Raw genomic sequence first — 51981 nt, forward strand, 5'->3', positions numbered from 1 at the left:
TAGATACATCTCCTTCCTCATCACCGAAAGTACTTTACAACCCGAAGGCCTTCTTCATACACGCGGCATGGCTGCATCAGGGTTCCCCCCATTGTGCAATATTCCCCACTGCTGCCTCCCGTAGGAGTCTGGACCGTGTCTCAGTTCCAGTGTGGCTGGTCATCCTCTCAGACCAGCTAGAGATCGTCGCCTTGGTGAGCCCTTACCCCACCAACTAGCTAATCCCATATGGGTTCATCAAATGGCGCATGGCCCTAAGGTCCCATGCTTTGGTCTCTCAACTTTATGCGGTATTAGCAGTCGTTTCCAACTGTTGTCCCCCTCCATTCGGCAGATCCCCATACCTTACTCACCCGTCCGCCACTCGTCATCAAGTGCAAGCACTCATGTTACCGTTCGACTTGCATGTGTTAAGCCTGCCGCCAGCGTTCAATCTGAGCCATGATCAAACTCTTCAATTTAAAGTTTGATACTCAATAACTGTCTCTGACATATTCAAATGAATCTTCAGTGTCACTTATCAAGACTTTTATCTTTTAAGTCCGTAGACTTTTAATCTTTTGTCTCGCAAGTGCCCACACAGATTGTCTGTTTCTTCTTTTTAAAGAGCTAACAGCTTTTACTTCTTCATCAACCTTTCGTTGATTCAGTTCACTGTCTCAAGGGTTGCGTATACTACACCACACCTTTTTATTCGTCAAGATCTTTTTTTAAATTTTCGATCTCACTTAATCACTAACTTTCCGTCTGCTTGTCGCTGACTGCGTGTCAGTGGATGCGCATTATAGGGACTTAAAAATTTCGTGCAACTGTTAATTGCAATTTTTTTTCGTTTGCGTTTTTTTTACTCAATATGAGCTAAAAACAAACTAAATTGAGTTGTTGTAAAACCAAATTTTAATATTTATATCTTTGGTAGATTGATTATATTTCTTATAACAGACAAAATAACTTCAAATTAAATGCTCTTTATTACGTTAGAATAAAAATTGCCTTTTTACATTCGCTCATCCAGCTATCATATTACCTCTATATAAAAACCCCCATCTATTTTCTATAACGGTTTTGATTATTGGTAGTATGGAATACTTTATTAAGAGTAGAGGTAAAAAGTGCTTTAAATCATAGTCTAGCTGGTATTTTTATTTGATTTACCAACGACCTTAGTTGTTGCTTATATTTTTCATTTTATCATTCGAAATACTTTAATTAAAAATTTACTTAATTTCTTTTATAAGCGATTTGATAATTATTTAACTTTCAACTGGAGTAAATATTGCTGTCAGCATTGGGTAGTTGTTTTAACATCGGCAGTTATTGGCATAATGCCTCATATTGGGTAGAACTCTTTTACTTATCCGTCTGGTTGTTCTATTCAACTTTTATAGAAAGTTGAATTTCCCATGCCATATTTACGGCACAGTTCCTTGACAGGAATACCAGCTTCAGCTTCTTTTTAAATAACTACGATTTGATGTTCAGTCATTTTTTTCATAATTAAATCCCCTTTTACTTTTATCATAGAGAATTTTCTACTTTTTTGCTATACTATTTTAGGGGATAGTTATAGTTTAATATAAACATTGTATTAGTTAAAACAACAATCAAGATTGTCAGATTGATGATAAACCTCGATATAATTCGGGGGTTTATTTTTTTATTTAAACCATAAATAGGATTTTTAATTTGGATTTTATTAAATAAATTAAAAAATAGCCTAAAAAACGTAACAAAAATAGCTTTATCGCTATTTTCTTGATATTTTGAACCGTTGCGGCCAATAAACACTGCATTTGAACCTGCGTTCTTCCCCTAAATCGTGCATAGCGATGTCCGTGGTGTTGTTTAGCATCAGCAAAGCTGCGCTCTATGGTCTCTTTTCGCCGAGCATAGACTTTTTTCCCTACTGACTTAAACGAATCTCGTTTGGCTTTCTCTTTATCTGCTTCCCAAATATGGCGTGTGATGACTTTCTGTGTATTTTTACTCTGTGTACACTGTGACAATAACGGACAGACTTTGCAGGTTGCTGCTACATCACAATGATGATGACGATAACCCAATACCGGATATATCTGCTCTGCCAGCAGTAAATGGCAAATGGGAGCCGTAAAATAACCCGCATCAAGGCCGACACCAACCGCATTAAAGCCAAACCACTTATCAGCCCTTTGGCAATGGCCTGCTCAACAATATTATCAAAAATCTGTTGATAGATTTCACTGTCATTAAACCGACGGCGACGATTTTGGCTGAGTGTTGAGGCGTCAATCACTTTTTCGGTTGATCCCATTCCCAGAAACCAGCGGTAAGCTAAATTGACCTGAATTTCCTGAACCAGACGACGTTCACTGGGGATACCGAAAGATACCCCAATAGCATGATTTTAAACAGTCTGACCGGATCTTCTGCCGGACGGCCGTTATTAGGGCAATAAAGAGGTGCTACCGCTTCTCGAATAAATTCAAAATCAATGACTTTAGCTATTTTACGAACAAGATGATTTTCAGGGACAAGCACATCTAGCGAGATTTGCTCTATTTTTTCTGGTATCGCTGGAGTTGGTTTTTTTAACATAGAAGAATTCCTCTTATAATGGACTCCTCTCTATTAGATCAAAGAACTCGCCAAAAAGCGAGTCCTTTGTCATCAATCAGACAATCAAGATTGTTTTTTTATTCTTTTTGGTAGATCAGCCAAACTATCAATAACCCAATCAGCTTGTTCTAATGCTTCTTCTGTTATGGTATCGCCCGTTTTTACTAACACAGTTTTTTTAACGCCAGCTTTTTTACCCGATAATAAGTCAGACACTCTATCCCCGACCATATAAGAATTAGCAATATCAATTTTTAGTTCTTTAGCTGCTATTTGAATCATACCCGGATTTGGTTTGCGGCATTCACAGTTATCAATTAGCGGATCATGAGGACAATAATAGACACCATCTAAATCAACACCACGATCTTGTAATGACCAATCCATCCATTCAGTCAATGTATGAAATTGTTCTTCAGTAAATATATTTCTGGCAATCCCTGATTGATTGGTTGTAATGACTAACAAAAAACCCATTTCTTTGAGCTGTTGCATCGCCTCAATAGCACCATCAATAAAGTGGAATTTATCAATTGTATGTACATAATTATAATCTATATTAATAGTACCATCTCGATCTAAAAAAATAGCTGGCTTCATATTTACTTTTTTTCCTTTTAATTTTAGATATTACTCTAATTCATATAGCATATTATTGATTGACTTAGATGTCTAGACGTCTTAATATTCATCCATTCATCTTTTGTCTTTATATATTATGATAAAATTACAACATATTTCGAAAATATTTGAACATAATAAAACCTCTATTCATGCATTGAAAGACATCACTATACATGTTCCACAAGGAAAGATTTATGGTGTTATTGGCAAATCAGGGGCAGGAAAGAGTACCCTTATCCGTTGTGTTAACTTACTTGAAAAACCGACTAGTGGTAAAATATTTTTTGATAATCAAGAAATCACTCACCTATCAAACAGAAAACTAATTGAAGTACGTCGAAAGATTAGTATGATTTTTCAACATTTTAATCTACTTTCCTCGCGCACTGTTTTTGATAATATCGCTTTTCCACTAGAACTTAATAAAACCCCTAAAGCAAAAATCAAGCAAAAGGTCAACGAGCTTATTAAATTAGTTGGATTGACTGAAAAGGCAAATGTGTACCCTGCTAATTTATCAGGTGGGCAAAAACAGCGCGTTGCTATTGCAAGAGCTTTAGCTAGTGATCCCAAAGTGCTCTTATGCGACGAAGCAACTAGCGCACTCGATCCCGAAACAACCCGTTCTATTTTGAAATTATTGAAAGATATTAATCAAAAATTAGGACTTACTATTTTATTAATCACTCACGAAATGGATGTAGTAAAACAGATTTGCGATCAAGTCGCAGTAATCAGTAATGGCGAATTAGTTGAGCAATCATCGGTCGGCGAAATGTTTTCCCACGCTAAAACCGATATAGCAAGACAGTTTATACAATCAACTTTACACCTAAATATCCCTGACGATTATTTAGCAAGGTTATCTCAAGATCCTAAAGAAGGCCTTAATCCTTTAGTTCGCTTAGAATTTACGGGAGTCTCGGTTGATTTACCTTTGTTATCACAGATGGCTAAAGAATTTAGTATCGAAAGCAACATCATTAGCGCGCAAATGGATTATGCTGGTGGTGTTAAATTTGGTTTAATGCTAGCCCAAATGGAAGGTAATCCTAAAAGGATTACATCTGCAATCCAATTTTTAGAAAAAAATAACACCAAAGTAGAGGTGCTAGGTTATGTTTGATTTTATTCCCTCTTTTAAGCCTTTCGAGTCGTTATTTCGATACTTAACTCAATATAATTTTTGGAACGATTTTGTTGTTTTTTGTTCATCTTTTAATGGTTTTAATGAAGCTATGTTATTTAAAATGGCTCAAGCAACAGATGAAACCATTTATATGGTCATTATGTCTGGATTTTGGGGCTCTATTATTGGCTTACCAATAGGCATATTACTTTATACAACAAGAAAAGGACAAATTCTAGATTGTTACGTAGCAAATAGCGTACTTTCATTTATTACTAATATATTTCGCTCAATACCGTTTATTATATTAATTGTCTGGATTATTCCTTTTACTACTTTCTTTATAGGAACTTTTATTGGCAAACAAGCAGCTATCGTACCATTAAGTATTGGAGTATCGCCATTAATTGCTCGCATGATTGAAAATGCTTTATTAGAAGTACCAAAGGGATTAATTGAAGCGGCTCGCTCCATGGGGGCAACACCGCTACAAATTATTTACAAAGTTTTATTACCTGAGTCATTACCTGTGATTGTAAATAGTATGACAATTACTTTAATCACCTTAACAGGGTATATTGCCATGGCCGGCGCTGTCGGTGCAGGAGGTCTTGGCCAGCTCGCCATTCAATATGGCTATAATGGCTATAAGCCTGCTATAATGAATACAGTTTTAATTATACTAATTATTATTGTCTTTATTATTCAATTTATTGGCAATAGTATTGTTAAACGCACTACTCATCATTAATTTTGGAGAATCTTATGTCAATCAAAAAGTTCGCACTTATCACCACATTAGTGAGTGCATTTTTTTTAACGGGTTGTGATAATAATAAACAATCAGTTACAACAGATAACAAACCAGCAGATAAAACCCAATCTAGCACACTTAAAGTTGGTGTTATTTCAGGACCAGAACAAGAAGTAGCTGAAGTTGCTAAACAACAAGCAAAAGATCTTTATAATTTAGATATTGAACTCGTTATTTTTAATGATTATGTTACACCAAACCAAGCATTGAATGATGGTTTAATTGACTTAAATGCTTTTCAACACAAACCTTATTTAGATGAACAAATCAAAGAACGTGGTTATAAATTAGATATTGTAGGTAACTCATTTGTTTACCCTATTGCAAGTTATTCCAAAAAACTCAAACCAATTACTCAATCAGAAGAAACAGGTGAAGGCGTAAAAGTAACTTCACCGCGTGGTGAAACATTTTTTATTGCGGCCAATTCAACAATTGCTATTCCTAATGATCCGACAAATTTAGGTCGAGCATTACTATTATTACAGCACGAAGGAATGATTACGGTTGATAAAGCAAAAGGTCTATTACCAACAGTTCTTGATATTACTAGCAATCCTTACGACTATAAGATTATTGAACTTGAAGCACCAATGTTGCCACGTTCGCTAGATGATGCTCAAGTTGATCTAGCAATCATCAATAATGCATTTGCAGGACAAGTAAATTTAACACCAAGTAAAGATGGAATTTTTGTTGAAAACAAAGACTCACCATATGTCAACATCATCGTTGCGCGCGAAAATAACAAAGATGATGAAAACGTCAAAAACTTTGTTAAATCTTACCAAACTGAAGCTGTAGCTGAAAAAGCAAACCAAATCTTTAATGGTGGTGCGATTCGCGGTTGGTAATAATAAATAACAACGATTTATTTACCTTAATATCGTCGGCTTAGGTCGACGATATTAGCTTTTTCTCACATAGAAATAACAAGTTGTAGAATAAATTCAATCAAATATGGATTATGACATATCAAATTGACCCCATCGGCATTATCCGCTCCCCCTATAGTGAAAAATTTGCTGTTCCAAGACAGCCAAATTTAGTTAGCGCAGGAAAAGGGGAACTTCATTTGCTAGCTCCTTATAACGATCCTAGTAGTATTAAAGGATTAGAACAGTTTTCACACTTGTGGTTATTATTTTTATTTCACCATATCGATCCAGAAAAATGGAGACTAACCATCCGCCCACCGCGTTTAGGTGGCAATAAAACAATAGGCGTATTTGCTAGCCGATCACCATTTAGGCCTAATCATATTGGTCTTTCAGCTGTTGAATTAAAAGATATCATCATTGAAAACAAACAAATCATTTTGAAATTAGGTAGCCTTGATTTAGTCGACGGTACACCAATTATTGATATAAAACCTTATCTACCTTATTGTGACAGTCATCCTAACGCCTTTGCAGGATATGCACAATCTACTCCAGATGAAAAATTAACCGTTGAATTTTCACAAAAAGCACAATTAATATTAGATTTACAAAAACAGAGCTATCCTCAACTTACCGAACTAATTACCCAAGTAATATCTCAAGATCCAAGGCCTGCGTACAAACAAAATAATAATTGTGAACAAACCTATGGAATCACACTTTATCATTTTAATATAAAATGGAAGATCGCCAATAATCACGCCATTATTGAAAATATTTATGAGGAAGAAATAAACAGTAAATAGAGTTTTTAATTAGCACAATGAAGTGATTTATAAATATCATTTAGAAAACACACAAAACCGTTAAAAAAGCTTTGTTCATTTATTCTGGTAAAGTGAAATATAAGTTTAATTTTCTATATTTCACTTTACCACTAAACTTATCTATATAATTTTAGTGGTTTTTTAGTAAAACATTAAAGATCAATGATAATTGACCTTATGCCTATTTCTTATTTCAGCAATATCGATAGAATCAAACAAATAATGCTTTCCGCAATAATCACAATGAATATCAATATTACTGCCATCTTCACTTAAGATCTCATCAATTTCGTTAGCGGGTAACGTCATTAAACTATCTTCACTACGTTGGCGTGAACAACCGCACTTAAAAGTAATATCATCTGTTTCAAAAAGACGTACTTGTTCTTGATTATATAAACGATACAAAATCTCGTCAGTAGAGAGCTGTAATAACTCATCAGCCGTAATTGTTTCGGTTAATGCGCTTAAATGTTCAAATGATTCAGCAGTATCATCATTAGCTGGCAAAATTTGTAATAAAATACCTGCTGCCATTGGCTTATTATTATGTACACCTGTTTTCACAAATAAACGAGTAGGAAGCTGCTCTGATTGCATAAAATAGTTTTCGATGCAACCAATAAGTGTATCTTTTTCTAACCCGACAATACCTTGATAACGCTCGCCATTTTTAGGTGTAATAGTAATAACAATATAACCATTACCCACCATATCTTTGAGTGTTGCGTCGTCAGCAATTTCACCATTAACCCGAGCAACACCACGCAACTGTTGCTGATCATTACCATTAACAACAGCTAACGACAACGCACCATCACCTTGCAACTGAACCGCAATATCACCCTCAAATTTTAGTGTTGCTGTTAATAAACTGGTTACAACCAATAATTCACCAAGTAAATTTTGTACTGCAACAGGGTAAGTATGATTATCTAACACCGCTTGGTATGTTTGTTCAAGACGGGTAATTTCACCACGAATTGGGTGGTTATCAAATAAAAATCGATTTAAAGTATCCATATTAACTGTTGTCACCTTGTTGCCTATCATATTTAAATTTAATCAAATCACGCCGCTCCTTTTTATCTGGCTTTCTATCTGGATGAGGCATTGTCAATGCATTAAGTTTACGTGCTTGTGCTATTGCTTCACGTTTAGCAATACTGTCAGAAGTTTCTTGATAAAGTTGCTGGGCTTCAATGGCAGTTCTTCGTTGTTCACTAATAGCCAAAATCCGAACTGTTTTTTGATCAGAGCCTTGGCGTAGCGTTAAGATTGCACCGACTTCAACAAGCTTACTTGGCTTGGTGCGTTGGCCATTATAATGCACTTTGCCACCATCAACCATTTCTCGTGCTAACGATCGAGACTTATAAAATCTTGCTGCCCAAAGCCATTTATCTAATCTTACAAGCACTATTACTACCTCATATTACTTATTATTGAGTTTTTAAGCTCAAATGAACATAATAACTTAAACATCTTAACGATGTTATATAAGGATTCTTTTGTAAAAATCAATGCGCAAAACTAATGATATAATCATTCCCATTTGTCGAAAATTTACCTGAGAAATTAAATGGTTGTAATTTACCATGTAAATTAGCTGAGTAATTCATAGCATTTGGCGGTTGTTTTATCAATTTCCAATTTTCTAGTAGTGAGCTTGTTACTCCATAAGCATCAAATTGCAAAGATAACGGTTCATTTTGTGATAAATCAACTGTTACTCTCGACTCAATTATTCCCCCATTAGCTAAAGAACTAAAAATTAATGAAGGATGGTTATTAGAATCAAATTTGAGAACAAGATCTGGATAACGAATATCAATTCGATTTAACGAAGCTTTTTCAGATTTAAAAAAGACAGTTCCTGAAAATATCCCTAATTTTTGCGCTTTTGCTAAAGTAATATCTTTACCTGAAGCTTGAAAATTATATAGACTAAAAGGAAAATCGCTCTGCTTTCTAATTATCAAACTTTGAAAAACAGTCAGCTTATCAAGTTTAATATTTCTAAAAATTTTAGGTAACAAAGTCTGTTCCAGATTTTCAGGAATTTCATAAAAAATATCTGCTAACGTTAATTGCTCTAAATGTAAAGTATTATCTGTCCACTTACCAGAAAAATTTATACTACCTTTACTCCATTTTGCTAGTACTTTTTGAATTGTCACTTCTTGGTCTTGAAATAATAATTGTGCTAATACTGACGAAAATAACTCATTATGCCAAACTAGTTCCTCAGCAGTAAAAATAAAGGAGCCCTGTTCGAAATGCCATTGTCCATCATAACGAAGATTAGTCGCTTCAATATTGCCTTTTTCCATTAAAAAACTAGGCAACAGAATACTACTTTCCTGTATCGATAATTGTTTGATTGTTAACTTTGGAAGGACATGAGAATATCTATCAAAAAAATCATCATCAGTTGATTGAAAATGTATATTATGCAACTTTAATTGTTCAATATCTAAAATATTGTCTGCCTGTATTTTTAATTTACTAACAAAAAATCCTTCATTAATATTTCCACCTAAATTAGTAATGGTTGTAATACCATCTCGATAAAACCCCTGAATGAGCAAAGACTTTATTGGCACATCATTCACTAAAGTTTCTTGTGAGGAAAAATCAAATTGGTATTTATCTACCCCTGATGAAAAAAAAGGTTGAATCCCTCCATTGATTTTTAAGAAAGAAAGTTTGTCTTTTTCATTATTAGCCAGAATATTAACGGTTGAATTAACAAATTTTAGTGTGTTTGTTGAAAAAGCATAATGCTTGGATTGAGTATTATTAATAGTACCATTAATGACAGTAACATAATTAAAATGCCTTAATTGCCATAAATCACTTTTATCCAACCCTACAACTAATTTAGGGGCAGTAACAATTTCTTGCTTATTATCACTGACAACAACATTATCAAAAACCAATTCGTAAAAATTTGAAAAAGAGTGATGAATACTGTCGATTGAAATTGTATACGAACTTAGTTTGGATAACTGATAACTAACTATTTTTGCTCCGAACGAGGTTTGTAAAACAAAATAAGACAACAATAAAAAAAACCAAACGAAGGACAGAGAAATGATTATATAAAATCGTAATTGTCGCATAAATAAATATAATTGTTATGATGAACTACTGGTAGTTACATTACGATAACTGATTTTAATCAAAATATCATCTCATTTTCAGTATAAATAATTTGTTATTAAGTCAGCTTTACAGTTAATATATAATTATTCACTATAATATTTTTAAATAACCAAAAAAACAATTAACTTTCTCTTTCTTTTGATTAAGATAAGTGATAGTTATTTACTAAATAAGTAAAAACGGGAGATACTTAGATGAAACAAATCCCAATGACAGTAAAGGGAGCTGAACTATTACGAGCGGAATTAGAAGAGCTAAAAAATGTTAAAAGACCACAAATAACGGTAGCAATAGCAGAAGCAAGAGCTCATGGAGATTTAAAAGAAAACGCTGAATACCATGCAGCAAGAGAACAGCAAGGTTTTTGTGAAGGCCGTATTCAAGAAATCGAAGGTAAATTATCACAAGCTCAAGTTATTGATATTACCAAAGTAAAAAATACTGGACGTGTTATTTTTGGTGCTACAGTAACAGTAATAAATATTGAAACAGACGAAGAGACAACCTATCGCATCGTGGGTGATGATGAAGCTGACTACAGACAAAATCTTATTTCAGTCAATTCACCTATTGCTAGAGGCTTAATCGGCAAAGAAAACGGTGATACAGTACAAATTAAAACGCCAGGGGGTGATGTAGAATTTGATATCGTTAAGGTTGAATATATCTAATTATTAAATAAATCACTCGCTCACAAAGATAGATGATAAACAAACAGGGCTTAGCCCTGTCAGATTGATGACAAAGGACTCGCTTTTTGGCGAGTTCTTTGATCTAATAGAGAGGAGTCCATTATAAGAGAAATTCTTCTATGTTAAAAAAACAACTTCATCGACACCAGAAAAAATAGCGCAAATCTCGCTAGATGTGCTTGTCCCTCAAAATCATCTTGTTCGTAAAATAGCTAAAGTCATGGATTTTGAATTTATTCGAGACGCGGTAGCACCTCTTTATAGCCCTAATAACGGTCGTCCGGCAGAAGATCTGGTCAGACTGTTTAAAATCATGCTATTGGGGTATCTTTTCGGTATCTCCAGTGAACGTCGTCTGGTTCAGGAAATTCAGGTCAATTTAGCTTACCGCTGGTTTCTGGGAATGGGATCAACCGAAAAAGTAATTGACGCCTCAACACTCAGCCAAAATCGTCGCCGTCGGTTTAATGACAGTGAAATCTATCAACAGATTTTTGATAATATTGCTGAGCAGGCCATTGCCAAAGGGCTGATAAGTGGTCGGGTTTTATATACGGATAGTACTCACCTGAAAGCAAATGCCAATAAAGGCAAGGCACTTAATGAGCAGTGTATTGTTGAGCCCAGTCAATATATTGATGCGCTTAATCAAGCCATCGACGGTAGAGAAATACAAGGATGTCAAAGTCAGTACAACAGATCCGGACAGTGGCTTTATGCATCGAGAAGGCAAGCCTAAAGGGGTATTCTACTTAGATCACCGAACGATTGATGGCAAACATAATTTAATTACCGATACTTATGTCACAGCCGGAAACATCCATGATTCCCGGCCTTATATGGCTCGATTAAAACGCCTGTTAGAGCGGTTTGGCTTTAATCCGGTTGGTGTCGGCCTTGATGCGGGTTATTTTACGGCTCCCATTTGCTATTTACTGCTAGCAGAGCAGATATATCCGGTATTGGGTTATCGTCATCATCATTGTGATGTAGCAACCTGCAAAGTCTGTCCGTTATTGTCACAGTGTACACAGAGTAAAAATACACAGAAAGTCATCACACACCATATCTGGGAAGCAGATAAAGAGAAAGCCAACGAGATTCGTTTAAGTCAGTGGGGTAAAAAAGTATATGCTCGGCGAAAAGAGACCATAGAGCGCAGCTTTGCTGATGCTAAACAACACCACGGACATCGCTATGCACGATTTAGGAGAAGAACGCAGGTTCAAATGCAGTGTTTATTGGCCGCAACGGTTCAAAATATCAAGAAAATAGCGATAAAGCTATTTTTGTTACGTTTTTTAGGCTATTTTTTAATTTATTTAATAAAATCCAAATTAAAAATCCTATTTATGGTTTAAATAAAAAAATAAACCCCGAATTATATCGAGGTTTGTCATCAATCTGACAGGGCTTAGTCCTGTTATTATATTTATTTAGGTAATGAGATTTTTTTATCTTCACTTGATCTAAAAATAGTGAAATTAGAACCAACCAATTGCACTGGTAACGCTTTTGTTTCGCGTACAATTGCATCACAAATAAGCCTTTTTGTTTCACGATCTTCAGCAGAAACTTTAATTTTAATCAACTCATGGAAATTTAAAGCGTTGTCAATCTCGGCAAGTACACCCTCGGTAAATCCATTAGCCCCAATCATCACAATAGGTTTTAAATGATGAGCTTCACTTTTTAAATACTGTTTTTGTTTATTCGATAAATTCATTAAATTTTTATCACATTAAGTTGTAATTTTGCTATTCTACCCTTATATATGTTTGTAATCAATGAAGTGACCTTTTACATTAAGGATTTATTAGTTGTGAGTAATAAAAAACGCTCAGCAAGTTCAACGCGCTGGCTCAATGAGCATTTTAATGATCGCTTTGTACAACAAGCACAAAAAAAAGGGCTCCGTTCTAGAGCGTGGTTCAAACTTGAAGAAATTCAAAAAAGCGATAAATTATTTAAACCAGGAATAACAGTTGTTGATTTAGGTGCAGCTCCAGGTGGTTGGTCACAATATGTCGCATCGCTTATCGGCAATAAAGGGCGTATTATTGCCTGTGACTTACTTCCCATGGCTCCCATTGTTGGCGTTGACTTTCTTCAAGGCGATTTTCGGGATAAAACAGTTTTAAAGGCGTTACTTGAACGAGTTGGCGAAGAAAAAGCCCAAGTTGTCATGTCAGACATGGCGCCAAATATGAGTGGGCAACCCGCAGTTGATATACCAAGAGCAATGTATTTAGTTGAACTAGCGTTGGATATGTGTAAAGACGTACTTGCTCTTAATGGTAATTTTATTGTTAAAGTGTTTCAGGGTGAAGGATTTGAAGAGTACCTAAAGCAAGTCCGTTCAATGTTTAAAACGGTCAAAATTCGTAAGCCTGAAGCATCACGGGCACGGTCTCGAGAAGTTTATATTGTTGCAATGGGTATGAAGTAGCCAGTTGTATAATTTTGTAGTACCATACTTTGTTAAATTTAGTCGTAACTGTTAATTTTTATGAGAGGTTTTTCTTTTGAACGACATGATAAAGAATTTACTGATCTGGGGAATTATCGCTGTAGCATTGATTGTTGGATTTAGCCAATTCAGCGCAATATCTAATAGTGTACCTCAAGTCAATTATACCCAATTTAATTCCGATATCACAGCTGGTAATCTTCAGGAAGTGCATATTGACGGACGAGAAATTGTTGCCACAACTAAAAATAATGGCAATTACACTACTTATATCCCTTACCTTGATGAAAAATTAATGGATGATTTATTGGCCAATAAAGTACCGGTTTATGGTAAACCCGATGAAAGGCCAAATTTAATCACCAGCATTCTTATCTCTTGGTTTCCTATGATTTTACTTATTGGTTTTTGGATCTTTATGATGCGCCAAATGCAAGGTGGTGGTAAAGGTGGACCGATGTCAGTTGGTAAAAGTAAAGCTAAAATGCTAACGCCAGACCAAGTCAAAACAAAATTTACCGATGTTGCCGGAAGCGAAGAAGCAAAACAAGAAGTGACCGAAGTTGTCGACTTTTTACGCGATCCAGGCAAATATCAAAAATTAGGCGGACGCATACCAAAAGGGATTTTAATGGTAGGGCCTCCTGGAACAGGTAAAACTTTGCTAGCAAGAGCTATTGCGGGTGAAGCCAATGTGCCTTTTTTTAGCATTTCAGGTTCTGACTTTGTTGAAATGTTTGTGGGTGTGGGGGCCTCGCGAGTGCGAGATCTCTTTGAACAAGCACGTAAACACGCACCTTGTATTATCTTTATTGACGAAATTGATGCCGTCGGTCGCAAGCGTGGTGCTGGTTCAATGGGAGGCCATGATGAACGTGAACAAACATTGAACCAAATGTTAGTTGAAATGGATGGGTTTGAGGCTAATAGCGGCATTATTATCATCGCTGCAACTAACCGTGTTGATATTTTAGATTCGGCGTTACTCCGTCCTGGACGTTTTGACCGCCAAGTGCAAATTGGTTTACCAGACATGAAAGGCCGTGAACAAATTCTTGCCGTTCATGTACGCAAAGTTCCGTTGGGTTCTGATGTCAACCTATCGGTATTAGCTCGTGGCACACCAAATTACTCTGGTGCAGAGCTTGCTAATTTAGTTAACGAAGCAGCTTTATTTGCTGCACGTCGTAACAAACGAGTAGTTACCATGGAAGAATTTGAAGAAGCCAAAGACAAAATCAATATGGGGACTCAACGCCGTTCATTATCTATGACGAAAGAACAATTAACTAATACTGCTTATCACGAAGCTGGACATGCTATTGTTGGCTATCTTGTGCCAGATCACGATCCACTTCATAAAGTAACTATTATTCCACGTGGGCGCGCATTAGGTGTAGCATTCTTTTTACCCGAAGGTGACCAAATTAGCCAAAGCCGAACTCAATTAGAATCAAAAATTTCTACCGCTTATGCAGGCCGAATTGCTGAAGGATTAGTCTTTGGTGAAGATAAAATTACGTCGGGGGCATCAAGTGATATTCAATATGCCTCTAATGTTGCTCGAGCAATGGTAACCCAATGGGGATTCTCAGACCGCTTACCGCCTGTATTATTTGAGTACGAAGAATCATCTTATGGGCCATTGAAAAAAATCTCAGATAGTACTGCTCAAATTATTGATGAAGAAGTTGACGCTATTATTCAACGTAACTATCAACGTGCAAAAACGATCTTAACTGAAAATATTGATATTCTTCACGCCATGAAAGATGCACTGTTAAAATATGAAACAATCAATAAGCAACAAATTGATGAACTTATGAATCGTCAACCGGTCACACCACCTAATGGTTGGACGGAAAACGATGAAAAAGCAGCAAATGGAGGTAGTGATACACCACTACAATCAGAAAGTTAATTTGCTTTAATAAAATATAACGCGCTACGGCGCGTTTTTTATCGGTAAACTAAACATAGCTTATCAATAAATTTGCAGGAATAGAGTAACGATTATATTGAAAATTTCACTTTAATTGTGCTTAATAATTTTGAAGATCATTTAAACGACTGCATCATTAATTTTAATCAAATAGGGCTTTTAATCATGGAAATACATTTTCAAAATCAAGTGATGGATCTTTCATTTCCACAAGTGATGGGTATCGTTAATATGACGCCAGATTCATTTTCTGACGGTGGCAACTATAACAACCTTGATGATGCTATGCGTCGCGTTGACAGCATGATTCAAGCTGGTGCAACATTTATTGATGTCGGCGGGGAATCAACACGCCCTGGTGCAGTTGAAGTGTCTGTCGATGAGGAGCTTAACCGTGTTATTCCATTAGTTGAAAAAATTGCCCGTTATTTTGATGTTTGGATTTCGGTTGATACATCAAAACCGCAAGTCATGACCGAATCGGCCAAAGCAGGAGCCCATCTAATTAATGATATTAGAGCTTTAACAGTACCTGGGGCGGTTGAAGCAGCTGCACAAACAGGGTTACCTGTTTGCATTATGCATATGCAAGGTGACCCTAAAACTATGCAAAATGCGCCATACTATGAGCTAGATATCTATCAAGAAGTCGATGATTTTTTTACAAAACAGATTCAACGCTGCATAAACGAAGGCATTGACCGTCAAAAAATCATACTTGATCCTGGTTTTGGATTTGGTAAAACACTAATGCACAATTACCGACTATTAGCAACACTTGAACGGTTTCACCATTTAAACCTTCCTTTATTAGTAGGCATGTCCCGAAAATCCATGATAGGACAAGTATTAAATGTACCACCACAAGAACGCACACTTGGTAGTGTTACATGTGCAGTAATTGCGGCAATGAAAGGAGCAAAAATTATTCGCGTACACGATGTTCAGGAAACTTTCAATGCATTAAGAATTGTACAAGCAACCCTTGCAGAACAAGATTCCTTTTGAGATTGTAAAATCGTTATATTTCTACGTATAAATTTGTTTATATATAACATTGATTTTAATTAATTTATATCTAATTATTTTCTGGATTACACCATGAAATGCAATTCGTCTTAACTCCTTAGAATAAAAAGCGGCAGGGCTTTTAAACTTATGCCGTTTTCTTGGCTAGAGTTCAATAGATATTGTATTTTCTTTATCTGTTCGTCGTCAACTAATGAAATAGCCGCTGACTTAGGTATAAACTGACGTATTAAACCATTGGTGTTTTCATTTGTGCTTCTTTTTTGCCAGCTTTTATAAGTCTCCGCAAAGTATACGGTAGTATTTAAATAATGCTCAATAGCATTGATGATAATTAAATTCGGTTCCATTATCAAATGGTGATGCTTTTAACCATTTTTTTAAACGGCGTTAGCAATTTTATTATCATATCTCTCGTTTCGGGGGCAGTGCGTTGATTAAGGCGTTCAATTAATATGTAACTATCCCCTAAAATAGTACAGAAAAAAAGTAGAAAATTCTCTATGATAAAAGTAAAGGGGGATTTAATTATGAAAAAAATGACTGAACATCAAATCGTAGTTATTTAAAAAGAAGCTGAAGCTGGTATTCCTGTCAAGGAACTGTGCCGTAAATATAGCATGGGAAATTCAACTTTCTATAAATGGCGGGAAAAATACGGTGGTATGGAAACTTCGGATATCAAACGCTTAAAAGAGCTGGAGGCTAAAAATCGCAAGCTTAAGCAGATGTTTGCCGAACTGAGCTTAAAATCCCAGCTTCAGGAAGAAATCATAAAAAAGCTTTAGTGCCTACAAAGGCACGTAAAACGTGGGCACAGCAACTACAACAAAATCATTCTGTTACTATTGCTATGAGCTGCGCTATCGTTGGCTTAAGCCGTTGTGCTTACGATTATCAACCTAAGTTACAGGATGATTCGGTGATTGTTTCGGTGTTGGTTAGTACATCGTAATGAAGCGGCTAATTCTTTGGTAGGGCATGAAAATTATTGTTATGCACTTAATGTTATAGTTGATATTGATAGTAAAGAGACACTTTCACTTGTTTATGAATTAGAAGATGCTATTAATCTTGCTTTACGTGCTGATAAGCGAGGAATTGATTGCCAAAACAGTTTGAGTGAAGGTGTAAGAAATATGCTATGGTATGTAGGAAATAAACAGTCAGTACTTCAATTAATCAAATAAATAACAAACCAATATAATACGTTATCAGTTAAAATTGAATGTGAGTTCGATCCTTTCTGGTTACAGTACTTACGCTGGGTTGAATGTTATTAAGCATAAAAAAGTATCTATGATTAATGGATACTTTTTTGCACAATAACTATTGTAGCAGGGTATGTGAGACCCTATCCTAAATTTTGTGTATTTACCTGTTAAAGGGACGGTTGATACTGTTACCAAATTCTGTAATAAATGGGCTCATTGCATTTTTCCCTGTTTTGGATGGGCAGGGCTCATTTTTTAGAAGCTTGCTGAATAAATAACTTTTTTAACCGATCGGTCGGGAAAAACTTACTTTCATTAGGAAACCACAGCGTAAATGTTTTTCAGCTATATCGTTTAATACCAAAGTAATCATTGAATCATCCAATAAGTTAGGTTGATAATAGTAAGTACAACTCATGGCAATTGAGATTGATTTAGTGGCTTGTAGCTTTTTCCCATGTTTTTCGTCCCTAGATGGGAATACATCTTTTTTATGATTTCTTTCTGAAGCTGTGATTTTAAATTTAATTCGGCAAACATCTGTTTAAGTTTGCGATTTTTGGTTTCAAGTTCTTTTAAGCGTTTGATATCTGAACTTTCCACTCCACCGTATTTTTCCGCTATTTATAAAAGTTAAATTACTCATATCATATTTACGGTGGTGGTTATAGTATACTATCTATTATTTAAACATAACCACCGCTTTCTATTCGCATTACACGCCAAATTATTGCATAATACAAAGCGCATAAACTATAAAAATTGAGTTAGGAATAATTATGGAACTTCTCTGTCCAGCGGGATCTTTACCATCATTAAAAGTGGCCATTGATAATGGCGCTGATGCTATTTATATTGGTTTGAAAGACGATACCAATGCCCGCCATTTTGCTGGTTTAAATTTTAATGAAAAGCGATTGATTGAAGCTTCAGATTATGTACACAAACACAGCAAAAAATTGCATATTGCTATTAATACTTTTGCCCATCCAGAAAATTTTCAGCGTTGGCAATATGCGGTTGATACTGCGGCTAATATTGGTGCTGATGCTTTAATTATTGCCGATCTTGCTATGCTTGATTATGCGGCTGAAAAATACCCTAATCTTGAGCGTCATGTTTCTGTGCAGGCGTCGTCGACCAATGTGGAGTCGATTAAGTTTTACTATAATAATTTTCAGGTACATCGCATTGTTTTACCTCGCGTACTTTCGATGCATCAAGTTAAACAGTTATCACAAGTTTCACCCGTTCCGCTTGAAGTGTTTGCTTTTGGTAGTTTGTGTATTATGGCGGAAGGTCGATGTTATTTGTCATCTTACTTAACTGGCGAATCCCCTAATACTGTTGGCGCTTGTTCGCCTGCCAAATTTGTTCGTTGGGAAGAAACCGAGAAAGGACTCGAATCAAGACTGAATAATGTGTTAATTGATTGTCATAAGAAAGGCGAGAACGCAGGTTATCCAACGCTATGTAAAGGTCGTTATTTTGTTGGTCAGGAGCTTTATCATCCTATCGAGGAGCCAACAAGTTTAAATACCATTGAGCTATTGCCTGAACTGTTTGCTGCTAATATCGCATCGGTCAAAATAGAAGGTCGTCAGCGTAGCCCAGCTTATGTCGAGCAAGTAACAAAAGTATGGAGACAGGCTATCGATCGCTATAAGTCTAATCCACAATCGTTCCAAGCCGAACAGAGTTGGATCGATACGCTTGGTTCGGTGTCAGAAGGCACACAGACAACATTAGGCGCTTATCACCGTAAATGGCAATAAGAAATTTAGTTAGCAAAAGGTAATGTATTAACAAAGCATACTTTTGAATTTTGTAAATGTTGCTTATGCCTTGTGCTAACAGCATCAACGTAAATCATTGAAAAAGATCTAACATAAATATAGTGAGCAAAACCATGAAATACGCATTAGGACCAGTACTGTACTATTGGCCTAAAACCACAACAGAAGCGTTTTATCACGCCGCTAAAGAGAGCCAAGCCGATATTATTTATATGGGCGAAACAGTTTGTACCAAACGTCGTGAAATGAAAGTACCAAACTGGATTGAATTAGCAAAAGAGATAGCTAAATCGGGCAAGCAGGTAGTGCTTTCGACATTAGCGTTACTTGAAGCGCCGTCGGAATTAAACGATTTGCGACAATTAGTAAATAATGGCTATTTTTTAGTCGAAGCCAACGATTTAGCCGCCATTAATGTTGCGCATGAGCATAAATTACCCTTTGTTGCAGGTCCGGCTATTAACTGTTATAACGCTTTAACTTTAAAATTATTACAAAAACAAGGTATGGTTCGCTGGTGTATGCCGGTTGAGCTTTCTCGTGATTGGTTGAGTAATGTGCTTAAACAGTTTGAGAGTTTAAATATCGCACGAAATTTTGAAGTTGAAGTGTTTAGTTATGGTTATTTACCTTTAGCTTATTCAGCTCGCTGTTTTACCGCAAGATCGGAAGATAAGCCTAAAGATAAATGCGAAACTTGTTGTATTAAGTATCCTGTTGGACGTGAGGTGTTTTCACAAGAACAACAGAAAGTATTTGTGTTAAACGGCATTCAGACTCAAAGCGGTTATTGTTACAATTTGGGAAATAATCTAAAAGAGATGAAAGGATTGGTTGATATCGTTAGGATTTCACCACTTGGTATTGAAACACTTGATATTATTAAGCAGTTTAAAGCTAACGAAGATGGATTAAATCCACTACAAATTGAACATAACCGAGATTGTAATGGTTACTGGAATGGGATTGCCGGACTTGAACTTACCCAATAAGCATTTTCTGCCTGAACAGTTTCGGGCAAATTTTCCTGCACTCAATCATGATAGCGTATATCTTGATTCGGCAGCAACGGCACTTAAACCGCAAGCCTTGGTCGATGCAACACTGGTGTATTATGCTCAAAATACGGCTACAGCAAAACGCAGTTTGCACCAAGATGCTTTGCAAGTCACTGCCACAATTGATAAGGCAAGGCAAAATGTTGCCGATTTGATCAATGCTAAGAGCAGCGCTGAAATTATTTGGACTCGGGGGGCAACCGAGTCAATTAACTTAATTGCCCAGAGCTATGCTCGATCGTTGTTACAACCAGACGATGAAATTATTGTGAGTGAATTAGAGCATCATAGTAATTTGTTACCTTGGTTGATTGTGGCTAAGCAAACGGGGGCTAAAGTCGTTAAGTGGTCGTCGGATGTTAATGAGTTATCGTCGCTAATGTCAGCTAAGACCAAGATTGTTGCAGTGACTCAAATGTCAAACGTAACTGGATTTTGTCCTGATTTAGCTACAATAAGCAACATTGTTCATCAATATGATGCGGTTTTAATGGTGGATGGTGCGCAAGGTGTTGTTCATCATGCAATTAATGTTAACCAATTAGATATCGATTTTTATGCCTTTTCTACCCATAAATTGTATGGTCCAACGGGGCTTGGCGTTTTATATGGTAAAAAGGCATTACTTGAGCTAATGTCGGTTTGGCATGGTGGCGGTAAAATGCTAAAAAGTGCTTCGTTTGATGATTTTATTCAAGAAGATCTTCCTTATAAATTTGAAGCTGGTACGCCTAATATTGCAGGTATTGTTGGTTTTAATTCCGTACTTGAGTGGTTAAAAAGTTGGGATAATGAGCAAGCTGAAAACTACACAAAACAGCTAGCTTATTATGCAAAATCACAACTAAACCAATTTGCCGATATTCAATTTTATAGTGTGGATGATAGCCCGATAATCACTTTTAATATCAATAATATTCATCATAATGATATTGCTATTTTGTTAAGTGAACAAAATATTGCCATCCGTACAGGTGAGCTTTGTGCCCAGCCTTTGATGAATAAATTAGGATGCCACGGAGCGGTTCGTGTTTCATTGATGCCATATAATAATCAGCAAGATGTGGATAAATTTATTTCAGTATTGCAAAATGTAATTGAAATATTAGTGTGATTTTATACTGAAACGTATAGTTTCCTGAAACTTTTTTACAAACAGTTAACAGTAAATAGGTCAATATTATGCTATCACAGCAAAGCTTAGCCGAATTATTCGCAAAGCAACATAATTGGCAAGATCGTTATCGACAGTTAGTGATGTTAGCAAAGCAATTGCCTGATTTTCCTGAAGAGCAAAAGACAGCGCAAAATCAAGTCAATGGCTGCGAAAACCGAGTTTGGTTGACTTATCAAAAACAGACAGATGATACCTATGTTTTTAGTGGTGATAGTGAAGGTCGAATTGTAAAAGGATTATTGGCAATCTTAATTATTGTTGCTAATAATAAAACAGCGCAAGAAATTGCTATGCTCAATTTTCAATCCTTATTAAGCCAACTGAAAATTTCTGATGAGTTAAGCCAATCTCGTTTGCAAGGGCTTACTAAATTAATTGAGCGCATTAAATCAGTTGTATAAAAAAGGGGGCTAATCGCCCCCCCTGTCTTTTGTATAGTCACTATTTAATCTTCAGTATACGTATATAGTGTGATAACTTTTTTTACACCACGGACTTTACTTGCAATTTCGGCTGCTACTTTACCTTCTTCTGACGTAACAATACCAATTAAGAAAACTTCGCCGTTTTCAGTTACTACTTTAATTTTGCGAGCTTTTGTTTTGGCATCTAAAACTAACTGAGATTTAACTTGAGTCGTTATCCATGTATCATTGGTAATAGTCCCTGCACCAACAGGCTCTCCAATACGAATTTGGTTATAGACTTTTTTTACTCCTTCAACTTGATAAGCAAGACTTTCAGCTTTTTCAACTTGTTCATTATTTGCTTGTCCAGTTAACAGAATATTACCGCCATAAGCACTCGTAACGATACGAGAGCCAATAAAAAATGGTCCATTATTTTTTATTTTCATGCTCATGCGTGAACTAAGTGTTGTATCATCAACTTGAGTACCCGCAGTACGAGGATCGGTTGCAACTTTTGCCGTAGCCCCTGCACCAATTCCTATAACGGCAGCAACGCAGCCTTGTAATGTTAATGCGCAAGAAATTAACATTACTATTAAGCTAACTTTTTTCATTATAACTCCTTATGATTTATTACTCTGTAATAATCAAATTTCAATAAATTGTTTGTATTATGCCTTGTAGATATTGATTTGCAAATAATTTTATGATTTATGCTAGCTCATAGCAGTATTTATATTTTATTAAACTTAACCACACCATAAATTTCTGTTTGAATTTCAATTGTTATTTTAGTGTAAAATCTGCTATCTTTTGGTAATAAATAAAATAAATTAGATGATTGGAATACAAATATGAATCAAGATTGTGTTGATTGGCTATATGGTTTATCTGCACCAATGGTTGTAATAAACATAGAAAATGGAGCTAGTTATACTTCGCCATTTTTTTATCCAGATCGAGATTTTGTTGATATGAAAGAGAGTTGGGCTATTGATTCCCGTGAAACTTTACTTAACTGTGTGTTCGACATGGTTGATGATGGGCACGCTTCAGCATTGTCTAAATATTATTTGATGTATTCTCGACTTTCCGAATTTGATTGGTATGACCATTATCAAGAACAAGATGACTATCAAAAAGTTTTGCTTGATTTTGTCAAACAAACCTTTCCTGTGTGTGGTACTGCAGGTATCCGTAGTTGGGATTATGCTCGAATGGGATATATCTTACGAAATGGTACTACTAATAAATATATCACCGAACAAGAGGCCTTATGGATCCTTTCTCGAATAGGACTCCGTTGTCAATATTATTATAGAAACTGGCACCATTACTTTACAGGCTGGTTTGTTGGTTATCAATATTGGATATCACTCAATAGCAAAGAAGACTTAGAAACATTACGCTGTGAATTGACTCGAGCATCACGCGCTCATACCATGGCAAATTTACATGAAGATAAAGATGCCCCACATAATCGTTTATCTTGGTATATAGATATTGAAGAACTAGAAAAACCTGAGTCACTAATGGAGTATGATTGGTCATGAATGAAAATATTTGGCAACTGTTAGGCATTGAAAAAACAACCGATCAAGTGGCTATTCGTCAAGCATATCGAGCACAATTACCTTCATATCATCCTGAAACTGATCCCGATGGTTTTAAAGCATTACGCGAAGCCTATGAGTCAGCAATAAAATATGCACAATCGCCCGAAACAATGGCCGATGAACCTAAGTCTGAATCAGAACAACAAGAAGTATCAGTATCCTTAACAGAAGAACAGCTTAAAGCCAATGAAATTTGTGAGGCTTATCAAACATTGTTAGATGATCCTCGACGCTGTTTTAATGTTAACGAGTGGCAAAAATTTATTGGTTCATTTTATGACTACTCAATGGCAGTTATTGATTCTGTAAAATGGCGATTGTTAGAAATAAGTTATGAATCAAAAAATATATCAGAGTCATGTGTCAAACTATTAGCTGATAGTTTACGTTGGCGACAACAGCTAATGCTCCAATTTACCGATGATTTTGAAAAGTATGATAGTTATTTAAATCATATTGATCGCGGTGATTTATTTGATTACACATGTTTGCCAACAACCAATAAAACACTACAAAATGCAACTATCGATTATATATATAATGCCAAATGGTTATTTTGGGAACGTAGATCAGAAGATGTTTATACATTTTTAGCTCAAGATACCATTATTTATCTTCCTGATGATAAGAAATTTATGCTCGAATTTGCTCATTGGCATAGTACTGCGAGCCTAAAAAATCAATCTATTTTAGATTATGCTTTAAAATGCATTGCCGAAGGCGATGAAGATGAAAATATTATTATCGAGTGGAAATATATTGCCGCTATCCAATATAGTTTGCTCGAAGATAAACAAAATGCCTTACAAGCTTGGTTAGAGTTGTACTATTCAAGTCATTATCAACAAAAAGCAGAAGGTTGGATAGTGGGGTGGTGTTTTTATTTTGAAAAAAATTACTTTCCATTATTAGTTATGGCTCTTAATAATTCTTACTGTATTGCTATAGATAACACTGAAAATTATTTAAATGCAATACCTCAGCTAACAGCAACAACTGTTTCACGATTAGCGGAACTAGAGGCTAGCGATTATTCCCCAGAAATAGCCAATTTTATTGATTGGGCTTTAAATGTAAATTGGAATTATAGACAAGTTTTATCCATGCTTTTACTTGATGACGGCACCAATCGATTGTATCGCTTATATCGCCATGCCATCATGCTTCGCCACGGTAATGAAAGATTATTGCAAGAAATCCTTGATGAACGCAGCGATGATCCATTTGAACAATTTATTTTGCAAAATTTACAACGGCAAGCACGACAAAACCTAACATGGTTATCAGAACTACCGCCCGTACAAGAGTTTAAAGCTTGGCTATATGATAGTGATGAAAATGCGCCTATCCCAGCTAAATTTGATCCTAACTCTGAAGATAATCATTATTTGTATTGTCGTTTATGGCTAGATAGGCTTGATTATTTGCCTTATGTTGCCATGTTTCATCTTTATAATAATTTAGAGTATTCGTATATGGAAATGTATGATTGGGTAGCTTTTCTTACAATACGAATACCTTACAAACTACCTGCTCCACCAGATGCTTCTATCTGTTCAAGTAATAAAAATGCCTATTGGCAATGGTATCGTAATTGTTTATTAGCTATATCAATTGCCAGTCAGCCTTTTGCAACGGCCAAATATCTTCAAACTGAAAATAATACATTCCAACTACCGGATGATAATTTGCTATCCCCTCTTATTAATATTTTTAAACAAGGAAACTGGCAAAATGAAACAGAGTTATATAATCTGATTAACAATGACAGTAAGTTAATTAATTGCATTTTAATAAATTATCCAAATTCAATTGAATCGTATATTGATGATACACCTGATAGCATTGATTTTAACGAAATTGAGCAAAAATTTGAACAAGTATGGCAACCTAAATTAGCGAAACAAAACCCTCTCTACTTGATGATTTTATACACCATAGTATTTAATAAGCCCAATCAAAAAACAAAATTAGATCAGATGTTGAAAAATGTTACTGGTGATAATAAAGAGTTGATAGAAACAGCAAAAAATCTAAAAAAGAGTTGGGATGCACCGTTTTTTGATCGCAGTATGATATACAATTACACTAAACAAACTGATGAAATAATGATACTTACTAAACGTTTTTCTAGCTATTACGGTATATACGATGAAGATGAACTTGAAGTGTTATACAAGTTTAAAAACAACAGTGACAATGATTTAGTCTTACGGCTTTGTGCGTCATTACTTATAGCAAAAAATCATGAAAATCAACAAAAACTGGAATCACAGCCATTACCTAAAAATAAATGGTGGCAGTTTTGGCGTTGGAAAGGGCGAACTAATATAAAAGGTTTTATTATACAATTATGTTGTAGCTTCATTGTGTTAGGATTGATGACCGTATTTAACAACAATTTTGAATTGAATAGTCCTACTTTTTCTATGATTTGTTATTCTATTGCTGTAACCAATATGGTTTTTGCTTTAAAACGACGTTTTAATGATATTGATAAAGGAGAACCGCTCATCGGTTTTGTGACCCAAATGTTGGCTTCTCTCTTATTTTTTATGCCATTTTGGGGTTCTGGCATCAAACACACTAACCGTTTTGGACCACCGGTAGAAGAAACAACCAAAGAAAAGGAAAAGTAAACAAAATAAAGTCCTCTTTTTTAGAGATAAAAAAGAGGACTTTTTATATTTTTTAAAATTTTATTGGTTATCGATTTAGATCTTGTAGATTAGATTCAATTTCACAACGAATTTCGTTAATTTCTTCAGGGTTTTGTCTATTTAATACTTCCATAAAAGCTTCGATATATGATCCAATTAATAGTCGTTCATCACCCAATGATTGGGCCCATGCACATTCTAGCCTTGCCAATAAGGTACGATTCGGCATTTCGTCACGAGGGTGAATTTTAAGTTCTTTCAAGCGATCATGACTGTCTTGTTTTTGTTTGTCTGTTAATCCAATTGGACTATGATCAATCACTTTGCCATGTTGTTTGCCGGTTTCAAGCAAAACTACATCAACTTCTAATAGGCCATTTAGATCATAACTAAAGCGGACATCAATTCCTTGTGTTCTTTCCATTGGCGTTAGAGGTACTTCAAACTCATCAATTAAAACATTATTTTCAACGCGTGGATTTTCACCTTGATAAACCGAAATACATATCACTTTTTGTTGAGGGTGCGTTGTGTAAAATGTTTTTACTTTTGATGTTGGCACAATGGTATTACGTTCAATAATGGGTGAAAATAGCCCACTGACATTATTTGAACAACTTTCAATCCCTAGCGTATAAGGGCACACATCAGTAAGAATGACTTCTTCAACATCAGCATTTCGCAATCGACAAGCCGCTTGAACTGCGGCACCTTGTGCCACGATCGTTGTCGGATTTATGTGGCGATAGGGTAATTTACCAAACAATTTAGTAACCAGTTCTCGTACCACACCTAATTGCGATGAACCTCCGACTAATACGATATGTTCAAGTTGATTAGGTTTTAATCGCGCATCACTTAATGCCTGTTCAATTGGTGCTCTTAGTCGATTAAGTAGTGGTAACCATAGTGTTTTAGCTCGGCTTTCGTTTAAGGAAAATTGCCACTGCTTATCTTGCCAAAACCAAGTTAAAGTTTGTGATTGTTCACCATTTAACTTACATTTTAGTTGTTCGGCTAAATCTAACAAGCGAGCATAATCATCGGTCGAAATATCTTGCTTTTTAAGGTTCCATTCACTTAAGCAAACTTTAACAAGCTCTTGGGTAAAATCTTCACCACCTAAATAGTTATCACCTGCAGAAGCATGTACTTCAATAATGGGCATTGAATATTCAAGCACTGTTACATCAAACGTACCACCACCTAAATCAAATACTAAAGTGTTACCCGATTGATCTTCATGTAATCCGTATGCCATAGCGGCTGCTGTTGGTTCATTGATTAAGCGTACAGCATTTAATCCAGCTAACTCGGCAGCAAAGCGAGTTTGCTTGCGTTGTTCATCATTAAAATAAGCAGGAACAGAAATGACAACATCACGAACTTCTTGGTTTAAAAAAGCCTCTGCATCTGCTTTCAATGATTTTAAAATTATGGCTGAAAGCTCAGTTGGCGTAAATTTTTTGTCACCTAATTCGAAAACTTTATTTGAACCTAAAAAGCGTTTAAATGCTGCTGCACTGCGATTTGGATGAGTGGTTAAACGAGACAATGCCGCATGTCCGACTAAAATAGAATCGTCTTCATCAACACTAACTGCAGATGGTGTAACAACTTCACCAATTGAATTAGGAATGAGGACCGGTTTACCATCTTGCCAAACACAAATTAAACTGTTTGTAGTGCCTAAATCAATACCGATTGGATAATGCATAAACTCTCTAAATAATATAATAATTCCCTATTGTTTAGATTATATACTAGCGATCACCAGAATTGCAAAAATGATACTAAAGATTAGTAAAATAAGTTTATCTATGATCTTTAAATATAATTATTTTATTCGTTAATTTTTGTAATTTGGCTAACAAGTTTACCTTTTTTCAGCTTTGTTACGATAATGTCACCCACCGTGACTTGCTCAGAGCGACGAACTACTGTGTTGTCTTCGTCGGTGGTAACTGAATAACCTCGTTCGAGAGTAGCTAGCGGACTAACGTTGTTAAGTTGAGAGGTTTGTAAAACAAATTGATGTTGTGATTTTGTTAATTTTTGTTTAATTAAATTAATTAATTGCTGTTGTTTTTGCCAAGTCAGTTGCCCTAAATAGGTAATATTATTTTGTGGAGATACTCGTAATAGTCGTTTATCAAGTGAATTATGGCGATTTGATAGTCTGAGCAAATATTGCTGAATATTTTCAGATAATGAATGGTGATAAGCTAAGAGTTGATTTAATTGTTTTTCTAGCTTTGTTTGTGGATGTTGAGTTTGTAATTGATGTCGCCATTTATTGAGTTTTTCTCGGCACTGTATTAAATAATAATCCATTGCCATGGTTAAATGCTGCTGTTGAACTTGCAAACGCTTTACTTGTTGTAAACTATCTCGACTAACAAGCTCGGCTGCCGCAGATGGGGTTGCCGCTCTAACATCAGCCACAAAATCGGCAATCGTAAAATCAATCTCATGCCCAACGGCACTCACAATTGGTATTTGACTAGCAAAAATAGCTCTGGCTACCACTTCTTCATTAAATGACCATAAGTCTTCAAGCGAGCCACCACCTCGTCCAACGATTAATACATCACATTCTTGACGAATGTTGGCAATGTGAATCATGTTAGCGATTTGTCTTGCCGCTTCACCGCCTTGTACTTGCGTTGGGTAAATAATTAAATGCAAACTTGGATCTCGGCGTTTTAATATCTGACAAATATCATGCAATGCCGCACCCGTTGATGAAGTGATAATTCCAACTGTGCGAATGTTTTCTGGTAATGGTTGTTTATTGGTAGAATCAAATAAACCTTCCTCAGACAGCTTTTGTTTTAGTTGCTCAAACTTTTGCTGTAACAATCCTGTACCTGCTGCTTGGATTTTATCAATAACCAGTTGGTATTCGCCACGCGCCTCATATAGTGTTACTGTGGCCCGAACTAAAACTTGTTGCCCATTTTGTGGGGTAAAACCCGCACGAAAATTGCTATTGCGAAACATAGCACAGCGTACTTGTGCACTATCGTCTTTTAACGAAAAATACCAATGACCTGATGATGGACGTGAAAAGTTTGATATTTCACCTATTAACCAGATCTGGCCAATCACATCACAAAGCAATTCTTTAACCATTTGATTAAGATCTTTCACTGATAAAATCGAATTGCTTTGCATGCTATTATCCTTATTACAACTATATTATAACTATAAAGGTTTATACTAAATCAAATTGAGCCCAAATTGGTGCATGATCAGATGGTTTTATCATTGCACGAATATCATAATCAATACCCGTTTGTTTACAATAAGTCATCATTTTTTGACTAGCTAATATTAAATCAATTCTTAACCCATTATGGGTTTCAAAACCTTTAGTACGATAATCAAACCAAGAATACTCAAGTTCAGTTGGGTGAGCATTGCGGTAAGTATCAATAAAACCGAGAGACATTAAGTTGTTTATCCATTTTCGTTCTTCAGGTAAAAATGAACATTTTCCCGTACGAAGCCATCGTTTACGGCTATCATCTGGAATGCCAATGTCTAAATCGGTTGGGCAAATATTCATATCGCCCATAACTAAAGTTAGTTGATTATTTAATTGATGATCTTGTAAATACTGTATTAAATCCTTATAAAATTTACGTTTAGCAGGGTATTTGATTTCATGATGTAAACTTTCACCTTGAGGGAAATAACCATTAATTATTGTTAAATTACCTTGGCTAGTAGGTAACTCAATCATGATCAAACGACATTGAGCATCATCACTATCGTTTGGAAAGCCACATTGCACAGACAAAGGTTGTTGCTTGGTTAACAACGCTACTCCATAATGCCCTTTTTGTCCGTGATAATGTAAGTGATAACCAAACTGTGCTAATTCGTCAATGGGAAACTGATCGTTATGAACTTTAGTTTCTTGTAAACCAATAATATCTGGTTGGTGTGTCTCAATAATTGCTGATAATTGATGAATTCGAGCACGAAGGCTATTAATATTAAACGATATAACTTTCATAATAAATTTATTATATTTAATTCCATGTTATAAACTAAATACGCATCGTAACAAAAATACGTTATACTGTTAAGCTATTACAATAAAAACCACCATTTGTGATAAAGGGAATCGCTAAATATGTCTACGGAATTACTTACCTTGCGCGATAAAATCGATGAAGTTGATAAATCCATTTTATCTTTAATTACAAAGCGATTAGCATTAGTTACCGAAGTCGGCGAAGTAAAAAGCAAACATGGCATTCCGATTTATGATCCCAAACGTGAAGCGGATATGTTAGCTAAAAGGCGACATGAGGCTGAAAAACTCGGTATATCCCCCAATTTAATAGAAGATATTTTACGCCGTTTAATGCGTGAGTCTTATATTAGCGAAAATGATAAAGGTTTTAAAAAAGTCTATAGTGGTCAAGGTTCAATAGTAATTGTTGGTGGTAATGGGCAAATGGGGCGATTGTTTGCTCGTTTATTTGCTTTATCTGGCTATCAGGTTAAAACATTAGGCTCCAAAACTATGCATCAAACAGCCGAAGTGGTTGCTGATGCAGCGGCCGTTATCGTGACAGTACCTATTAACAAAACTTGTGAAATCATTAAACAGCTACCGCCATTACCCAAAGATTGTATTTTAACGGATTTTACATCCATAAAGGCTAAGCCTCTCCAAGCAATGCTTGATAAACATCAAGGACCTGTGGTCGGTTTACACCCAATGTTTGGTCCAGATGTACCAAATTTAGCCAAACAAATTATTGTTTATTGTGATGGGCGATATCCAGATAAATACCAATGGCTAATTGAACAAATGCGTATTTGGGGCGCCAATTTATGTGCAATTAATGCCAAAGAGCATGACAAATGCATGTCATTCATCCAAGCATTACGCCATTTCACTTCGTTCTCATATGGTGTCAATTTGCAGCGAGAACAGGCCGATTTAGAGCAATTGATCGCGCTTTCTTCGCCAATTTATCGCCTTGAATTGATGATGGTTGGGCGCTTATTTGCTCAAGATCCTGAGCTTTATGCCGATATCATCATGGCATCAGATGATAATATTGAATTAATCAAACGCTACTATGAACGCTTTGGGCAAATGGTCGAACTTATAGAACAACGTGACAAAACTAAATTTATTAAAAGTTTTAACGAAGTTACTCAATGGTTTGGTAGTTATGCCGAACGTTTTATTAAAGAAAGCCAAGGATTATTAAAATTTGCCAATGATAATCGAGAATAGCTTTATATTAAAAGATATACTTTCCTGAAAGTTTTTTACAAATTAAAATATACTTTTTATCAAAAGATAGTTGTTAGAAATAATAAATGTTAGTGTGAGGGAATATCATGTCTAATCGAAAATATTTTGGTACAGATGGGATTCGCGGTAAAGTTGGCCAGTATCCTATTACACCAGATTTTGCGCTTAAATTAGGCTGGGCTGCTGGGCGAGTGCTAGCCAAAGATGGCGTTAAAAAAGTATTAATCGGTAAAGATACCCGCATTTCAGGCTATATGCTTGAATCAGCACTAGAAGCGGGATTTGCTTCTGCTGGTGTTGCCGCTGCGTTTACAGGACCAATGCCAACCCCAGCTATTGCCTATTTAACCCGCACTTTTCGTGCCGATGCCGGCGTTGTTATTTCTGCTTCGCACAATCCTTTTTATGATAATGGTATTAAATTCTTTTCAACTGAAGGGAAAAAGCTTGATGATACAATCGAATTAGAAATTGAAGCCGAACTTGAAAAAGAGATCGATTGCGTTGAATCCAAACAACTGGGGCGAGCAAGCCGTATTACCGATGCTGCAGGCCGTTATATCGAATTTTGTAAAAGTACATTTGACCATGATTTAAGTTTGGCTAGACTTAAAATTGTTGTCGATTGCGCTAATGGTGCCACCTATCACATAGCACCAAAAGTATTACGAGAACTTGGCGCTCAAGTAATAAAAATGGGGTGTGAACCAGATGGTGTTAACATCAATGAAAACTGTGGCGCAACTGATATAAAATCGCTTGCTAAACGAGTTATTGACGAAAAAGCCAATCTAGGCTTTGCATTAGATGGTGATGGCGATCGCATCATCATGGTTGATCATGAAGGTCGCAAAGTTGATGGTGATTTAATTATCTATATCATTGCACGCGAAGCATTAAGACAAGGTCAACTAAAAGGTGGCGTTGTCGGTACATTAATGAGCAATATGGGGCTTGAGATAGCACTTAAAAAGCTTGGTATTCCTTTTGTCCGTGCCAAAGTTGGAGATCGTTATGTGCTTGAAAAACTGGTCGAAAAAGATTGGCGCTTAGGCGCTGAAAATTCGGGGCACGTTTTATTATTAGATAAAACGACAACAGGAGATGGTATCGTTGCTGGCCTACAAGTACTAGCCGCAATGGTACGCAATGACATGTCATTAGCTGATTTATGTAGCGGTATGACAATGTTACCACAAGTGTTGATTAATGTTAGATTTTCGGGTGAGCATGATCCACTAAATAGCACTACAGTAAAATCGGCGATTGAGCAAGCAGAAAAACAACTTGGTCATCACGGTCGAGTGTTGATTCGTAAATCAGGAACCGAACCATTAATTCGTGTCATGGTGGAAGGAAAAAACGAAACAGAAGTGCAAAATTTGGCCGAAGCTATTGCTGTAGCAGTTAAAACCTAAAATTAGCGTCATTTATACCCATTAATTAAGCCATTAATTGAGCTGTATTGAGGTTAAAATAGTGAGAGAAGTTGCGTGCATTTACGCAAAATTAGTAAAAAGTGTCTAAAATTTTAATTTTGTTAATCAAAGGTTGACTTGTTATAGGCAATTAGGTTTAAAATAGTAACTTCAGATTATTACAGCAATTGCTTATATCTTTCAAATGAAAACATGAGCAATATTTTTTATTTTTTAAAAATAGGTTAAGAGGGTTATATGTCAGTTTCCTCTCCAGCTTCACCACAAGCTTATATCAAGCACCATCTTGAGAACTTACAAGTAGGTTCTGGTTTTTGGACCTTAAATCTTGACTCGTTGTTCTTTTCGATTCTGCTTGGTGTTATCTTTCTATGGGTATTTCATCGTGTTGCCCAAAAAGCCACCAGTGGCGTCCCAAGTAAACTGCAATGTGCGGTAGAAATGATTTTCGAATTTGTCAATAATACTGTTAAGGACATGTTTACTGGTCAAAATAAACTCATTGCGCCGTTAGCATTAACGGTGTTTATTTGGGTTTTCTTAATGAATTTAATGGATCTTATCCCTGTTGATTTTCTACCTTATGCAGGGCAGTATCTAGGTGTATCACATTTAAGAGTAGTACCAACCGCAGATGTTAGCATTACTATGTCAATGTCTTTAGGTGTGTTTGCACTTATCATCATTTATTCAATCAAGTACAAAGGAATTTCAGGATTTGTTAAAGAATATACCTTGCATCCATTTAATCACTGGGCGTTTGCACCTATTAATTTAGTACTTGAATTAGTTAGCCTATTAGCGAAACCGGTTTCTTTAGGGCTTCGACTTTTCGGAAATATGTATGCAGGTGAACTTATCTTCATCCTAATTGCTGCATTATTACCTTGGTGGTCACAGTGGGTATTATCGTTACCATGGGCCATTTTCCATATTTTAATAATTACGTTACAAGCTTTTATTTTTATGGTGTTGACGATCGTCTACTTAGCTATGGCGTCGGCAACGGAAGATCATTAATTTTAATATTTTTTTGTTAATAAACTGGAGTATATAATGGAAATGTTATTTGTAGCCGCAGGCATTATGATGGGATTAGCTGCAATTGGTGGTGCAGTTGGTATTGGTTTATTAGGCGGTAAATTTTTAGAAGGTGCTGCTCGTCAACCAGAATTAATGCCTATGTTACGTACTCAATTCTTTATCGTTATGGGTTTAGTTGATGCAATCCCAATGATCTGTGTAGGTATTGCACTTTATGTTATTTTTGCTGTTGCAGGTTAATAAAAATTTAAGAGGAATCGTGTCATGAATATGAACGCAACTCTCCTCGGCCAAGCAATTACATTTGTATTGTTTGTTTGGTTCTGTATGAAGTTTGTTTGGCCTCCTGTTATTGGCGCAATTGAAAAACGCCAAAAAGAGATCGCCGAAGGACTTGCTTCAGCAGAAACAGCAAAAAAAGATTTGGAATTAGCCAAAGCAAATACATCTGACATAATGCAACAGGCTAAGGTTGAGGCTAATGCAATTATTGAGCAAGCAAATAAACGCAAAGCAGTCATTCTTGAAGAAGCAAAGCAAGAAGCTTCTCGCGAAAAAGAACGAATTGTTGCTCAAGGACTTGCCGAAGTAGAGGCTGAACGCAAACGAGCAAGAGAAGAGCTCAAACAGCAAGTCGCTACACTCGCTATTGCTGGTGCAGAAAAAATTATTGAACGTTCTGTTAATGAAGCCGCAAATAGCGACATCATTGATAAACTCGTAGCTGAACTATAAGGAGAATAGAGCAATGGCTGACTTAATTACGATTGCTCGCCCTTATGCTAAAGCCGCTTTCGAATTTGCGGTAGAAAATAACAGCATCGAATCATGGCATAAAATGTTAGTGCTAACATCTGAAGTGAGTAAAGATACTCAAATAAGAAGTGTTTTAACATCTGATATGAAAACTGATTCGGTGGCTAATTTACTCATCAATATCTGTAAAGATGTGTTAGATGAGTTTAGCACTAATTTTATTAAGATTATGGCTGAAAACAAGCGATTATCACTTCTTCCTGAAGTGTTAACCTTGTTTGAACAATATTGTTTAGATAGAGAATCACAAGCAGATGTTGATGTAATTTCTGCCAGTGAACTAACTAATGAGCAACTTAATAAAATTTCTGTCGCTGTCGAAAAACGTTTATCACGAAAAGTAAAACTAAAATGTCATATAGATAAATCGCTCATTTCTGGTTTTATTATTCGTACGGGCGATATGGTTATTGATAGTAGTATCAGAGGGCGTTTAAATCGTTTAAATAACGCTCTACAGTCTTAAGGGGACTGATAATGCAGCTAAATTCAACTGAAATAAGTGAACTAATTAAAGAGCGGATAGCTCAGTTCAATATTGTGAGTGATGCTCACAATGAAGGAACTATCATATCTGTAAGTGATGGTATCCTTCGAATCCACGGATTAACTGATGTAATGCAAGGCGAAATGATCGCATTACCAGGGGGCCGATATGCAATGGCATTAAACCTTGAAAGAGACTCCGTCGGTGCGGTAGTCATGGGACCATACGAAGACTTGTCTGAAGGTATGAAAGTACAATGTACTGGACGTATTTTACAAGTACCAGTTGGTGAAGGTTTATTAGGTCGCGTTATTAACACACTAGGTGAACCAATTGATGGTAAAGGCTCACTTCAACATAACGGTTTTTCACCAATAGAAGTCGTTGCACCCGGTGTTATCGATCGTAAATCCGTTGACCAAGCATTACAAACTGGTTATAAAGCCGTTGACTCAATGATTCCAATTGGACGAGGTCAACGTGAACTTATCATCGGTGACCGTCAAACAGGTAAAACAGCACTTGCTGTCGATGCAATCATCAACCAACGTAACTCAGGTGTAAAATGTATTTATGTTGCCATTGGTCAAAAACAATCAACTATTGCCAATGTTGTACGTAAACTTGAAGAACATGGTGCACTTAAAAACACTATTGTGGTCGTGGCATCAGCGTCTGAATCAGCTGCGTTACAATACTTAGCGCCATATGCTGGTTGTGCAATGGGTGAATACTTCCGCGATCGTGGTCAAGATGCATTAATTGTTTATGATGATTTATCTAAACAGGCTGTTGCTTACCGTCAAATTTCGTTATTACTTCGTCGTCCGCCTGGACGTGAAGCTTATCCTGGTGATGTATTTTATCTTCATTCTCGTTTACTTGAACGCGCAGCGCGAGTCAACGAAGCCTATGTTGAAGAGTACACGAAAGGCGAAATTAAAGGAAAAACAGGCTCATTAACAGCATTACCAATTATTGAAACTCAGGCTGGTGACGTTTCAGCATTCGTACCAACTAACGTAATTTCGATTACTGATGGTCAGATTTTCCTTGAAACTAGCCTATTTAACTCAGGTATCCGCCCTGCGGTTAACCCTGGTATTTCGGTTTCACGTGTGGGTGGTGCTGCACAAACTAAGATAATGAAAAAATTATCAGGTGGTATTCGTACTGCGCTTGCACAGTATCGTGAATTAGCTGCGTTCTCTCAATTTGCATCAGACTTAGATGAAGCAACAAGAAACCAATTAAGTCACGGTGAAAAAGTAACAGAATTGTTAAAACAAAAGCAATACTCACCAATGACTGTTGCTGAACAATCAATAGTACTTTACGCCGCTGAGCGTGGTTATCTTGAAGATGTAGAATTAGCTAAAGTATTACCATTTGAAACAGCGCTACTTGCTTATGCCCATAGTCAATATGCCGATTTTGTCAAATCAATTGATGAAACAGGTAATTACAATGATGAGATTGAAACTAAGCTAAAAGAATTACTTGAAAGCTTTAAATCAACTCAAACATGGTAAGGATGAGGTAAAAAATGGCTAATGCAAAAGAGATTAGAACAAAAATTGCCAGTATCCAAAGTACGCAAAAAATCACTAAAGCGATGGAAATGGTTGCTAATTCTAAAATGCGTAAAACGCAAGATAGAATGGCTGCTAGTCGACCCTATGCTGAAATGATTCGTGAAGTAATTGGACATTTAGCGTTAGCTCAGATAGGCGCCAAACATCCTTATTTAGAAGAAAGAGATGTAAAACGAGTTGGCTATCTTATCATTTCAACCGACCGTGGTTTATGTGGTGGATTAAATATCAATCTTTTTAAAACTGTTATTGCTGACATGTCAGCATGGCAGGAAAAGGGTGTTGAAGCTGATGTTGCTTTAATTGGTTCGCGTGGTGTTTCGTTTTTCTCATCAGTAAAAGCAAACATCTTAACCCAAGTCACTAATTTGGGTGATGAACCAAATTTATCCGATTTAATTGGGCCGGTAAAAACAATGCTTGAGGCATATGACAACGGTAAAATTGATAAATTATATATTGTTACTAATAAATTTATTAATACGATGTCACAAAAACCAACAATTCAGCAATTATTACCTTTACCGCCATCAGAAGATAAAAAACTTAAAGCTTCACCATGGGATTATATTTATGAGCCTGATGCTAAATCACTATTAGATGTGATTTTACGTCGCTATATTGAATCACAAGTCTATCAAGCTGTGGTTGATAATTTAGCGAGTGAACAAGCAGCAAGAATGGTGGCCATGAAAGCGGCAACGGATAACGGTGCAAACCTAATTAATGAATTACAAATTGTGTATAATAAAGCACGTCAAGGTGCTATCACAAATGAATTAATTGATATTGTATCCGGTGCAGCCGCTGTTTCAGGTTAGTGCTAAATATTGGCTTATAGTTAAGAAAAAGACGTAGAGGATTAAAAATGGCTACTGGAAAGATTGTCCAGATCATCGGTGCGGTGGTTGATGTCGAATTCCCAGAAGATGCAGTACCAAAGGTATATGATGCATTAGAAGTGGAAACAGGCACAGAAAAATTAGTTCTGGAAGTTCAGCAACAATTAGGTGGTGGCGTTGTATGTTGTATCGCAATGGGTTCATCTGATGGTTTAAGACGTGGACTTGACGTAGTAAACACTGGTCACGGCATTGAAGTGCCTGTTGGTACAAAAACACTAGGTCGTATTATGAACGTACTTGGTGATCCTGTTGATAAAGCGGGTCCAATTGGTGAAGAAGAACGTTGGGCGATTCACCGTGCAGCCCCAACCTATGAAGAACTTGCAAACTCAACTGAATTACTTGAAACAGGTATTAAAGTTATCGACTTAATTTGTCCATTTGCTAAAGGTGGTAAAGTTGGTCTGTTTGGTGGTGCTGGTGTAGGTAAAACCGTTAACATGATGGAGTTGATCCGTAATATCGCTATTGAACACTCAGGTTACTCAGTGTTTACTGGTGTGGGCGAACGTACTCGTGAAGGTAATGACTTTTACCACGAAATGAAAGAATCAAACGTACTTGATAAAGTATCATTAGTTTACGGCCAAATGAATGAGCCACCAGGAAACCGTTTACGTGTTGCGTTAACTGGTTTAACTATGGCTGAAAAATTCCGTGACGAAGGTAAAGATGTTTTATTATTCATCGATAATATTTATCGTTATACCTTAGCCGGTACTGAAGTATCTGCGTTATTAGGTCGTATGCCATCGGCAGTAGGTTATCAACCAACATTAGCTGAAGAAATGGGGCTACTACAAGAACGTATTACTTCAACTAAGACTGGTTCGATTACTTCAATCCAAGCGGTGTATGTTCCAGCAGATGACTTGACTGACCCATCACCAGCAACAACCTTTGCTCACTTAGATGCGACAATCGTATTAAGTCGACAAATTGCTTCTTTAGGTATCTATCCGGCAGTGGATCCATTAGATTCAACTAGTCGTCAATTAGATCCTTTAGTTGTTGGGCAAGAGCACTATGATTGTGCCCGTGGTGTTCAGTCAATTCTACAACGTTATCAAGAATTAAAAGATATTATTGCTATTCTTGGTATGGATGAGTTATCTGAAGATGATAAATTGATCGTTGCTCGTGCACGTAAAATTCAGCGCTTCTTATCTCAACCATTCTTTGTTGCAGAAGTATTTACTGGTTCACCAGGAAAATATGTACCTTTAAAAGATACGATCAGTGCATTTAAAGGAATCATGAATGGTGATTATGACCATATTCCTGAACAAGCATTCTATATGGTTGGTTCAATTGATGAAGCGATTGAGAAGGCAAAATCTCTCTAAGAGATTCATTGAACGAAGATCGTATTAATGGAGATCGTATTATGGCACTAACTTCCTATAAATTAGAAGTTGTTAGTGCTGAATCTCACCTGTTTTCGGGTGATGTTCAGCGAATCAGAGTCACAGGTAAAGAAGGTGAACTTGGGATTTATCCTGGTCATACCCCTTTACTCACAACCATAAAACCAGGCATGGTCGGCATTGTGAAAGCGGATGGTGAAGAAGAGTTTATCTATCTATCTGGTGGCATCTTAGAAGTACAACCTAACATCGTAACTATCTTGGCAGATACCGCAATTCGTGGTGAAGATTTAGATGAAGCAAGAGCACAAGAAGCAGTAAGACAAGCACAAGAACATATTAATCACCCAAGCGATGATATGTCATTTGCACAAGCATCTGCTGAATTATCAAAAGCTTTGGCAAAAATTCGCGTTATTGAATTGACTCGCCGCATGGGTCAATAATTTGCTTTTTGATTTTCTATCATACACAAAAGGCTATTTGGTATTACAAGTAGCCTTCTTTAATTTGAACACTTTTAAATTTAGGGGGCGCTCTTTCCTTCAATAACTTTTTTAGGATAATATACTTACAAATTTATACTGAAACATATGTTTTCCTGAAACTTTTTTACAAGAAACAAGTAATCTTTCAAAATAACATTTTGTTTCTCACTAGTTTTATTTAATGGGTAAAACATCACACTGACTAGATTTATTGACAGCTATCAGCGATAATCTTAATAAATCTTATCAACATTAATGTGATTATGTTTACCATTTACCATTCAAATCAAGTCGATCTACTTAAGTCACTCGTGAGCGAATTAATGCATAGGCAACCATTAGAGGATGTATTTACACCTGATGTTGTTATGGTACAAAGTCAAGGCATGGCACAATGGTTGCAAATAGCGTTAGCGAATGAACTTGGTATCGTGGCTAATGTTGATTTTCTTTTTCCAACTCAGTTTATTTGGCAACTTTATCAAGTCTTGTTACCAGAAGCGCCAATTGAAAATAGCTTTAATGTTGAATCAATGAGTTGGCGTTTGTATTATTTGTTGCCCCAAGTTATTAAACAACCTGAATTTAGCGCGCTTAAACATTATCTCGATATTGATAAGCAAGATAAAAAACGATATCAGCTTGCAACGCGTATTGCGCGATTATTTGACCAATATTTAGTTTACCGTCCAGATTGGCTAGCAAAATGGGAGGCAAACCAGTCTGTTGCCGAATTGAATCATCATTCTGATGAAACGTGGCAAGCGGAGTTGTGGCGAAAACTAATATCAATTAGTCAACCTTATCATCGCGCTAATATTTATCAACAAATGCTTGAAATGTTATTAGATAATAACTTTGAACGTTCACGTTTAGATTCGTTACCTAACCGTATTTTTATTTTTGGTATTACTTCTCTTCCTCCTATTTATCTTTCGCTACTTTCAGCTCTTGGACAACATATTGATGTCCATTTAATGTTTAATAACCCGTGTAAATGGTATTGGGGCGATATTGCTGAAAAACAGTTGTCAGATATATTAAATACACCCGATAAAATACCCAATCCTCTTTTAACCTCATGGGGAAAACTCGGGCGTGATAATCTATTTTTGTTACAAGAATTTAATAATAAGCAAGATATTGAAGCGTTTGTCGATCAGGAGCGTTCTTGTCTGTTACATGCCATTCAGCAAGATATTTTAGAACTGTATCAAACCAATTTTGACAATAAAACTTTTACCGTAATCGATAAGTCAATTTCGTTTCATGTCTGCCATAGTGAACAACGTGAAGTTGAGGTATTGTATGACTACCTGCTATCGGTTTTTGACGCAGATCCTACGCTGGAGTTGCGCGATTGCATTGTGATGGTGTCGGATATTGATAAGTATGTTCCTTATATTCGATCCGTTTTTGGTAATGCTATTGAAAAGCGCTATTTACCTTTTACCATTTCAGATCAAAAAGCACGAAATATCGATCCGATCGTTCAAGGTTTTTTCTCTATTTTAAATTTTCCACAAAGTCGATTTACTGCTGCAGAACTGTTTAATTTATTAGAGATACCAGCAATTTCAGAAAAATTTGCGATTAGTGAATCGCAGTTAGTGCTGTTGCGAACTTGGATTGTTGAGTCAGGTATTCGTTTTGGACTTGATAGTGCACATAGTTGGTTATTTGGGCTTGAGCGGTTATTACTTGGTTACACGATGAACAGTGAACAAGGCGGTTGGCAACAAATATTACCTTGTGATAGTGCAACAGGTTTAGATGCCGAATTAATAGGTCAATTAGCTGAATTTATTAAAGTTGTAAGTAAGTGGTTTGCTATCTTAAATGAAGAAAAACCGCTAATTAATTGGCAACCTTGTTGCCTTGAATTAATTAATGATTTTTTTGTAAGTAATGTTCAACGTGAATCCATTTTATTGATGATCGAAGAAGAATGGCAAGAATTGATTAATAGCGGTTTATCGGCTAGTTATACAGATAATATTTCTATCACTATTTTGCATGATGCTATGCAATCACGCTTAGAGCAAAATCATTTAGCGCATCGTTTTTTAGTTGGTAAGATAAACTTTTGTACCATGATGCCAATGCGTTCTATTCCATTTAAAGTGGTTTGTTTACTTGGTATGAATGACGGTGATTATCCAAGAACGTCTCTTCCACTTGACTTTGATTTAATCGCACAGCATCCAAGACGAGGCGATCGCAGCCGTCGCACAGATGACCGTTACCTTTTTTTAGAAGCAATTTTATCTGCACAAAAACAGCTGTATATCAGTTATATTGGCCACGACATAAAAGATAATAGTGAACGTTACCCTTCTATACTTGTTGATGAGCTTTGGGAATATATTGACCAATATTATTGTAAACCTGAAAATAATGCAGATATTACTGCGAATAACTCGGATTTTTTACGTGTAAACCATACACGCACACCGTTTAATCCCCAAAATTTTTTACAAAAACCAAAAAGCTATGCCGATGAGTGGTTACCTGCGGCATTGCAACAAGGTAAAAGTCAGTTATTTATTAGTGAAATACCTATTATTAGTGTAGATAATATTAATCTTGATGAATTAAAACGATTTTATCATCACTCTATCAAGCTATTTTTACAGAAGCGTTTTAATTTTTATGATAATTATCTGGATGATACCTTACCTGATGCCGAAAACTTTAATCTTGATAGCTTAAAGCGCTATCAATTAAACTTACAGATTTTAAATGAATTAATTGCTAATAAATCGCAACAACCAGATGATTTCTATCAACGATTAGCGTTAACAGGTGACTTACCAGATGGTGCATTTGGTGAAATTATTTATGATAATCAATTTAAATCATTGCAACCTTTAGCCAATAAAATTGATCAAGAACGTTTAGTCATGACAACGCAAGAAGTTAATTTAACCATTTCATCCAATGATCAACATTACCAATTACAAGGTTGGCTAACTCACATTCAAGATGATGGTATATTGACATGGCGACCATCAAAGCTTTCGATTCGCGATGGTATTTCATTGTGGATTGATCATCTGGTTTATTGCATTTTAAATCCCAATAAAATTCAGAATCAAAGTCGTATGTATGGTCGAGAAGATAATGAATGGCGATTTTCGCATTTAAATACAGATCAGGCCTTAGCCATATTAACTGATTTAGTTGAAGGCTATTTACAGGGAATCAATAAACCATTATTAATGCCATTAAAAAGCTCATGGAATTGGTTAATTGCAGCTTACGACAAAAAAACAGGTAAGATTATCGCTAGCGATAAAGCTATCAATCAACTTTTAAATTCATGGCAAGGCGGATTTAACCAATCCGCCGAGTGTGACAGTTATTATACTCGTCTTTATCCTGAGTTAACCGATACACTGATTGAACAAATTATATTTACTGCTGAGCGATTTTTATTGCCAATTTTATTACATCAAACAACGGCAGAATAAGAGGCATTATGTTTATTGATACACATTGTCATTTTGATTTTCCACCTTTTAGTGATTTTCTTGCTGATTCAATAAATAAGATTCGCCAAGCGAATATTGTTGGGTTAATTATACCCGCAGTTAGTGCTAACTATTTTGATGCTGTTTTACAACTTACGAATAAATACCATGAACTTTATGCCGCTTTGGGGTTGCATCCTATCTATCAACATACTATGGCTGATTTAGAACTATTAACCAATATTGTTAAAACAAAGCCTAAAAAATTAGTTGCCATTGGTGAAATCGGGCTCGATCGCTATGATCTAAGTGTCGATTGGCAACAACAATTATTATTTTTTAGGTCACAATTAACAATTGCCAAACAGTTTGATCTCCCCGTTTTGATACATTCACGCAAAGCGCACGATATTATGTACCACGAATTACACCGCGCCAATTTACCTTGTCGCGGTGTAATACATGGTTTTTCAGGTAGCTATCAACAAGCCATGCAATTTGTTAAGTTGGGTTATTATATTGGTGTAGGTGGCGTAATTAGTTATGAACGTGCAAATAAAACTCGCAATACAATTGCTCAATTACCGCTTGACAGCCTAGTGCTTGAAACTGATGCTCCCGACATGCCATTAAGTGGTCGTCAAGGTCAAGTCAATCGTCCTGAATATATCGCTGAGATTTTTAAAATTTTGACACAATTACGCACTGAATCACCAGATCACATGCTTAACACGATTTTAATAAATACCTTGACGCTATTTAGTGGAATCAATAGAATAAAAATTTAACAAGCGACTAAAATAACTTTATTATTATGGAGTTATTTTTAGTAAACCGACAGTAGGTTTATATGGCTAGACAATTGAATCAACTATTTGTTCGATCTATTTCCTTCCTCACCCGATTATTTCCTTTGTGGGCAGTTTTGTGTGCAGTTATGGCCTATTTTTCTCCTGATACTCTTACACCTATACGCCCCCATACATCACAATTACTCATGTTTGTGATGTTCACCATGGGAGTTACATTAAGTATTGATGATTTTAAACGTATAGTCACCAAACCTAAAGCGGTAGTAATTTGTACTTTACTACATTATATTGTTATGCCGTTAACTGCTCTAATTTTAGCAAAACTGTTTACAATGAGACCAGAACTATTGGTTGGCATGGTGTTAGTTGGAAGTGTTGCCAGTGGAACGGCATCAAATGTGATGATTTATCTTGCCAAAGGTGATGTTGCATTATCTGTTACAATTTCATCAGTTTCAACACTTATCGGGGTAGTTGTAACACCGTCGATAACACTGCTATTGGTTGGAACAACAGTTGAAGTCCCTGTTTTGGGAATGCTTGTGCATATTGTACAAATTGTATTAATACCGATTATATTGGGGTTAATTGTTCACCATTTCTTAAATGCTATTGTAAAAAAATGTGAGCAATTTTTACCACTTTTATCAATGATTTGTATTTTATTAATTATTTGTATTGTAGTAGCAGGTAGTCATACTCAAATTGGTCAAGTGGGTTGCACTGTTATTTTTGCAGTTGTGATTCATAATGCGTTAGGATTGCTTGGTGGTTACTGGGGAGGACGTTTATTTGGTTTTGATGAATCAACCTGCAGAACCATGTCACTTGAAGTAGGAATGCAAAATTCTGCCCTTGCAGCTACTTTAGGCACCACCTACTTTTCGGCTTTATCGGCTCTGCCTGCTGCAGTATTTTCAGTTTGGCACAATATTTCAGGCTCATTACTGGCTGGCTATTGGCAAGGCAAACCAGTAAAAAATAAAAAAAATCCAATCATTAACAAATAATATTGTAAAATACCATTCATCTGCTCTCTTTTTTAATCAATGCTAAGTAAGAGAGCTTAATTTTCAGAGCTTATACTTAACCGCTCACCTAGCATTTAAATTAATTTTAGGCCAAATTAAAATGAATAGCGAATTACAGTTACCACCCTTTGTATATCGTATATTACCGTGGATTGCGGCATTTGCATTCTTTATGCAATCACTTGATACCTCGATATTAAACACAGCACTCCCCACTATGGCTAACGATCTTAATGAGTCCCCATTAAATATGCAATCAGCAGTAATAAGTTATGCTCTGACTCTTGCATTATTTATTCCTATTAGTGGTTTTTTATCAGATAAATTTGGCACTAGAAATATTTTTGTTATGGCCGTTTCACTATTCACACTGGGGTCGTTACTTTGTTCTTTATCTAATTCATTAATTTTTTTAGATATATCACGAATTACCCAAGGTATTGGTGGCTCCATGATGGTACCTATATCACGTTTAGTATTGATAAAATCTTTTAAGCGTAGTGATTTTTTAGCTGCTTTAAATACTGCCACGATTCCTGGGTTAATTGGCCCCGTATTAGGACCAGTTTTTGGGGGATATCTGGTTGATATGGCAAGTTGGCACTGGGTGTTTTTTATTAATTTACCCATTGGTATTTTAGGTATAATAATTAGTTGGAAATACATGCCTAACTTAAAAGGTCAACACATACCTTTTGATTTATTAGGCTTTATATTTATTGTTGTTAGCTTTATTAGCGCCACATTAAGTGTCGAGATTTTGAACCAAAATCAGACATATTATTGTCCATTACTACTTGCGATAATTAGTCTACTTTTTTTATTTATTTATCGTGAATATGCAAAAAAGAAACAGAGCCCATTATTCCCTCCATCGCTATTTAAAATCCATACGTTTAAAATAGGAATTATCGGAAATTTAATTTGCCGATTAGGTATATCAGGAGTTCCTTTTCTTATTCCACTATTATTACAAGTGGGGTTTGGTTATTCAGCTATTTTTACTGGTATTATGCTTGTACCAATGGCCATTGCTTCAATTTGTACTCGAATCTTTATTCCGCGTATTTTAGCGCGTTTAGGTTACCGTTTCGTACTAGTTGCTAATACAATTTTAGCAGGAATAATGATTATTTTAATGTCCGTGTTAAATTTATCGACACCACTTATTCTTATCAGTTTATTGCTATTTTGTATTGGTGGTATCAACTCCATGCAATATACTGCCATGAATAGCATAACCTTAGCTAACCTAGAAAAAGACAATACAAGTAGTGGCAATAGCTTGATGGCAGTAAATCAACAATTAGCAATTAGTTTTGGTACCGGATTGGGTGCTGTTTTATTACGCTTAATTAGCACCACAACAGGTACTATTCACGCATTTCAGTTAACATTTGTTATACTCGGTATGATTACCGTTTTATCAAGCATTATTTTTGCACAATTAAAAAAAGAAGACGGGCAAAATCTAACCAATCATCAGCAAGAAATAAGGAGATAAATCTATGTTTCAGTACCAAATCATCCCAGTTACAGCTTTCCAAGAAAATTGTAGCATAATTTGGTGCGATCAAACCATGGAAGGTGCATTTATTGATTCCGGAGGTGAACCCGAACTGCTTATAAAAGCGGTTGAAAAGCTAGGCATTAATATTAAGCAGATTTTATTAACCCATGGACATTTGGATCATGTTGGTGCTGCAACTAAATTAGCTAAACATTATGATGTGGAGATTATTGGACCAAACCAAGAAGACAAATTTTTGTTAACAAATTTACCGCAACAAAGTGCACAATTCGGTTTTCCTTATACTGATAGCTTTTTGCCTGATCGCTGGTTAAAAGAAGGTGACAAGATTCAAGTAGGTCATATTACCCTTGATGTATTTTTTTGCCCTGGGCATACTCCGGGACATATTGTTTTTATTAACCATTTGGATAAACTGGCTTTTGTCGGCGATGTATTATTTAAAGGTAGTATAGGAAGAACTGATTTTCCACGAGGCAACCATACCGATTTAATTTCATCAATTACTAATAAATTATTACCACTTGGGGATGACTTTATTTTTGTGCCGGGTCACGGGCCTATGTCAAGTTTTGGTCATGAACGAGTTAGTAATCCTTACTTAGTTTAAGTAACACATCGTTTTTAATTATCACACTCTTTATTTTAGAGTGTGATAAAAAACATCCTATTTTTCACTTTCAATTGTAAATCAATTTTTAATAAAAAAGTTTACAATTGAAACAATTGCGCTATTATAGTTCTACTATTTATATAAAAGGTAGAAAATAATGAAACAACAACTGACTTCGTATTATCCAACATTTATCACGACACTGGTAAATTTATCTTCTTGGCAACGTAAATTATTGGTCACTACCAGTGCAGCATTATTTTTAGGATTAGCCGCTAATATTAGCATTCCTACTTACCCTGTTCCATTTACATTACAATCATTGGCGGTATTGTTAATTGGTGCTTTTTTAGGTCGTAAACTAGGCGCATTAGCAATAATCCAATACCTTTTTTTAGGCGCCATGGGACTACCTCTATTCGCTAATGGTAGCGGAGGGATTATGGCACTAGCATCGCCTTCTTCGGGTTACTTGTATGGTTATGTATTTAGCGCCTATTTAGCAGGTTTTGCAGCAGAAAAAGGGTATGATCGTCACTTTATTTTAGGCTTAATTGCATTCGCTTGTGCACATCAATTGTTATTTGTATTTGGTGTCGTCTATTTAATGGGCTATTTAAACATTACACTTATTGATGCTTTAAAAGTGGGTTATTTACCATTTGTTGGTGTTGATGCACTTAAATTTATTATTGCAACTTGTGTAATGTTTTCGCTATGGCGCTATCGTGCTAAAAATTAATAATATCCAATGTGGCGATATTATTTTTCAAAGCCTAAAAAAAAATAATGCTTTTAATGGTGCTGTAAGTCTCTCGGGTGCAGTACCTCACATAGATGAAATAACTAAAAGTATTAATCATGTTGGTTTATATGTTGGAAATAATATCGTTATTGAAGCAACACAAAAATATGGCGTGATTGAACAATCGTTGACTGATTTTGTGTGTGCAGCTAAGCACAATATCATTGGTAGAATCCATGATTTAGTTGTTATTCAAAATGCATTAAGACGGGTAAAGAAATGCTTGGGTTCACCTTACAATCACAGCTTTCATCCCTATGCAGATGGGTTTTATTGCAGTGAACTAATTACTTATGCCTTTAAAACTGAGCAAGGTAATAATTATTTCGCATTATATCCAATGAATTTTAAAGATTTAGCGACAAATGAGATTTTATCTTATTGGATTGATTATTATCGCGATCTAAATCAGATTATTCCACAACATGAACTAGGATCGCACCCACAGCAATTACTTAGACAACGCCATTTATTCAAAACAATCCTAACACTTGAATGGTAATAAAAGGAGGAAATTTTACACAAAAAAACATTTAAAATAATTTAACTATTGACATAGCGCCATTAAATCTATAATATGTGCGCTACATTTCGGTTCCTCCATAGTTCAGTCGGTAGAACGGCGGACTGTTAATCCGTATGTCACAGGTTCAAGTCCTGTTGGAGGAGCCAATCTTATGCTATAGCAGTAAAAACAGTTGTTAAAGCTAAACTGTTTGAAAAATTGATCAGCAGTATAAAATAGGAAATTTCTTTTCCTTGAGTTATTTTCACATCCAATCCTATTTAGTTAAATAGCCTTATAAATTATTATTAAAAATAATAATTTCTTCTTTTAACTGCATATTTATTAAATAATATTTCATCAAAAATGTTAAGATAACCAACTTCTATCAAAGTCTATATTTACAATATATCTTCATTTCAAAATTTTACTTTGAAATTTGGAAAATTTAAGAACAAAAAGATTAAAAATCACGGTCAATTAATCGACCCCAATATTGTAAGATTTAGCTAATAATTGGCTTAAATCATGTCAATGTGTGTAGAAAAACACCGAATTACAGTTCATTATTAAAATGATCCTTAACTTTATGATAAGTTAACCTTTTATTCAGATGAATTTATTTGACTAACTTTCAACAAATTTTTAGATAAATAAGTATTAATGAAAATTTAACTATTATTTGTTCTTGCTAAGTTTAAGGCACTACTTTTTAATGAGAAGTTTGAGGTATTGGGTTAACGCAACTAATTTTAGAAAGTAGTTACAAAATGAAGAATAAATTTAAAATATATATGATTTGTTTTTGTTTTTGGAATTTTAGTGTCCAATCTGTTTCTGTTGAAGCTAAAACTAACAATCAACAGATACAAATAACAAAAAAATTAAAAGCACAAGGCATTGTGCCGGGTAAAGTTTATTTCCAGCATGATTTTAGGTTTTCTATAAAGAGCAAATATAGCTTTCCTGAAAAGGATTTATTTTCATCAGTTGTTGTTTTAGAGACCAAATCGAGAATGTATAGAGAGGGGATTCAAAGTATTGCAAAAGTTAAATTGAACGAAAACTACCAATATAGTGATATATGGCAGCGGAAGCGAAATATTATTGATATATTATATCCGACTGACTCTTTTCAATCACTAGAAGATGGGGTTTATTTTTATACGTTAGATGAACATAAACAATTACATCAGCAAGCTTCTTTTGAAGAAGTATTTGAATTGCCTTGTTATTTGCGGGTTGAAAAAAAACAGGGCATTGTAGTCAGTATCCAAAAAAGATGCTTAGCATTAATTAGTCATTATACCTATGACTATTGGCCAAATAATAATATAAAACAGCTTAATATAGAAAAATACGATAATAATCATAATATTACCTATACTGCCGAAACGTTTTTTGATCAAGATACGGGATTAATGACCAAAACGACTAAAAGGAATAGTAAAACAGGACGTTCTGTAATTGAGACTTATATTAGAGAAATTGATCTTTATAGAATTGATGATTATTTTGATGGAAAAGGAATTAAAACCAATCATGTAATTCGTCATGACGATTCAAACCGTGTAGAAAATCAAATATTAAATAAAGATGGGAAAGTGATTAAAACTAAACGTTGGGAGCCGGAAGAAATCTTTGATTTTGAAAAAGATTTAGACGAGCCTTATCCGTACAATAAATTCAAATGCCATAAGCGATGCGACATTTTTGATTTGTAAGCCTAATTAAATTAATGTACCTTACTGACTATTTAGAAAAAACCAAAACAATATGAAAAAGATAATAACAATTTCCCTAATCTGTTTTTTTACTTGGATATCAAACAACCAATCCGCTTTTGCTGAAGCAAAAAACAAAGTCCAACAAATACAAATAACAAAAAAATTAAAAGCACAAGGCATAGTGCCAGAAAAAGTCTATTTTCAATATGATTTTACACTCTTTCTTGATAGAGAGGATAGTTATCCAGAAGAAGAGTTATTCTCCTCAGTAAGAGGTTTAGAAAATCACCCTGATATGTATGAAATGGCAATTCAGAATATTTCTCAGGTAAAACTAAATAAAAATTATCAATATAGCGATATATTCCAGCGAGAGCGAAATATTATTGAAATAATGTATCCAACCGACTCTTTCCAATCACTAGAGGATGGTATCTATTTTTATACGCTAGATGAGCAAAAGCAATTACATCAGCAAGCTTCATTTGAAGACGTGTTTGAATTGCCTTGTTATTTGCGGGTTGAAAAAAAACAAGGCATTGTCGTCAGTATTCAAAAAAGACCGTTAGCTGCAATTACTCACTATACCTATGATTACTGGCCAAATAATAATATAAAGCAGCTTAATTTAAAAATGTATGATAATAATCATAATATTATCTATACTTCCGAAACGTTTTTTGATCAAGATACGGGATTAATGACCAAAACGACTAAAAAGAATAGTAAAACAGGACGTTCTGTAATTGAGACTTATATTAGAGAAATCGATCTTTATAGAATTGATGATTATTTTGATAACCAAGGAATTAAAACCAATCATGTAATTCGTAATGACGATTCAAACCGTGTAGAAAATCAAATATTAAATAAAGATGGCAAAGTGATTAAAACTAAACGTTGGGAGCCGGAAGAAATCTTTGATTTTGAAAAAGATTTAGACGAGCCTTATCCGTACAATAAATTCAAATGCCATAAGCGATGCGATATTTTTGATTTGTAAGCCTAATTAAATTAATGTACCTTACTGACTATTTAGAAAAAACCAAAACAATATGAAAAAGATAATAACAATTTCCCTAATCTGTTTTTTTGCTTGGGTATCAAACAGCCAACCCACTTTCGCTGAAGCAAAAAACAAAGACAAAAAAATACAAATAATCAACAAATTAAAACAACAAAATATCGTTCCAGGTAAAATTTATTTTCAACATGATTTTATGCTTTTCCTTGATAATGAAGACAGTTACCCTGAAAAAAATTTATTTTCATCACTTGTTGGTCTAGAAACCAAACCAAGAATGTATAGAGAGGGGATTCAAAGTATTGCACAGGTGAAATTAAATAAAAACTATCAATATAATGATGTATGGCAACGTAAGCGAAATATTATTGAAATAATGTATCCAACAGACTCTTTTCAATCACTAGAGGATGGTATCTATTTTTATACGCTAGATGAACATAAGCAATTACATCAGCAAGCTTCATTTGAAGAGGTATTTGAGTTACCTTGTTATTTGAGAGTTGAAAAAAAACACGGCATTGTAGTCAGTATTCAAAAAAGACCTTTAGCATTAATTAGTCATTATACCTATGATTACTGGCCAAATAATAATATAAAGCAGTTTAATATAGAAAAATACGATAATAATCATAATATTATTTATACCTCTGAAATTGAGTTTAATGAAAATACGGGACTCATGACTAAAGCGATTAAAAAAAATATCAAAACAGGACGTTATTTGATTGAGTCTTATATTAGACAAGATGATATCTATGAAATTGATGATTATTTTGATGGAAAAGGAATCAAAACCAATCATGTAATTCGTCATGACGATTCAAACCGTGTAGAAAATCAAATATTAAATAAAGATGGCAAAGTGATTAAAACTAAACGTTGGGAGCCGGAAGAAATCTTTGATTTTGAAAAAGATTTAGACGA

The 51981-nt window shown here is 35.4% G+C and carries 48 protein-coding genes, 1 tRNA gene, 1 rRNA gene and 5 pseudogenes; 41 read left to right on the forward strand and 14 right to left on the reverse strand.

Annotated elements, in window-relative coordinates; translation table 11 throughout:
* Positions 1 to 461, reverse strand: a 16S ribosomal RNA gene (locus A9G25_RS06025); the annotation flags it as partial.
* 547 nt (positions 462 to 1008) lie between these two features.
* Between A9G25_RS06025 and A9G25_RS13355 the strand changes: the two are divergent.
* Both A9G25_RS13355 and A9G25_RS13360 read left to right on the forward strand, forming a co-directional pair.
* Positions 1009 to 1128: pseudogene (locus A9G25_RS13355) on the forward strand (hypothetical protein); the annotation flags it as partial.
* A gap of 5 nt (positions 1129 to 1133) precedes the next feature.
* Positions 1134 to 1343: a DUF4184 family protein gene (locus tag A9G25_RS13360; protein ID WP_081297173.1), complete on the forward strand. Its 210-nt coding sequence runs from the start codon at positions 1134 to 1136 to the stop codon at positions 1341 to 1343.
* Positions 1344 to 1384: 41 nt separating this feature from the next.
* On the opposite strand, the pseudogene A9G25_RS13170 reads toward A9G25_RS13360, so the two are convergent.
* The 3 genes and pseudogenes from A9G25_RS13170 to gmhB all read right to left on the reverse strand — a co-directional run.
* Positions 1385 to 1498, reverse strand: a pseudogene (locus A9G25_RS13170) (IS3 family transposase); the annotation flags it as partial.
* A 163-nt stretch (positions 1499 to 1661) separates the two neighbouring features.
* Positions 1662 to 2577: pseudogene (locus tag A9G25_RS06030) on the reverse strand (transposase).
* 84 nt (positions 2578 to 2661) lie between these two features.
* A complete protein-coding gene (gmhB, locus tag A9G25_RS06035; RefSeq protein ID WP_065626188.1) occupies positions 2662 to 3198 on the reverse strand; it encodes a D-glycero-beta-D-manno-heptose 1,7-bisphosphate 7-phosphatase in 537 nt (178 codons plus the stop codon).
* 118 nt (positions 3199 to 3316) lie between these two features.
* Here gmhB and metN point away from each other — a divergent pair, with 118 nt between their 5' ends.
* From metN to tsaA, 4 genes are all read left to right on the forward strand, one after another.
* On the forward strand, positions 3317 to 4348 hold the full coding sequence (gene metN / locus A9G25_RS06040; RefSeq protein WP_065626189.1) for a methionine ABC transporter ATP-binding protein MetN: 1032 nt from the start codon (positions 3317 to 3319) through the stop codon (positions 4346 to 4348).
* Positions 4349 to 4460: 112 nt separating this feature from the next.
* A complete protein-coding gene (locus tag A9G25_RS06045) occupies positions 4461 to 5102 on the forward strand; it encodes a methionine ABC transporter permease (RefSeq protein ID WP_065626227.1) in 642 nt (213 codons plus the stop codon).
* Positions 5103 to 5116: 14 nt separating this feature from the next.
* Positions 5117 to 6019: a methionine ABC transporter substrate-binding lipoprotein MetQ gene (gene metQ, locus A9G25_RS06050; protein WP_065626190.1), complete on the forward strand. Its 903-nt coding sequence runs from the start codon at positions 5117 to 5119 to the stop codon at positions 6017 to 6019.
* Positions 6020 to 6129: 110 nt separating this feature from the next.
* A complete protein-coding gene (gene tsaA / locus A9G25_RS06055; RefSeq protein ID WP_065626191.1) occupies positions 6130 to 6852 on the forward strand; it encodes a tRNA (N6-threonylcarbamoyladenosine(37)-N6)-methyltransferase TrmO in 723 nt (240 codons plus the stop codon).
* 180 nt (positions 6853 to 7032) lie between these two features.
* Here tsaA and hslO read toward each other — a convergent pair whose 3' ends face one another.
* From hslO to A9G25_RS06070, 3 genes are all read right to left on the reverse strand, one after another.
* Positions 7033 to 7896, reverse strand: coding sequence for an Hsp33 family molecular chaperone HslO (hslO, locus tag A9G25_RS06060; protein WP_065626192.1), 864 nt, complete (start codon positions 7894 to 7896; stop codon positions 7033 to 7035).
* 1 nt (position 7897) lies between these two features.
* Positions 7898 to 8293 (reverse strand): ribosome-associated heat shock protein Hsp15, encoded by a 396-nt coding sequence (gene hslR, locus A9G25_RS06065; protein WP_218057554.1) that lies wholly within the window; start codon positions 8291 to 8293, stop codon positions 7898 to 7900.
* A 100-nt stretch (positions 8294 to 8393) separates the two neighbouring features.
* Positions 8394 to 9938: a hypothetical protein gene (locus A9G25_RS06070; RefSeq protein WP_141675020.1), complete on the reverse strand. Its 1545-nt coding sequence runs from the start codon at positions 9936 to 9938 to the stop codon at positions 8394 to 8396.
* 297 nt (positions 9939 to 10235) lie between these two features.
* Between A9G25_RS06070 and greA the strand changes: the two genes are divergently transcribed.
* Positions 10236 to 10712: a transcription elongation factor GreA gene (gene greA, locus A9G25_RS06075; RefSeq protein WP_065626195.1), complete on the forward strand. Its 477-nt coding sequence runs from the start codon at positions 10236 to 10238 to the stop codon at positions 10710 to 10712.
* A 175-nt stretch (positions 10713 to 10887) separates the two neighbouring features.
* Positions 10888 to 12094 (forward strand): annotated as a pseudogene (locus A9G25_RS12320) (transposase).
* A gap of 71 nt (positions 12095 to 12165) precedes the next feature.
* Here the strand turns inward: A9G25_RS12320 and yhbY are convergent.
* Positions 12166 to 12459 (reverse strand): ribosome assembly RNA-binding protein YhbY, encoded by a 294-nt coding sequence (gene yhbY / locus A9G25_RS06090; RefSeq protein WP_065626198.1) that lies wholly within the window; start codon positions 12457 to 12459, stop codon positions 12166 to 12168.
* Between the two features lie 96 nt (positions 12460 to 12555).
* On the opposite strand from yhbY, the gene rlmE reads away from it, so the two are divergent.
* From rlmE to folP, 3 genes are all read left to right on the forward strand, one after another.
* Positions 12556 to 13182, forward strand: coding sequence for a 23S rRNA (uridine(2552)-2'-O)-methyltransferase RlmE (gene rlmE, locus A9G25_RS06095; protein WP_065626199.1), 627 nt, complete (start codon positions 12556 to 12558; stop codon positions 13180 to 13182).
* An 85-nt stretch (positions 13183 to 13267) separates the two neighbouring features.
* Entirely contained in the window at positions 13268 to 15124 is a 1857-nt protein-coding gene (ftsH, locus tag A9G25_RS06100) for an ATP-dependent zinc metalloprotease FtsH (RefSeq protein ID WP_081297168.1), read from the forward strand.
* A gap of 186 nt (positions 15125 to 15310) precedes the next feature.
* Positions 15311 to 16153 carry a dihydropteroate synthase gene (gene folP, locus A9G25_RS06105; RefSeq protein WP_065626201.1) on the forward strand — a complete coding sequence of 281 codons (843 nt, stop codon included), beginning with the start codon at positions 15311 to 15313 and terminating at the stop codon, positions 16151 to 16153.
* A gap of 110 nt (positions 16154 to 16263) precedes the next feature.
* Here the strand turns inward: folP and A9G25_RS06110 are convergent, their stop codons facing one another.
* On the reverse strand, positions 16264 to 16524 hold the full coding sequence (locus A9G25_RS06110; protein ID WP_065626202.1) for a hypothetical protein: 261 nt from the start codon (positions 16522 to 16524) through the stop codon (positions 16264 to 16266).
* Positions 16525 to 16755: 231 nt separating this feature from the next.
* Here A9G25_RS06110 and A9G25_RS06115 point away from each other — a divergent pair.
* The 3 genes and pseudogenes from A9G25_RS06115 to A9G25_RS06120 all read left to right on the forward strand — a co-directional run.
* Positions 16756 to 16962: pseudogene (locus A9G25_RS06115) on the forward strand (transposase); the annotation flags it as partial.
* Entirely contained in the window at positions 16962 to 17129 is a 168-nt protein-coding gene (locus A9G25_RS12805; protein WP_176701082.1) for a hypothetical protein, read from the forward strand. The pseudogene A9G25_RS06115 and the gene A9G25_RS12805, both read left to right, overlap by 1 nt.
* Entirely contained in the window at positions 17101 to 17364 is a 264-nt protein-coding gene (locus A9G25_RS06120; protein ID WP_141675021.1) for a hypothetical protein, read from the forward strand. The genes A9G25_RS12805 and A9G25_RS06120 overlap by 29 nt, the downstream gene beginning before the upstream one ends.
* A 438-nt stretch (positions 17365 to 17802) precedes the next feature.
* Here A9G25_RS06120 and A9G25_RS13365 read toward each other — a convergent pair whose 3' ends face one another.
* The gene (locus A9G25_RS13365; protein ID WP_081297170.1) at positions 17803 to 17991 is read right to left on the reverse strand and encodes a hypothetical protein; all 189 of its coding nucleotides are present in this window, start codon (positions 17989 to 17991) and stop codon (positions 17803 to 17805) included.
* Between the two features lie 176 nt (positions 17992 to 18167).
* Here A9G25_RS13365 and ubiU point away from each other — a divergent pair, with 176 nt between their 5' ends.
* From ubiU to csdE, 4 genes are all read left to right on the forward strand, one after another.
* Entirely contained in the window at positions 18168 to 19163 is a 996-nt protein-coding gene (gene ubiU / locus A9G25_RS06130) for a ubiquinone anaerobic biosynthesis protein UbiU (protein WP_065626204.1), read from the forward strand.
* 134 nt (positions 19164 to 19297) lie between these two features.
* Positions 19298 to 20176, forward strand: a complete 879-nt coding sequence (locus A9G25_RS06135; protein WP_065626205.1) for a U32 family peptidase — start codon at positions 19298 to 19300, stop codon at positions 20174 to 20176.
* The gene (csdA, locus tag A9G25_RS06140) at positions 20133 to 21356 is read left to right on the forward strand and encodes a cysteine desulfurase CsdA (protein WP_255307089.1); all 1224 of its coding nucleotides are present in this window, start codon (positions 20133 to 20135) and stop codon (positions 21354 to 21356) included. Before A9G25_RS06135 ends, csdA begins: the two co-directional genes overlap by 44 nt.
* A gap of 68 nt (positions 21357 to 21424) precedes the next feature.
* A complete protein-coding gene (gene csdE, locus A9G25_RS06145; RefSeq protein WP_065606068.1) occupies positions 21425 to 21820 on the forward strand; it encodes a cysteine desulfurase sulfur acceptor subunit CsdE in 396 nt (131 codons plus the stop codon).
* Between the two features lie 44 nt (positions 21821 to 21864).
* On the opposite strand, the gene dolP is transcribed toward csdE, so the two are convergent.
* Positions 21865 to 22443 (reverse strand): division/outer membrane stress-associated lipid-binding lipoprotein, encoded by a 579-nt coding sequence (gene dolP / locus A9G25_RS06150; RefSeq protein ID WP_034911243.1) that lies wholly within the window; start codon positions 22441 to 22443, stop codon positions 21865 to 21867.
* A gap of 240 nt (positions 22444 to 22683) precedes the next feature.
* On the opposite strand from dolP, the gene A9G25_RS06155 reads away from it, so the two are divergent.
* Together A9G25_RS06155 and A9G25_RS06160 are read left to right on the forward strand one after the other, a co-directional pair.
* The gene (locus A9G25_RS06155) at positions 22684 to 23382 is read left to right on the forward strand and encodes a DUF1266 domain-containing protein (protein ID WP_065626207.1); all 699 of its coding nucleotides are present in this window, start codon (positions 22684 to 22686) and stop codon (positions 23380 to 23382) included.
* Positions 23379 to 26084, forward strand: coding sequence for a J domain-containing protein (locus tag A9G25_RS06160; protein WP_065626208.1), 2706 nt, complete (start codon positions 23379 to 23381; stop codon positions 26082 to 26084). The genes A9G25_RS06155 and A9G25_RS06160 overlap by 4 nt, the downstream gene beginning before the upstream one ends.
* A 67-nt stretch (positions 26085 to 26151) precedes the next feature.
* Here A9G25_RS06160 and A9G25_RS06165 read toward each other — a convergent pair whose 3' ends face one another.
* The 3 genes from A9G25_RS06165 to xthA form a co-directional block, all read right to left on the reverse strand.
* Entirely contained in the window at positions 26152 to 27822 is a 1671-nt protein-coding gene (locus tag A9G25_RS06165) for a molecular chaperone HscC (RefSeq protein ID WP_065626209.1), read from the reverse strand.
* 125 nt (positions 27823 to 27947) lie between these two features.
* Positions 27948 to 29282: an exodeoxyribonuclease VII large subunit gene (xseA, locus tag A9G25_RS06170; protein WP_065626210.1), complete on the reverse strand. Its 1335-nt coding sequence runs from the start codon at positions 29280 to 29282 to the stop codon at positions 27948 to 27950.
* 40 nt (positions 29283 to 29322) lie between these two features.
* Complete coding sequence (xthA, locus tag A9G25_RS06175; RefSeq protein ID WP_065626211.1) at positions 29323 to 30129, reverse strand: exodeoxyribonuclease III; 807 nt, start codon at positions 30127 to 30129, stop codon at positions 29323 to 29325.
* A 120-nt stretch (positions 30130 to 30249) separates the two neighbouring features.
* Between xthA and tyrA the strand changes: the two genes are divergently transcribed.
* From tyrA to A9G25_RS06280, 21 genes are all read left to right on the forward strand, one after another.
* On the forward strand, positions 30250 to 31371 hold the full coding sequence (tyrA, locus tag A9G25_RS06180) for a bifunctional chorismate mutase/prephenate dehydrogenase (protein WP_065626212.1): 1122 nt from the start codon (positions 30250 to 30252) through the stop codon (positions 31369 to 31371).
* 107 nt (positions 31372 to 31478) lie between these two features.
* Positions 31479 to 32810, forward strand: coding sequence for a phosphoglucosamine mutase (gene glmM / locus A9G25_RS06185; protein WP_065626213.1), 1332 nt, complete (start codon positions 31479 to 31481; stop codon positions 32808 to 32810).
* 258 nt (positions 32811 to 33068) lie between these two features.
* Positions 33069 to 33851 (forward strand): F0F1 ATP synthase subunit A, encoded by a 783-nt coding sequence (atpB, locus tag A9G25_RS06190; RefSeq protein ID WP_065626214.1) that lies wholly within the window; start codon positions 33069 to 33071, stop codon positions 33849 to 33851.
* A gap of 36 nt (positions 33852 to 33887) precedes the next feature.
* Positions 33888 to 34115 (forward strand): F0F1 ATP synthase subunit C, encoded by a 228-nt coding sequence (atpE, locus tag A9G25_RS06195; protein WP_411588181.1) that lies wholly within the window; start codon positions 33888 to 33890, stop codon positions 34113 to 34115.
* A 24-nt stretch (positions 34116 to 34139) separates the two neighbouring features.
* Positions 34140 to 34610 (forward strand): F0F1 ATP synthase subunit B, encoded by a 471-nt coding sequence (gene atpF, locus A9G25_RS06200; protein WP_065626215.1) that lies wholly within the window; start codon positions 34140 to 34142, stop codon positions 34608 to 34610.
* A 13-nt stretch (positions 34611 to 34623) separates the two neighbouring features.
* Positions 34624 to 35157: a F0F1 ATP synthase subunit delta gene (atpH, locus tag A9G25_RS06205; protein WP_065606085.1), complete on the forward strand. Its 534-nt coding sequence runs from the start codon at positions 34624 to 34626 to the stop codon at positions 35155 to 35157.
* Between the two features lie 11 nt (positions 35158 to 35168).
* Positions 35169 to 36710: a F0F1 ATP synthase subunit alpha gene (gene atpA, locus A9G25_RS06210; RefSeq protein WP_065626216.1), complete on the forward strand. Its 1542-nt coding sequence runs from the start codon at positions 35169 to 35171 to the stop codon at positions 36708 to 36710.
* A 14-nt stretch (positions 36711 to 36724) separates the two neighbouring features.
* The gene (gene atpG, locus A9G25_RS06215; protein ID WP_065626217.1) at positions 36725 to 37594 is read left to right on the forward strand and encodes a F0F1 ATP synthase subunit gamma; all 870 of its coding nucleotides are present in this window, start codon (positions 36725 to 36727) and stop codon (positions 37592 to 37594) included.
* Positions 37595 to 37641: 47 nt separating this feature from the next.
* Positions 37642 to 39024 carry a F0F1 ATP synthase subunit beta gene (atpD, locus tag A9G25_RS06220; RefSeq protein ID WP_034911215.1) on the forward strand — a complete coding sequence of 461 codons (1383 nt, stop codon included), beginning with the start codon at positions 37642 to 37644 and terminating at the stop codon, positions 39022 to 39024.
* A 41-nt stretch (positions 39025 to 39065) separates the two neighbouring features.
* On the forward strand, positions 39066 to 39491 hold the full coding sequence (locus A9G25_RS06225) for a F0F1 ATP synthase subunit epsilon (protein WP_065626228.1): 426 nt from the start codon (positions 39066 to 39068) through the stop codon (positions 39489 to 39491).
* A gap of 305 nt (positions 39492 to 39796) precedes the next feature.
* Entirely contained in the window at positions 39797 to 43006 is a 3210-nt protein-coding gene (gene recC, locus A9G25_RS06230; protein ID WP_065626218.1) for an exodeoxyribonuclease V subunit gamma, read from the forward strand.
* Positions 43007 to 43014: 8 nt separating this feature from the next.
* Complete coding sequence (locus tag A9G25_RS06235) at positions 43015 to 43794, forward strand: TatD family hydrolase (RefSeq protein WP_065626219.1); 780 nt, start codon at positions 43015 to 43017, stop codon at positions 43792 to 43794.
* 62 nt (positions 43795 to 43856) lie between these two features.
* Positions 43857 to 44828: a ketopantoate/pantoate/pantothenate transporter PanS gene (gene panS, locus A9G25_RS06240; RefSeq protein ID WP_065626220.1), complete on the forward strand. Its 972-nt coding sequence runs from the start codon at positions 43857 to 43859 to the stop codon at positions 44826 to 44828.
* A gap of 121 nt (positions 44829 to 44949) precedes the next feature.
* A complete protein-coding gene (locus A9G25_RS06245) occupies positions 44950 to 46353 on the forward strand; it encodes a DHA2 family efflux MFS transporter permease subunit (protein ID WP_065626221.1) in 1404 nt (467 codons plus the stop codon).
* Between the two features lie 4 nt (positions 46354 to 46357).
* Complete coding sequence (locus A9G25_RS06250; protein WP_065626222.1) at positions 46358 to 46990, forward strand: MBL fold metallo-hydrolase; 633 nt, start codon at positions 46358 to 46360, stop codon at positions 46988 to 46990.
* A 160-nt stretch (positions 46991 to 47150) separates the two neighbouring features.
* The gene (locus A9G25_RS06255; RefSeq protein WP_065626223.1) at positions 47151 to 47735 is read left to right on the forward strand and encodes a biotin transporter BioY; all 585 of its coding nucleotides are present in this window, start codon (positions 47151 to 47153) and stop codon (positions 47733 to 47735) included.
* On the forward strand, positions 47722 to 48300 hold the full coding sequence (locus A9G25_RS06260) for a YiiX/YebB-like N1pC/P60 family cysteine hydrolase (RefSeq protein ID WP_065626224.1): 579 nt from the start codon (positions 47722 to 47724) through the stop codon (positions 48298 to 48300). Before A9G25_RS06255 ends, A9G25_RS06260 begins: the two co-directional genes overlap by 14 nt.
* 94 nt (positions 48301 to 48394) lie before the next feature.
* Positions 48395 to 48470: transfer RNA gene (locus tag A9G25_RS06265), tRNA-Asn, on the forward strand.
* A gap of 603 nt (positions 48471 to 49073) precedes the next feature.
* Complete coding sequence (locus A9G25_RS06270) at positions 49074 to 50027, forward strand: hypothetical protein (RefSeq protein WP_065626225.1); 954 nt, start codon at positions 49074 to 49076, stop codon at positions 50025 to 50027.
* A 52-nt stretch (positions 50028 to 50079) separates the two neighbouring features.
* A complete protein-coding gene (locus A9G25_RS06275) occupies positions 50080 to 51033 on the forward strand; it encodes a hypothetical protein (RefSeq protein WP_065626226.1) in 954 nt (317 codons plus the stop codon).
* Between the two features lie 52 nt (positions 51034 to 51085).
* On the forward strand, positions 51086 to 51981 hold an 896-nt coding region (locus A9G25_RS06280), incomplete at its 3' end, for a hypothetical protein (RefSeq protein WP_141675022.1).

This window comes from Gilliamella sp. Bif1-4, from assembly GCF_001690535.1.
In the GTDB taxonomy this organism is placed as follows: domain Bacteria; phylum Pseudomonadota; class Gammaproteobacteria; order Enterobacterales; family Orbaceae; genus Gilliamella; species Gilliamella bombi.

What these genes read in the sequence shown, in the direction of transcription:
- gmhB (WP_065626188.1), bottom strand. Translation starts at nt 3,198, where the DNA reads ATGAAGCCAGCTATTTTTTTAGATCGAGATGGTACTATTAATATAGAT.
- metN (WP_065626189.1), top strand. Translation starts at nt 3,317, where the DNA reads ATGATAAAATTACAACATATTTCGAAAATATTTGAACATAATAAAACC.
- A9G25_RS06045 (WP_065626227.1), top strand. Translation starts at nt 4,461, where the DNA reads ATGTTATTTAAAATGGCTCAAGCAACAGATGAAACCATTTATATGGTC.
- metQ (WP_065626190.1), top strand. Translation starts at nt 5,117, where the DNA reads ATGTCAATCAAAAAGTTCGCACTTATCACCACATTAGTGAGTGCATTT.
- hslO (WP_065626192.1), bottom strand. Translation starts at nt 7,896, where the DNA reads ATGGATACTTTAAATCGATTTTTATTTGATAACCACCCAATTCGTGGT.
- greA (WP_065626195.1), top strand. Translation starts at nt 10,236, where the DNA reads ATGAAACAAATCCCAATGACAGTAAAGGGAGCTGAACTATTACGAGCG.
- yhbY (WP_065626198.1), bottom strand. Translation starts at nt 12,459, where the DNA reads ATGAATTTATCGAATAAACAAAAACAGTATTTAAAAAGTGAAGCTCAT.
- ftsH (WP_081297168.1), top strand. Translation starts at nt 13,268, where the DNA reads ATGATAAAGAATTTACTGATCTGGGGAATTATCGCTGTAGCATTGATT.
- folP (WP_065626201.1), top strand. Translation starts at nt 15,311, where the DNA reads ATGGAAATACATTTTCAAAATCAAGTGATGGATCTTTCATTTCCACAA.
- A9G25_RS06110 (WP_065626202.1), bottom strand. Translation starts at nt 16,524, where the DNA reads ATGGAACCGAATTTAATTATCATCAATGCTATTGAGCATTATTTAAAT.
- ubiU (WP_065626204.1), top strand. Translation starts at nt 18,168, where the DNA reads ATGGAACTTCTCTGTCCAGCGGGATCTTTACCATCATTAAAAGTGGCC.
- A9G25_RS06135 (WP_065626205.1), top strand. Translation starts at nt 19,298, where the DNA reads ATGAAATACGCATTAGGACCAGTACTGTACTATTGGCCTAAAACCACA.
- csdA (WP_255307089.1), top strand. Translation starts at nt 20,133, where the DNA reads ATGGTTACTGGAATGGGATTGCCGGACTTGAACTTACCCAATAAGCAT.
- csdE (WP_065606068.1), top strand. Translation starts at nt 21,425, where the DNA reads ATGCTATCACAGCAAAGCTTAGCCGAATTATTCGCAAAGCAACATAAT.
- dolP (WP_034911243.1), bottom strand. Translation starts at nt 22,443, where the DNA reads ATGAAAAAAGTTAGCTTAATAGTAATGTTAATTTCTTGCGCATTAACA.
- A9G25_RS06155 (WP_065626207.1), top strand. Translation starts at nt 22,684, where the DNA reads ATGAATCAAGATTGTGTTGATTGGCTATATGGTTTATCTGCACCAATG.
- A9G25_RS06160 (WP_065626208.1), top strand. Translation starts at nt 23,379, where the DNA reads ATGAATGAAAATATTTGGCAACTGTTAGGCATTGAAAAAACAACCGAT.
- A9G25_RS06165 (WP_065626209.1), bottom strand. Translation starts at nt 27,822, where the DNA reads ATGCATTATCCAATCGGTATTGATTTAGGCACTACAAACAGTTTAATT.
- xseA (WP_065626210.1), bottom strand. Translation starts at nt 29,282, where the DNA reads ATGCAAAGCAATTCGATTTTATCAGTGAAAGATCTTAATCAAATGGTT.
- xthA (WP_065626211.1), bottom strand. Translation starts at nt 30,129, where the DNA reads ATGAAAGTTATATCGTTTAATATTAATAGCCTTCGTGCTCGAATTCAT.
- tyrA (WP_065626212.1), top strand. Translation starts at nt 30,250, where the DNA reads ATGTCTACGGAATTACTTACCTTGCGCGATAAAATCGATGAAGTTGAT.
- glmM (WP_065626213.1), top strand. Translation starts at nt 31,479, where the DNA reads ATGTCTAATCGAAAATATTTTGGTACAGATGGGATTCGCGGTAAAGTT.
- atpB (WP_065626214.1), top strand. Translation starts at nt 33,069, where the DNA reads ATGTCAGTTTCCTCTCCAGCTTCACCACAAGCTTATATCAAGCACCAT.
- atpE (WP_411588181.1), top strand. Translation starts at nt 33,888, where the DNA reads ATGGAAATGTTATTTGTAGCCGCAGGCATTATGATGGGATTAGCTGCA.
- atpF (WP_065626215.1), top strand. Translation starts at nt 34,140, where the DNA reads ATGAATATGAACGCAACTCTCCTCGGCCAAGCAATTACATTTGTATTG.
- atpH (WP_065606085.1), top strand. Translation starts at nt 34,624, where the DNA reads ATGGCTGACTTAATTACGATTGCTCGCCCTTATGCTAAAGCCGCTTTC.
- atpA (WP_065626216.1), top strand. Translation starts at nt 35,169, where the DNA reads ATGCAGCTAAATTCAACTGAAATAAGTGAACTAATTAAAGAGCGGATA.
- atpG (WP_065626217.1), top strand. Translation starts at nt 36,725, where the DNA reads ATGGCTAATGCAAAAGAGATTAGAACAAAAATTGCCAGTATCCAAAGT.
- atpD (WP_034911215.1), top strand. Translation starts at nt 37,642, where the DNA reads ATGGCTACTGGAAAGATTGTCCAGATCATCGGTGCGGTGGTTGATGTC.
- A9G25_RS06225 (WP_065626228.1), top strand. Translation starts at nt 39,066, where the DNA reads ATGGCACTAACTTCCTATAAATTAGAAGTTGTTAGTGCTGAATCTCAC.
- recC (WP_065626218.1), top strand. Translation starts at nt 39,797, where the DNA reads ATGTTTACCATTTACCATTCAAATCAAGTCGATCTACTTAAGTCACTC.
- A9G25_RS06235 (WP_065626219.1), top strand. Translation starts at nt 43,015, where the DNA reads ATGTTTATTGATACACATTGTCATTTTGATTTTCCACCTTTTAGTGAT.
- panS (WP_065626220.1), top strand. Translation starts at nt 43,857, where the DNA reads ATGGCTAGACAATTGAATCAACTATTTGTTCGATCTATTTCCTTCCTC.
- A9G25_RS06245 (WP_065626221.1), top strand. Translation starts at nt 44,950, where the DNA reads ATGAATAGCGAATTACAGTTACCACCCTTTGTATATCGTATATTACCG.
- A9G25_RS06250 (WP_065626222.1), top strand. Translation starts at nt 46,358, where the DNA reads ATGTTTCAGTACCAAATCATCCCAGTTACAGCTTTCCAAGAAAATTGT.
- A9G25_RS06255 (WP_065626223.1), top strand. Translation starts at nt 47,151, where the DNA reads ATGAAACAACAACTGACTTCGTATTATCCAACATTTATCACGACACTG.
- A9G25_RS06270 (WP_065626225.1), top strand. Translation starts at nt 49,074, where the DNA reads ATGAAGAATAAATTTAAAATATATATGATTTGTTTTTGTTTTTGGAAT.
- A9G25_RS06275 (WP_065626226.1), top strand. Translation starts at nt 50,080, where the DNA reads ATGAAAAAGATAATAACAATTTCCCTAATCTGTTTTTTTACTTGGATA.